The sequence below is a fragment of the Bradyrhizobium sp. B025 genome, assembly GCF_042257955.1.
GTDB classification, from domain to species: Bacteria; Pseudomonadota; Alphaproteobacteria; order Rhizobiales; family Xanthobacteraceae; genus Bradyrhizobium; species Bradyrhizobium diazoefficiens.
Genome location: NZ_CP170150.1, coordinates 57672 through 115342 on the forward strand (window position 1 = coordinate 57672; position 57671 = coordinate 115342).

Below are 57671 nucleotides of genomic sequence, written 5' to 3' on the forward strand. Positions count from 1 at the left end.
AGAAGAACCCCGCTTTTCCAGCGGAAATGGACCGTAAATATGTCAGATGCAATACGGGCAGTGATCCTCGGCATCATCGAGGGTGTGACCGAGTTCCTTCCCGTTTCCTCGACCGGCCACCTCCTGCTTGCGGAGCGCTTCTTTCATCTCGGCGAAGGCGCCTTCTGGGATTCGTTTACGGTTCTGATCCAGCTCGGTGCGATCCTCGCGATCGTCGGGCTCTACTTCAAGAAGCTGTGGGACGTCGTGATCGGCTTCTTCACGGGCGACACCTATTCGCGCCGTTTCGTGATCGGCGTGCTGGTGGCGTTCCTGCCGGCTGTCGTGGTCGGCCTCGTCGCCGGCAAGTACATCAAGAGTGTGCTGTTCAACCCGTGGGTCGTGTGCTTCACGCTGATCGTCGGCGGCGCCATCCTGCTCTGGGTCGACAAACTCGACCTCAAGCCGCGCGAGCATGACGCCACCCGGTTTCCGCTGCTGATGTATCTCTATATCGGCATCGCGCAGTGCGTGGCGATGATCCCGGGCGTATCGCGCTCCGGCGCCAGCATCGTCGCCGCCATGCTGCTGGGCGCGGACAAGCGCGCGGCGGCGGAGTTCTCGTTCTTCCTCGCGATCCCAACCATGATCGGCGCGTTCGCCTACGACTTCTACAAGAACCGCTCCGAGATGACGATGGACCACATGGGCATCGTCGCGATCGGCTTCGTGGTGTCGTTCATCACCGCGGTCATCGTGGTGAAGACGTTTTTGACATACGTCACCCGCCACGGCTTCGTGGTGTTCGCCTGGTGGCGCGTCATCGTCGGCACGCTCGGCCTGATCGCGCTGGCGTTGGGGCGATAACTCTCGAAAGCTTGCTGACGCGCCGGTCCTTGCCGCAAGGACGGTGCGCTCCCTCTCCCGCTTGCGGGAGAGGGCTGGGGAGAGGGTCTCTCCGCAGAGAGACTCCCGATGACGAGAAAGCCTTCACCCGGCGCGCGGGACGATGCTTCGCATCGCCCGGAACGCGCCGACCTCTCCCGCGAGCGGGAGAAGTTAACCGAGCCCGCGGCCTAAGCGGGGCTCAAATGCTCATGCGCTGGAACTGCCCGGCGGCGCGGAAGCGCCAGAGATATTGCGGAGCGATCGCTTCCAGCGAATCCGCCGTGATGCCGAGGCCTTCCAGCGTCAGCCCAGCCGCCTTCGCCGCATCCGACACGACATTGTCGCGCTCGAGCAGCGTGACCTGGTCGGGCGTCAGCTTGAACGCGCCCGGCGCGAATTGCAGGAAGTTGGCCTGGAAGCGGGCAAGCCCGAACGGCAGCGGCACCAGCGTCGGCTTGCGAGCGGTGATCTCGAGGATGGCCTCGATGATCTCGCGCATGGTCAGCACTTCCGGCCCGCCGAGCTCGTAGGTCGCGCCCGCCTTGGCCTTGCCGTCGACCGCATCGGCGATCGCGGTGGCGACATCGCCGACATAGACCGGCTGCATCTTCGTCTCGCCGCCGATCAGCGGCAGCACCGGCGACATCCGGGCCAGCGCCGCAAAGCGGTTGGTGAACTGGTCCTCGGGGCCGAACATCACGGACGGGCGGAAGATCGTGGCCGAGGGCACCGCGGCCAATACCGCCGCCTCGCCGGCCGCCTTGGCCTTGGCATAGCGCGAGGGCGATTCCGCGTCGGCGCCGATCGCCGAGACATGCACCAGGCGGGCCCCGGCTGCGGCCGCCGCCTTGGCGACCGTCTCGGCGCCCTTGGCCTGGACCGCGTCGAAGCTCTGTTTGCCACTCTCGGTGAGGATGCCGACCAGGTTGATCACGACATCCGAATCACGCAGCGCCGCCTCGACCGAGGCCGGGTAGCGCAGGTTGGCCTGCACCACATGGACCTGCCCGACCTTGCCGGAGGGCTGGAGGTATCCAGCCAGTTCCGGCCGCCGCACCGCGACCCGGACCCGGTAATCGCGCTTGCACAGCGCCCGGACGACATTTCGGCCCAAAAACCCCGATCCGCCGAAAACCGTGACGAGAGTTTCCAGATTCGATGCCATGGGGATCTTTTCCTGAGGGAGAGTGCGCCTGACGAGGCTTGTATCGAGCCGGTTTGCGATGCGCAATCCGCAAGCCGAAACATGGCTCAAGCATGAATTGACAACGGCGTCACCGAACCGTAGTAACCGCCTCCGTGCCCCAAACGGCATGCCCAGGTGGTGGAATTGGTAGACGCGCTGGCTTCAGGTGCCAGTGGCTTAACGGCCGTGAAGGTTCGAGTCCTTTCCTGGGCACCATCGCTCCGCGATGTCGTTGATTTCGCTGAAGTCCCTGTTGTTCAGGGTGATCGACCGTCTCAACGGGTACACAGAGACGGTCCACAATGCTTCTGCGAATGGCCTCCCCTGATCTGCCGCGACGGCTCCACCATTCATTGACCTTCGAAAGCGCGTTCTCGCTGACCTGACCAACACGGCGGTGGGCTTGGCGCTGCGTGTCCCCGTGAGGGATGAGACTGCGGTGGTGCAGGTCGGTCGATAGCGTCGGGATGGCTTTGGAGACAGCCCATCCCCTGCGGCATCGCCTTCTATCCCAATGCAGACAAATCAGGCAGCTAAGGTGACCGGCATCACAGAGCTGGAGCTTGCCTTCCGACAGTCTCTGGATACGCTGAGGAGGTTATTCGGGGGCTACAGTGGGCACGTTTCGCTGGTTTTCATTGTTCTTTTTCATCTGGCTGACGTGCGGCTCGGCCCATGCCGAACGCCGTGTCGCGTTGGTGATCGGCAATTCCGCCTATAAGAGCGCGCCCCGGCTCGCCAACCCCGCCAACGATGCCGCCTTGGTCGGAGGCATGTTCAAGAAGGCCGGGTTCGACTTGATTGACGTCCGAACCGATCTGAATGCCGTGGAGATGCGGAAGGCCCTGCGTGAGTTTGGCAACCGGGTACGCGATGCGGAGGTCGCAGTCATCTACTACGCCGGTCATGGCATCGAGCTGGACGGGACCAACTATCTGATCCCGATTGATGCCGCGCTCGAGACCGACAGCGACGTGCTCGATGAAACCGTGGCGCTGGATCGCGCTCTGTTCGCCGTGGAGCCTGCGAAGCAGCTTCGCCTCGTCATCCTCGATGCCTGCCGCGACAACCCGTTCGCCAAGACCATGAAGCGCACTGTGGCCTCCCGCGCTATCGGGCGCGGTCTGGCCAAGATTGAGCCGACAAGCCCGAACACCATGATCGCCTTTGCCGCCAAGGCGGGATCAACGGCCTCGGATGGCGATGCCAAGAACAGCCCATTCGCCGCAGCGCTCGTTGAGCGGCTGCCGACGCCCGGTCTCGATTTGCGCAAGGCGTTTGGCTTCGTGCGCGATGATGTCTTGAAGAACACCAGCTACAGGCAGGAACCCTATGTCTACGGTTCTCTCGGCGGCGATGACGTGCCGCTTGTGGCAGCGAAGCCGACAGCAACCGGCCCTCAGGCAAGCCCGGAAGACGCTATTCGCCGGAACTATGAGCTTGCTCTGCAACTCGGCACCCGGGATGGCTGGACTGTTTTCCTCGCTCAGTATCCTGAAGGCTTCTACGCAGGCCTCGCAAAGGGCCAACTCAACAAGATCGCGGCGGAGGAAGCTCGCGCCGGGGCCGTAGAGAAGGCACGGCAGGCTGAAGAGGACAAGGCGCGGCTTGCCGTTGACCGCGCACAGAAGGCCGAACAGGACAAGGCAGCCGCTGCGGCCAGGGCCGCCGAGAATGCACGGCTCGCCGCTGAGAAAACCAAGGAACTCGAAGAAGCGAAGGCGGCGGCAGCAGAGCAGCGGCGCAAGGAGATCGAGGCGGCTGTCGCAAAGGCTTTGGCCGATAAGCAGGCCGCCGAGAAGAAGAGCACCTCCGAAGCCGATCAGAAGATTGCTGCCCTGCCACCAGTGGCGGCCTTGACCGACCCCGCGCAGTCGCCGCAAGAGCTCGCCACCTCGGTGCAGTCCGAACTTCGTCGCGTCGGCTGCCTTGCCAATGTGGAGAACGGTGAGTGGAGCGCCAAGTCACAGCGCTCCCTGACGCTGTTCAACAAGTATGCGGGAACGAAGTTCGACACCAAGCTCGCGAGCTTCGATGCGCTGGATGCGATCAAGGCCAAGCCAGGCCGTGTCTGCCCGCTGGTTTGCGATCACGGTTTCAGGGCAGATGGCGATACCTGCGTGAAGATCGCATGTCGGGCTGGCTATCGCGTCAACGACGACAACGAATGCGAGAAGGTCCAGGACAAGAAGCCGGTCGCCGCGCGCGAGGATGTGACGAAGCGGGATGCGGAGCGTAAGAAGGTCGAGGCTACGCCCGCGAAGCCACAATCGAGCGGACAGATTGTTTGCAATAGCGCCGGCTGCCGGCCAGTGTCCAAAGGTTGTCGATTGGAATTCCGCAGGGGCGGTGGTAGCGCGAACACCCACACCGGCGAAAGTGTTGAAGTTTGTAACTAAGTTATGGCCGGCCCGCCCGCTTGTGGGGCAGCTTCCGACCAGTTGAGTAGCAGGGCGGGGGCTCCTTGCATCGCGTGGCCGCGGTCCCTTGTTGGGACGGATCGGCCCAGGCTTGCCCTCACACCACCCTCTTCCCAGCCCTCTCCGCCACCGCCTTCTGCACAAAATACATCGCGACCAGCGACACCATCGCCGATGCGACGACGACGTAGCCGATCCGGTCGAAATGGATCAGCGAGCCGTCCGGCGCTTGCGCGATGATCGCGCCGGCGAGCATCGAACCGAGCCCGCCGGAGAGCTGCTGGAGTGAGGCGCTGATCGCGCTGAACGAGCCGCGCTGGCTGGGGTCGGGGATCGCCGACATCAGCGCCTGCGACGGGATCATGCGCGAGAAGATGCCGACGAACATCAGGACGTTGACGAGGATCGCGGTCGCGAGCGAGACGTGGCCGAGATGGGTGTAGATCAGCACCATGATGACAGACACCACGCTGCCGAAGACAAACGTCGGATATTTGCCGAACGCGTCGCTCGCCCTGCCGACCAGCGGCCCCGTGACGATGCTGAACAGGCCGGAGACGAGATAGATCGTCGGCAAATGCAGCATGTCGATGCCGAGATTGTTCACGGTGTAGGCGCTGGAGAACGGCATCAGCATGTACCCGCCCGTCGCCAGCAATGTCGTGACCGCGAAGGCCAGCGTGTAGCGCTTCTGACCGACGGTCGCGATCAGATGGTGGAATGGGTTCTTGTCCTGCTTCAGCCGCAGATGCGCGTCGACCGGCTCCATGGCGAAGGCGATGATGGCGATCGCCGCGATCGACAGGCCGACGATCGCGGCGAAGCAGACATGCCAGTTCCAGTGATTGGCGAGAAACAGCCCGGCCGGAATGCCGAGCACCTGGCTCGCGGCGAACGCCGTCTGGACGAATCCCATCACGCGGCCGCGCAAATGCAGCGGGAACAGGTCGGTGATGATGGCCAGCACGACCGAGCCGATCACGCCGCCGAACAATCCGGTCACGATCCTGCCGAGCAGCAGCACATGGTAGGTCTGCGCCATTGCGCAGAGCAGGGTGCCGAGCGTGAAGCCGACATAGAAGAACAGCAGCAGGCGCTTGCGGTCGAAGCGGTCGGCAAAGCCGGCGGCCAAAATACCCGACAGTCCCGCGCTGAATGCGTAGGCCGACACCGCGACGCCGAATTGGGTGGCCGTGATGTCGAGCGCGGGCATCAGGATGGCGCCAAGCGGCGACATGATGATGAAATCGAGGATGATCGTGAACTGCGTGAACGCGAGCAGCGCGATGAGGAGCGCCTGGTAGCGCGAAAAGCCGCGCTGGCGGTCCTGTTGATCGTCGATAGGCGCAGCTAACGTCTGTTCGGTCATGACATCTCATTGGTGATGAGCGGGGCAAGGGCGCGGGGGATCGGCAACAGATGGGGTCGGTGGGGACGATTTTCACGGGGCGCATGACGCAAGTTGTGCCGGACCATGAAGCTCGCGCCGGGTTGTGGGATCCATGCAACAGCCCGGGGGCCGGAAGCCCTCTATCTCCGCTCGCAACCTTGATCGCGTGCCACGCACCTGCCGCCAGCTGCATGGCGGTGATCTGCCCGGCCCCGTGAGGGCATGACCGCGGTTGCGCGGACGGCCCGCAATGGCTACATCGCGGGCAATCCGAATTAGCCTATTGTGCCGACAGACCGATTCGACCCGAGGTTTTGAAACGCCATGACCGTACGCCTGCACCGCGGCGACCTGCCCGACCTGTCCCGCTACACCGGAGCGGTGGCGATCGACACCGAGACCATGGGGCTGAACCCGCACCGCGACCGGCTCTGCGTGGTGCAGCTCTCGCCCGGCGACGGCAGTGCCGACGTCGTGCAGATCCCCAAGGGCCACACCGACGCGCCGAACCTGAAGGCGCTCTTGGCCAATCCCGCCATCACCAAGATCTTCCACTTCGCGCGGTTCGACGTCGCGGTGCTGTACCAGAGCTTCGGCGTCATGACCGGGCCGATCTATTGCACCAAGATCGCCTCCCGCCTGACCCGCACCTATACCGACCGCCACGGCCTCAAGGACCTCGTGCGCGAGGTCCTCAATGTCGACCTTTCCAAGCAGCAGCAATCCAGCGACTGGGGCTCCGACAACCTGACCGAGCCGCAGCTCGCCTATGCCGCCTCCGACGTGCTGCACCTGCACGCCCTGCGCGAGCGGCTCGACGCCATGCTGGTGCGGGAAGGCCGTACGGGGCTGGCCAAGGCCTGCTTCGACTTCCTGCCGACCCGCGCCTTGCTCGACCTCCAGGGCTGGGCGGAAGAGGACATTTTCGCGCATTCCTGACACCTCGACGGGCGGCTAGGTTGGGCCAATCGCCCCGTTTCGGACACTTTCGTATCGGCCTGTCCGAGGCTGCATATTCAGGCGGCGCCGGGTACAATGGCGCGCACTTGACCGGACCAGGCGAGCGACACCTCAGGAGCCCAGGTGAATTCGGCCCAGAATCCCACCTACGACGCCGCGCTTGCGGCGAAGTTTGCCAGCGCGGCGCGTCACAGCCGCTTGGTGCGGATTCTGCGCGTCGCGGTCCCGGGCGCGGTGCTGTTGTCCCTGGCCGCCATCGTCGGCGTCTCGATCTTCAATCCATTTCGCATGCTGTTGCCGAAGCTGCCGCTCGATTCCGGAAACCTGGTGGTATCGGGCACCAAGATCACGATGGAATCGCCGCACCTCGCCGGCTACACGCCGGACCGGCGGCCGTACGAGCTCTGGGCCAAGACCGCGACGCAGGACATCACCGACCCCGACCATGTCGATCTCTCGGACCTTCGCGCAAAGGTCCTGATGGAAGATCAATCGACCCTGTTCCTCGATGCCCGCACCGGCCGCTTCGACAACAAGCAGCAGCAGCTCGACCTGCACAAGGACATCTTCCTGCGCACCTCGACCGGCTATGAGGCGCGGCTGAACTCGGCCTTCGTCGACATGGGCAAGGGCACGGTCTCGTCGGACGAACGAGTCGACGTCAAGCTGACCAACGGCACGCTGACCGCGGATCGGCTGCGCATCACGGAAGGCGGCGATCTCATCCGCTTCGAGGGCAATGTGGTGATGCATCTGGACAAGCTGGATGACCCCGCCGCTGCTCAGCCCGCGCCGGCCGAGCCGACGCCGCCGGTGAAGACACGTACGCCGCAGAACAAGTCCGCCAATTCAAAGTGATTTTCATGATCAGGTTTTTCCCGCGCAACGACAGCAAACGGTGCGCCGCCATCGGTGCGGCCGCGCTTGCCGCCACTGTCGCGCTGATGGCAACGGGCGCGGCGATCGCACAGAGCACGATGCAAGGCGTGCCGAATGCGATGCAGGGCTTCTCGCAGAACCGCGATCAGCCGATCCAGATCGAGGCCGCTTCGCTCGAGATGCGCGACAAGAAGAAGGAGGCGACCTTCGCCGGCAACGTGAAGGTCATCCAGGGCGACACCACCATGACCTCGAAGACGCTGGTGGTGTTCTACGAATCCGGCGGCGACAAGCCGGCGACGCCGCAGCCCGCGGCGAAGGGGGCCAAGGCGGCCCCGATGCAGTCGGCGACGCCGGGCCCGGGCGGCAGTTCCTCGATCAAGCGGCTGGAGGCGCGCGGCAATGTCGTGGTCACCCAGAAGGACCAGGTAGTCACCGGCGACACCGCCGTGTTCGACACCAAGACCAACCTCATCACCATGCTCGGCGGCACGGGCGGCCAGGTGGTCCTGACGCAGTGCAAGAACGTGCTGCGCGGTGACCGTCTGATGGTCGACATGACGACGGGCGTGTCGCGTGTGGAATCCGACAATGGCAGGGTGCAGGCCCTGCTGCCGCAGGGTGGCGGCAGTGATTGTGGCCAGGGGGCGCAGGGCGCCAAGCCCGGCGCGGCGTCGCCCCTGCAACTGCCCGGCGCAACTAAACCGAAGTAAATTCAACAGCTTGTGTCGGACGCTCCCGATCCGAGGTTGAAGCTTGCCCGGCGAGACTGTATCTAGCGCGCAGGGCTTTCGAAGCGGGGTCCTCCGCTTACCGGGCGTGTTTCACTGGGCATGAGACATCCCTTCACCCATGCTGCGTCGGCGAATCGTAACGCCGCTGCGGCAGATCGCGCGAAGACCGCGCAAAAAACTGCGCGAGGCTAGAAGGCGGGGATGGTCGATCTTTTCAGCATGTTCCGTCGGCGCCCCGCCAAGCGCGGCCGGCCAGGATTTGCACGTCAGGACATCACCGCGCTCGGTGACAGCGTCGGCGGGCTGGTGGCGAGCCCTGTGCGCGACGCGCCGCCGATCGCCCGGGACCAGCCGATGCACGCGCCCGACCACTTTCAGACCGATTATCAAACCGAGCCGCCGCGGGCGCAGGCGGTCCACCCGGTCAGGACCGCCGCCAGGCCGAACGGCGCCGGCGGGCCGCAGCTTCTGAAGCGGCCGGGCTTCCTGGCTGTGCATAGCGTGGAAAAGGCCTTTGGCAGCCGCCAGGTGGTGCGCGGCGTCAGCATCTATGTGCGCCGCGGCGAAGCGGTCGGCCTGCTCGGCCCGAACGGCGCCGGCAAGACCACCGTGTTCTACATGATCACCGGCCTGATCAAGGCCGATCGCGGCGCGATCGAGCTCGACGGCCACGACGTCACGAAACTCCCGATGTATCAGCGCGCGCGGCTCGGCATCGGCTATCTGCCGCAGGAAGCCTCGATCTTCCGCGGCCTCACCGTCGAGCAGAACATCCGCGCCGTGCTCGAAGTGGTCGAGCCTTCGCGCAAGAAGCGCGAGCAGCAGCTCGACTCGCTGCTCGACGAATTCAACATCACGCGCCTGCGCAAATCACCGTCGATCGCGTTGTCCGGCGGCGAGCGGCGCCGCGTCGAGATCGCGCGCGCGCTGGCGACGCGTCCGAACTACATGCTGCTCGACGAGCCCTTCGCCGGCATCGATCCGATCGCGGTCGGCGACATCCAGGATCTCGTCCGCCATCTCACCAATCGCGGCATCGGCGTGCTCATCACCGACCACAATGTGCGCGAGACGCTCGGCCTCACCGATCGTGCCTATATCGTCTATGCCGGGGAAATCTTGACCGAGGGCAGCCCGGATGAGATCGTCGCCGATCCGGACGTTCGCCGCCTTTACCTTGGCGAGGAATTCCGCCTCTAGCCTGTTTTTGCGTTACGTCAAGACGTGTACATCAGGCTCAGACTAGGATAAGCAAAAATCGGACCAACTTTTGGGATCGGTTCTTGCTTCATGGCGCTCACGCAGAGATTAGAGTTCCGGCAATCGCAGTCGCTGGTCATGACGCCGCAGCTGATGCAGGCGATCAAGCTGCTGCAATTGTCCAATCTCGATCTCACGACCTTCGTGGAAGAGGAACTCGAGCGTAATCCGCTGCTGGAGCGGGCCAATGACGAGGCCTCCGGCGGCGAAGCCCCGGCCGAGGCCGGCCAGTTCAGCGATTCCGACGGCGGCCACAACGACGAGCCGGGCGGCGGTCCGGGCGAGGCGTTCGAGCCGGGCCAGGAAGAATGGATGAGCAAGGATCTCGGCACCCGCGCCGAGATCGAGCAGACCCTGGACACGGGCCTGGACAATGTCTTCTCCGAGGAGCCGGCCGAGGCCGCGGCGCGCAACGCCCAGGACGCCGCGCCGACAACCTACACGGAATGGGGCGGCGGCGCCTCCGGCGACGAGGACTACAATCTCGAGGCGTTCGTCGCCGCCGAGGTCACGCTCGGCGATCATCTCGCCGAGCAGCTCTCGGTCGCATTCACCGCACCCGCGCAGCGCATGATCGGCCAGTACCTGATCGATCTCGTCGACGAGGCCGGCTATCTGCCGCCGGATCTCGGCCAGGCCGCCGAGCGACTTGGCGCCTCGCAGCGGGAGGTCGAGGACGTCCTGGCCGTGCTGCAAAAATTCGATCCGCCCGGCGTCTGCGCGCGCAATTTGAGCGAATGCCTGGCGATCCAGCTCCGCGAGCTCGACCGCTACGACCCGGCGATGCAGGCGCTGGTCGAGCATCTCGATCTCCTCGCCAAGCGCGACATCGCGGGCTTGCGCAAGGTTTGCGGCGTCGACGACGAGGACATCGCCGACATGATCGGCGAGATCCGCCGTCTCAACCCCAAGCCCGGCATGAAATTCGGCGCGGCGCGGCTCCAGACCATGGTGCCCGATGTCTATGTCCGTCCGGGTCCGGACGGCGGCTGGCATGTCGAGCTCAACAGCGACACCTTGCCGCGCGTGCTGGTCAACCAGACCTACTATTCCGAGCTGTCGAAGAAGATCGGCAAGGACGGCGACAAGTCCTATTTCACCGACGCGCTCCAGAACGCGACCTGGCTCGTGCGCGCGCTCGACCAGCGTGCCCGCACCATCCTGAAAGTTGCAACCGAGATCGTGCGCCAGCAGGACGGCTTCTTCACCCATGGCGTCGCGCACCTGCGGCCGCTGAACCTGAAGGCCGTCGCCGACGCCATCCAGATGCATGAATCCACGGTGTCGCGCGTCACCGCCAACAAATACATGGCGACCAATCGCGGCACGTTCGAGCTGAAATATTTCTTCACCGCCTCGATCGCCTCGGCCGACGGCGGCGAGGCGCATTCGGCCGAAGCCGTGCGCCACCACATCAAGCAGCTGATCGATTCGGAAGCGCCGGCCGCGATCCTGTCGGATGATACCATCGTGGAACGGTTACGCGCCTCGGGCATTGATATTGCCCGCCGCACGGTCGCGAAGTACCGCGAAGCCATGCGCATTCCTTCCTCGGTGCAACGTCGCCGCGACAAGCAGAGCGCTCTTGGTAACGTCCTCTCTACCGCAATGTCCGATCGCTCCCGCAACCCAGAGCCGGCCTGATTGCGCTGGCGCCAAATCGCGCTACTCTCAATCTCCCATCGAGACCGATCCATGCGCGCGCATGATCCGGACCCGGAGGGCCGCGCCAGCGCCAGGTGTGCAGCGGTTGTCCGCATGGATCACGCGCAGACAAGAACCTAACCAGGTGAGGTTCACATGACTCTCCGCATTTCGGGAAAGAGCGTCAGTGTCGGCGAGGCCCTGCGCGGCCGCGTTTCCGACCGGACCGAAGAGGTCCTGCGCAAATATTTCGACGGCAATTATTCCGGCCACATCACGCTGAGCAAGGATGGCTTCGGCTTCCGGACCGATTGCGCGCTGCATCTCGATTCGGGAATTACGCTGGAGGCCGATTCGAACGCGCCGGACGCCTATGCCAGCGCCGACCAGGCGCTCGTGATGATCGAGAAGCGGCTCAAGCGCTACAAGAGCCGGCTCAAGGACCGCTCGGCCCGCAAGGCCCATGTCGCCTCCGCCGCTCTCGCGGCCATGGACGCCACCAGCTACGTGCTGGAGGCGCCGGGCGAGGGTGAGGACGAGGACGAGGTCACCGGCTACAGCCCGGTGATCATCGCCGAGGCAACCACCTCGCTGAAGCAGCTGTCGGTCAGCGAAGCCGTCATGGAACTCGACCTCAGCGGGGCACCCTGCCTGGTGTTCCAGCATGGCTCCAGCGGCCGGGTGAACATCATTTACCGCCGGGCCGACGGCAATGTGGGCTGGGTCGACCCGCCCGGAGGCAAGGCAGATGGCAAAGCGGGCGGTTAAGGCCGGATTCGGGCCCCGTACGATCCGCAGGCCTTAACAATGACCGGGGCAAAGCCGCACGCAGGAGTTGGCACCGGGATTGCGTTGGAGTAGAAGCGCCCCACATCAGGACCGGGGCTAAGTCCCCCTCCTGCTTCACCTTCTTGACGCCGGCCCGGCGTGGTTTCTCTCCAAGCTGGCCAATTCGGAACCTGACGGTTTAATTCACCTCGGAAACCCTCCATGCCGATTACCGATCTGGTCGCACCCGAGGCGATTCTCCCGGCATTGAAGGTCAACAGCAAGAAGCAGGCCTTGCAGGAGCTCGCGGCCAAGGCTGCCGAGCTGACCGGGCAGAACGAGCGCGCCGTGTTCGAGGTGCTGCTGCAGCGGGAGAAGCTCGGCACCACCGCGGTCGGCTATGGCGTCGCGATTCCCCACGGCAAGCTGCCCAAGCTGGAAAAGATCTTCGGCCTGTTCGCGCGCCTCGATCGCCCGATCGATTTCGAATCGATGGACGGCCAGCCGGTCGATCTCGTCTTCCTGCTGCTCGCCCCCGAAGGGGCCGGCGCCGATCATCTCAAGGCGCTCGCCCGTATCGCCCGCCTGTTGCGCGACCAGGACATCGCCAAGAAGCTGCGCGCCTCGCGCGATGCCCAGGCGATCTACTCGGTGCTCGCGCTGCCGCCGGCGACGGCGGCCTAAGGCCGCCCGATCTGCTTTCTTGAGTGCGTTTAGAGGGTGCGCGACAGATAGCGTACCGTTTTGCTGCCCTTGTGGATGCTTGCGCGGCCGACCTCGGCAAATCCCAATGCAGCGTGAAAGGCATCCGACGCCGGATTCGGAGGCTGCTGGTTAACTTCGCAGACAATGCGATCGTACCCGGCCTCGGCCGCGCGATCGAACAGGTCGGCATAAAGCCGGCGCGCGCATCCCATGCCTCGAGCGGAAGCTGCGACCACGATCCGGTCGACATAGACAAAGCGCGCGTAGCGGGATCGAAACCACAGGAAGTTCGGGCTGTCGTATTGTCCGTCCTGATCCAATGCGATCATGAAAGCATCGAGATTGCCGATCCTGCGGGCGTAGAAGGCTTGCGCGACGAGGTCTTGCAGCCGCTCGCGCTCAAGCCATGACAACTCCTCTGCGTGGCTGTTGTTGAGCGCAAGCAGGGCGTCACAAAGCGGTGTGCCGGACGAAATCTCGAATTTGGTGACCGGGACGGGTGCGATCATGTTCATGGCGACGATCTACCAGCCGCGAGATGCAAAGCAAAACCGGCACAGGTTTGCTTGCCCGAACTTGTGGCGGCGCCTGCGGCGTAACCCTCACCCGTTCGAACCGAAGCCGCGCCGTCTGCGACTTATTTCGCAGCCGGGCGCTGTGATATCTCGTCACCATATCCACCGGCGACCGGCACGGCTTCGGCGCAGGAGTTTTGAGATATGGTTTGCGGTTCGATCGGCCGGGTCTTCGGCCTGCTTTGCTCGGTCACCATCGCCGCCACGGCCATGGCCCATGCCGACGAGGCATCCAACGACCGCGTCATCGCGGAAAAGACCGAGATCATTGTAGCCGACCCGACCAATGCGGTCGCTTACGAGTTGCGTGGCGAAGCCTGGTACATGAAGCGGGACAAGGACCGCGCCTTCGAGGACTGCAGCGCTGCGATACGGATCGATCCGAATTTCGGGCGGGCTTACAATTGTCGTGGGCGCGCCTATTCGGCCAAAGGCGATCGGGATCACGCTTTGGCCGACTACAACGAGGCCATTCGCCTCGATCCCGGCTACGGACCGTCTTACCCCTCGCGGGCGCAGGAATATTTCAACAGGCGCGACTTCGATCTCGCGATCGCCGGGTTCACCGAGGCGATCGAACGCAATCCCAAACAAGCCTATTTTGCGACTGTCATGAGAGGGGAGGCGTATGCGGCGAAGGGCGACACCGATCACGCCGTCGCCGATTACACCGAGGCCATGCAGCGGAATCCGGCGGCCGCGTGGCCCTACGAGCTGCGAAGCGCCGTCCATTTCGACAAAGGCGAGATCGACGAGGCTCTCGACGACTGCAACAGCGCGGTCCGTCTGGAGCCCGGGAGTGCCGGCGGCCATTATTGCCGGGCCGTCGTCCTCCTGAAAAAGGACGACCCCGATGGGGCCATCCGGGAGTTTGACGAAGTCACACGGATCGCTCCGGCTTTCGTGAAGGCCTATCTGGCGCGCGCCGTCGCCTGGCACAAGAAGGGCGACGACAAACATGCCATCGCCGATTTCGACGAAGCGATCAGGCTTCAGCCCGGCAATTCGACGGCCTACAACAATCGCGCCGCTGCGTTTCGCGACATGGGACAGCATGATCGCGCGCTCGCCGACTACAACGAGGCAATCCGGCTCGATCCCGGCAATCAGGTCGCTTTGGTCAATCGCGGCATCCTCTACATGAAGATGTCCGACGCCAAACATGCGCGCGCGGATTTCAACAGCGTGCTCGCGCTGCCGCCGACCGACAAATGGGCCACCGACACGGCGCGCGAAGGGCTTGGCTTTCTGAAATGACGCGTGGGTAGGGCAGTAGCCTCACACTCCGTCATTGCGAGAGTGCAGGCGATCTGTCGCCCAAATAGAAACGGGCACGCCTTCGTGCGAAGGCATGCCCGCTGAAATCCTATTCGTGCGACGCTCAGTGCACGCTGACGGCTTGCAGCTCGTTGCTCCAGGCGTTGGCGACCGCGGCTTCGCGGCTGTCGGTCAGCATGATCGGCGTGCCATCGGCGGCGTGGAGCGCGAAGAGCTTCAGGCCGGGCGCAATCTTCGGAGCCTCGGGGAACAGCCCAGGCACGTCCTCGGAGCGGATCTGCTTCACATAGGCGATATGGCCTTCGCCGAGGGTTGCCAGCGTCTCCGGAGAGACGTTCTTGGCTTCGTATTCGAACGCAACGTGACCTTCACTCATGGTCTCGACTCCTTCACAGAAACTAAGCGGTCGAGTCCGCTACTCGTTCCATTATTCGTGCTCATTGATAGCGATTGTCTTAACGATCCTCTCCGGTTCAGGCCGGGCCAGGTCGATCGACAACAACCCGTTCTTCAGATCCGCACCCAGCACCAGCATCCCCTCCGCCAGCACGAAGGTGCGCTGGAAGTGACGCGCGGCGATGCCGCGATGGATGTATTGCCGGGTCTTGTCGTCCTGCTGCCGCCCGCGGATCACGAGCTGGTTTTCCTCAATGGTTACATCGAGTTGGTCGCGCGTGAATCCGGCGACCGCCAGCGTGATGCGCAAACGCTCGGGCTGGCCGTCCGACCGGTCGCACCTCTCGATATTGTAGGGAGGGTAACCGTCGGCGCCTTTGACGACCCGATCGAGCACGCGCTCGATCTCGTCGAAGCCCAGAAGGAACGGACTGGAAAGCGTGGGAACACGAGACATAGTTTACAAAGTCCTCTCGAAGCGACTTTGGCATTTCAGGGCCCGGAAGCGGCGCCCCTTGGTCAGCAATATGGGCATATCCCCGTGGTGGTTCAAGGACGTAGCGCTGGGCTGTGGATTCATTGCTTCCAGCGGCGCCTGGCCCAACATCGCATAGATGCTCCAGGATCATCGTAGCCGGGAGCAGCCCCGGGTCATGACGAATCTGACCGACGATTTATCCCAATGAAAACAGGCCCCTTCTACTGTGCATGGGGTTGTTTTCGCGGTTTTTGATCGAGCGGCCCCGCGGAACCGCTCAGGCCTCCAGCCGCGTCCGCCCGTCGTCGCTGAAAAGGTGCAGCTTCGGCCGTATCGCGGCGACCCGGATTCTTGCCCCGATCGCTGGTGCCTCGGTGCCGGGGATGCGGACGATGACCTCGCCGGGCGGCAGCTCGCCGGGCGTGGCGGCGACCCGCTGGTCTTCCTGCTCGCGGGAACCGTAGACGAAGGTCTCGGCGCCGACGCGCTCGATCGCTTCCACGGTGAGCGGCAGGGCGACGCCGCCGGCTGGGGTCTGGTCGGTGATGACGAAATCCTCCGGGCGGATGCCGAGGACGCCGGCCTCAGTCGCACTGCCACCGAGCTGCGATTTGATCTCGTCGGAGCGCGTCGACATCAGATTCATCGGCGGTGCTCCGATGAACGAGGCGACGAAGGTCGTGGCCGGCTTCTCGTAGATCGCCAGGGGATTGCCGACCTGCTCGACCTGTCCGCCGTTCATCACGACGAGAACGTCGGCGAGCGTCATCGCCTCGAGCTGGTCGTGGGTGACGTAGATCGAGGTCGTGTTGAGCCGGCGCTGCAATTTGCGGATCTCGACGCGCATCGCGATGCGCAGCTTGGCATCGAGGTTCGAGAGCGGCTCGTCGAACAAAAACACCTTCGGCTGGCGCACGATGGCGCGACCCATCGCGACGCGCTGGCGCTGGCCGCCGGAGAGCTGGCGCGGCTTGCGCTCCAGCATCGAGGTGAGCTCGAGCACGCGCGCGGCTTCCTCGACGCGGGTCTTGATCTCGGCTTCCGCCATGCCGCGGTTGCGCAGGCCGTAAGCCATGTTGTTGTAGACGCTCATATGCGGATAGAGCGCGTAGTTCTGGAACACCATCGCGATGTCGCGATCGGCGGGCTCGATCTGGTTGACGACGCGGCCGCCGATGTCGATCTCGCCGCCGGTGACGGTCTCGAGCCCCGCAACCATGCGCAGCAGCGTGGACTTGCCGCAGCCGGAGGGGCCGACCAGCACGCAGAACTGCCCGTCGGCGACATCGACGTTGACGCCTTTGATGGCCTCGAAGCCGCCGGTGTAGGTCTTGCGGACATTGCGCAGGGTGACGTTAGCCATGAAAACTCACTTCCAAGAACCTACTTTTCCGTCTCGACCAGGCCGCGCACGAACAGTCTCTGCATGGCGACGACGACGAACACCGGCGGCAGCATGGCCAGCACGGCGGTCGCCATCACGATCGGCCATTCGGTCAGCGCGTCGGTGGTGGTGATCATCTTGCGGATGCCGACCTGGATGGTCTGCATGTCGTCGCGGGTGGTGATGAGCAGCGGCCAGAGATATTGATTCCAGCCGAGGATGAACAGGATCACGAACAGCGCCGCCATGTTGGTGCGCGACAGCGGCAGCAGCGTGTCCCAGAAGAAGCGCAAGGGACCGGCGCCGTCGATGCGCGAGGCCTCCAGCAATTCGTCCGGCACGGTCATGAAGAACTGGCGGAACAGCAGCGTCGCGGTGGCCGATGCGATCAGCGGCAGCGACAGGCCCGCATAGCTGTCGAGCATGTGCAGGTCGGCGACGATCTTGTAGGTCGGATAGATGCGGACCTCGACCGGCAGCATCAAGGTGATGAAGATGATCCAGAAGATCGCCATCCGGAACGGAAAGCGGAAATACACGATCGCATAGGCCGAGATGATCGAGATCGCGATCTTGCCGATCGCGATCGCCAGCGCCATCACCAGCGAATTGAGCATCATGTTGCCGACGGGCTCGCGGGTCGAGCCGCTCGTGCCGACGAAGATGGTCTGGTAGTAGACCTCGAAGAAGTGCCCGCCCGGCAGCAGCGACATCTGCCCGTTCGCGATCAGTGCGTTGTCCTGGGTCGAGGCGACGATCGCGATGTAGACCGGGAATGCGACGATCGCGATCCCGATCCAGAGAATGAAATGGGCGACGTAGCGCCTGATGCCCTCGTCCTCGACCATCAGTAGGTCACCTTGCGTTCGACGAAGCGGAACTGGATTCCCGTCAGCACGATGACCATGACCATCAGGATCACCGATTGCGCCGCCGAGCTGCCGAGATTGCCGCCGAGCCGGCCGTCGGAATAGACCTTGTAGACCAGCGTGACCGTCGATGTTCCGGGCCCGCCGCGGGTCATGGTGTCGATGATGCCGAAGGTGTCGAAGAAGGCGTAGACGATGTTGACGACCAGCAGGAAGAAGATCGTGGGCGACAGCAGCGGGAAGGTCACGGTCCAGAACCGCCGCATCGGCCGCGCGCCGTCGATCGCGGCGGCCTCGAACACGCTTTTCGGGATGGCTTGCAGGCCGGCGAGGAAGAACAGGAAATTATAGGAGATCTGCTTCCACGCGGCGGCGAGGATGATCAGCGCTGCGGCCTGGTTGCCGTCGAGCAGCGGATTCCAGTCGACGCCCAGGCCGCGCAGATAGCGCGAGAGCACGCCAAGCGAGGGATGCAGCATGAAGATCCAGAGCACGCCGACCACGGGCGGCGCGACCGCATAGGGCCAGATCAGGAGCGTGCGGTAGAGCATCGAGCCGCGCAGCGGCTTGTCGGCCATCACGGCGAGCAGCAGCGCAAAGGACAGCGACGAGACGGCGATCGCGAACGAGAAGAAGAAGGTGCGGACGATCGCCTCGAAATAGGCAGGATCCCTGAACAGCTCGATGTAATTGTCGAACCAGACAAAGGTGCTCGACAGACCAAAGGCATCCTGGAGCAGGAAGGACTGGATCACCGCCTGCAGGGCCGGCCAGTAGAAGAAAATCAGGACGATCGCGAGCTGCGGCGCAACCAGCGCGTAAGGCAATAGCTTTGACTGGAAAATGGCTTGCTTTTGCATGATGTCAGCAGAAGCGGCAGGCCGGGTCGCGGCCTGCCGCTTCGATGCCTCACTTCACAGCGGTCTTTTCGAACTGCCGCAGCATCGTGTTGCCGCGTTCGACAGCGGCGTCGAGCGCCTGCTTGGCGGTCTTCTTGCCGGCCAGCGCCTGCTCGATCTCTTCCGACCAGACGTCACGCAGCTGCACCATGTTGCCGAGGCGCAGACCGCGCGAGTTCTCGGTCGGCTCCTTGTTGGTCAGCTCGAGCAGCGGGGTCTCGAGATAGGGCTGGTCCTTGTAGAAGCCCTCGGCCTTGGCCTTCTCATAGGCCGCCTTGGTGATCGGCAGATAGCCGGAGGCCTTGTGGATGTAGACTTGGCGATCGGTGTCGGAGAGGAACGTCAGGAATTTTGCGACGCCCTTGTATTCCTCGGCCGACTTGCCGCCCATGACCCAGAGCGAAGCGCCGCCGATGATCGAGTTCTGCGGCGCGCCCTTGACGTCGGGATAATAGGGCATCGGCACGGCGTTGAAGTTGAACTTGGCCTGTGCCTTGACGTTGCCGAAGAAGGCCGACGACGTCAGGTAGATCGCGCACTCACCCGAGGTGAAGCGGCCTTCGCCGGTGTTGGTGCGGCCGGCGTAGTCGTAGGTCTTGTCCTTCTGAAGTTCGACCAGCTTCTCGAGATGCTTGACCTGGAGCGGGCCGTTGAACTCGAGCTTGGTGTCGAAGCCGTCGAGGCCGTTCGCCTTGGTCGAGAGCGGCACGTTGTGCCAGGCGGAGAGCTGCTCGAGGTTGACCCAGGTGATCCATGAGCCGGAGAAGCCGCAGGTCGGATGACCGTTGTCGTGCAGCTTCTTGGCGACCTCGAACACTTCGGGCCAGGTCTTCGGGATCTCGGCGTTGACCTTCTTGAACTCGTCGAGGTTGACCCACATCACGGTCGAGGACGAGTTGAAGGGGAACGACAGCATCTCGCCCTTCGACGTGGAGTAGTAGCCGGTGATGGCGGGCAGATAGATCTTGGGATCGAACTTCTCGCCGGCGTCGGCCATCAGCTTGTAGACGGGCTTCACGGCGCCGGTCGCGGCCATCATGGTCGCGGTGCCGACTTCGAACACCTGCATGATGTGCGGCGCGTTGCCGGCACGGAACGCGGCGATGCCCGCGTTCATCGTGTCGGGATAGTTGCCCTTGTAGGTCGGGATGACCTTGTAGTCGCTCTGCGACGCGTTGAAGTCGGTGGCAAGCTTGACGATGACGTCGTTGTTGGCGCCGGTCATCGCGTGCCACCACTGGATTTCGGTCACGGCCAGGGCCGGCGAGGCCGACATGCCGACCGTGATTGCAAATGCGGCAGCCGCCCCAAAGTGTCGAAGTGCCATCAAGAAAACCTCCCTTGGCCGTCAATAAAGAAGCGCTTGCGCTAGCAGCGCCATATGACGTTCACATGACTGTGTAAGCGGCCGAAACGAAAGCGGCAAGCGTTGGAAAAGGGAAGCCGTCAAATAGGCGAATGCGACGCGGACAGCCTCGTCCGTTCGCGCTGCACACGCGTGGGTCGCGCCGCAGTGCGGCATTGCTCGTGTGAGGTCGACGATCAGGCCGCGGGCTCCAAAACCTCTCCCGCTTGCGGGAGAGGTCGCGCCGAAGGCGCGGGTGAGGGCTCTCTCCTCTGGGGGATTGTCCCATTGCGGAGACACCCTCTCCCCAACCCTCTCCCGCAGGCGGGAGAGGGAGCGCAGCATCGTTGCCCTAGCGCTTGCGCTCGGGGCCGCAGACCGTGCCCTTCTCGACCATCGCGTCGATCTCGGCCTTGGAATATCCGAACTCGCCCAGCACCTCCGCCGAGTGCTGGCTGAATTTCGGCGGCAGCCGGCGCAGGCTCGGCTTGCTGCGATCGAGCCGGATCGGCGAGGCGACGCCCTTGTACCAGTCCTTCTCGATAATATCGCCGCGGTAGATCGTGTGCGGGTTCGTCAACGCCTGGTCGATCTTCTGCACCGGGCCCGCGGGCAGGCCCGCCGCGAGCAGGCGATTGCAGAGCGGCTCGGCCTCATGCTGGCTGAACACCGCGGCAAGCTCGGCGCGCAGCGCCTCGCGATTGGCGATGCGGTCTTTGTTGCGTGCAAAGCGCGGATCGGTGCCGAGCTCGGGCTTGCCGATCTCCTTGGCGAGCTTGCGGAAGGTGCCGTCATTGCCGACGCCGATGAAGATGTTGTCGGTCCTGGTCGGGAAGATCGCGTAAGGCACGAGATTCGGATGCTCGTTGCCGGTGAGGCCCGGCGGCTTGCCATGCATGAAATAGTTCGCGGTGTGCGGATGCATGATGGCAAGGCCGGTCTCGTACAGCGTGGTCTCCAGGAACTGGCCCTTGCCCGAGCGCTGCCGCTCCGACAGCGCCATCAGGATGCCGATCGCTGCATAGAGGCCGGTCGTGATGTCGACCAGCGGCACGCCGATCCGCATCGGGCCGCTTTCGGGCGAGCCGGTGGCCGCGATCATGCCGGTCATGGCCTGGATGATGGCATCATAGCCGGGATTGCCGCCGCGCGGGCCGTCGGCGCCGAAGCCGCAGATCCGGCAATGCACGAGGCGCGGGAATTTCTCGCGCAGCACCTCGTTGCCGATGCCCCATTTCTCCAGCGTGCCCGGCTTGAAATTCTCGATCAGGACGTCGGCCGTCTCCAGCATCTTGAGCAGCACGACGCGGCCGCCCTCGGAGGCGAGGTCGAGGCCGATCGAGCGCTTGTTGCGGTTGATGCCGATGAAATAGGCCGCGTCCTCGTCGTGGAAGGGAGGGCCCCAGTCGCGCACCTCGTCGCCGGCGGGCGGCTCGACCTTGATCACGTCGGCGCCATGGTCGGCGAGGATCTGGGTGCAGTAGGGGCCGCCGAGCACGCGCGTGAGATCGATGACGCGCAATCCGCTCATTGCACCCATAACGGCTTCAGTCATGCCTTCGCTTCCCCTGTGTCGGTCGTTGGATCACAGGCCTAGCGAGATTTATTTGCGCCAGCAATGGCGCCGGGCGTGGAGCCGTATGCGCCGCGGCGCGGCCATCCCGCGAGGTGGCAAATTCAAACGGAAGCGGCCGGCCCGAGGGGGATCCCGGGCCAGCCAATCCGCCGTTTGATCAGACGACCGTCAGGCGAACGTCGACATTGCCGCGCGTGGCATTGGAATAGGGGCACACCTGGTGCGCCTTCGCGACCAGCGCCTCGGCTTCGGCACGGGCGAGGCCCGGCAGCGAGACGGCGAGGTCGATGTCGAGGCCGAAGCCGCCTTCGGAGCGCGGGCCGATGCCGACGGTCGAGGTGACGGTGGCGTCGGCGGGAACCTTGGGGCCGCCCTGCGAGGCCACGAACTTCATCGCGCCGATGAAGCAGGCGGCGTAGCCGGCCGCAAACAGCTGCTCGGGATTGTTGCCGGCGCCGCCGCCGCCGCCGAGCTCCTTCGGCGTGGTGAGCTTGACGTCGAGCGCGCCGTCGAGGGTCGCAGCATGGCCGTCGCGGCCGCCGGTGGCTTTTGCGCTGGTCTTGTAAAGGACGTTCACGGACATTTTCGTCTCCCTGGGTTTCGGTGGGGTGCGATGTCTATCGCAGACAATTAGATTGTGCACAATTGAAATTGCGACGTCTCACATTTAATTGTTCGCAATTGAATGTACGGCGGCGCGGCCCCACAATGCGGACAAACCTCGTGAGATTCTCCATGGCTCGGAAACCATCGGCAGCGGACGCGCCGCTGCGGCTCGACAACCAGATCTGCTTCGCGGTCTATTCGGCCGCGCACGCCTTCAATCGCGTCTACAAGCCGCTGCTCGACCGCCTCGGCCTGACCTATCCGCAATATCTGGTGATGCTGGTGCTGTGGGAGCGCGACGACGTGCCGGTCAAGGACATCGGGGAGAGGCTGTTTCTGGATTCGGGCACGCTGACGCCGCTGCTGAAGCGCCTCGAGGCCGCCCACCTCGTCAAGCGCACCCGCTCGAGCGAGGACGAGCGCCAGGTGCTGATCGCGCTGACGCCGCAGGGCCACGCGCTGAAAGACAAGGCGCGCGCCGTGCCGCAGTCGATCCTGGCGGCGTCGGACTGCTCGGTGTCGGAGCTGGTGGCGATGAAAGACGAGATCGTCGCGCTGCGCGACCGGCTCAATGCGGTGATCGGGGAGTAGTTGAGATTTAATTCAAAGCCCGCCTTCGCCCTGCGGGCTTCGGCGCGGCAGCCCTCGCTTCGCGAAGGCTGGTGGAGCCAGGCGGGATCGAACCGCCGACCTCTTGCATGCCATGCAAGCGCTCTCCCAGCTGAGCTATGGCCCCTTAAGTCTTCCAGTGGGGAGGATCCTGGGGGATCCGTCCCGGCCGGCGAGCCCTAGGCGACTCGCGCGGTGCACCCTTTTTCACAGATCAGGGCTGATCTCAAGTCTCTTCATCGCCCCCGACATCACCAATGATGTCGGTAACGTCCTCATCGCCCTCTTCTTCGTCGGCGATGAAGGTCGAATCATCGTCATCGTCGTCGTCGAGGGTCTCGTCGACCTCGATATCGTCCTCCGATTCGGGCACGACGGCCTTAACCTTGCCGGTGTTCTCCTCGGCATCGGCCTCCTCGAGGGAGACCAATTCCTCGGCCTCCGCCGGCTCCGGCGTGGTGTCCGCGGCCGCTGCGTGGCGAGCTTCGGCGCCGCGAGTCGTGCGCGCAGGCGCCACGGGCGCGATCGGGACCACTTCGCCGGTATAGGGCGAGATCACCGGATTCTTGTTGAGGTCATAGAACTTCTTGCCCGTGGTCGGGCAAATACGTTTGGTTCCGAGTTCGGACTTGGCCACGGCAGAGGAATCCTGGGAATGTCTGAAAAGCGGTGTTTCACTTGGCTAGTTGGCGGCCCGCTGTCAATAGCGCATTACGGGAGAAAGACATGCCGGTGACGGGGCGCGGACCATGTGGTACCTGCGCCCCAGCTCTCCGGAGCACATCCAAGGACACAATCTTGACCCATTCCGACCAACCGAGGCCGCTTCAGTCGCGCGCAAACGGTCCCCTGACCGGGAAAGTACGGGTGCCCGGGGACAAGTCGATCTCCCACCGCGCCCTCATCCTGGGTGCGCTCGCGGTCGGCGAGACCCGGATTTCGGGCCTGCTGGAGGGCGAGGACGTCCTCAACACCGCCAAATCCATGCAGGCGCTGGGTGCCAGCGTCGAGCGCACCGGCGATTTCGCCTGGAAGGTGCAGGGCGTGGGCGTCGCAGGCTTCGCCCAGCCCAAGGCGGCGCTGGATTTCGGCAACTCCGGCACCGGCTGCCGGCTGGTCATGGGCGCCGTCGCCGGCTGCCCGATCTCGGCGGTTTTCGACGGCGACGCCTCGTTGCGCAGCCGTCCCATGCGCCGGATTCTGGACCCGCTCGAGAAGATGGGCGCCCGGGTCGTCTCCGGCGGCGAGGGCGGCCGTCTGCCGCTGACCCTCCAGGGCGCGCGCGATCCGCTGCCGATCACCTACAAGACCCCGGTCGCCTCGGCTCAGATCAAATCCGCCGTGCTGCTCGCGGGCCTCGCCGCCCCGGGCACCACCACGGTCATCGAGAGCGAGGCCAGTCGCGACCACACCGAGCTGATGCTGAAGCACTTCGGCGCCGACATCACCTCCACCAAGGAGGGCCAGCACGGCCGCCGCATCACCCTCGTGGGCCAGCCCGAGCTGCATGGCGCCAATGTCGTGGTGCCCGCCGATCCCTCCTCGGCGGCCTTCCCGGTCGTTGCGGCGCTGATCGCCGAGGGCTCCGATGTCGTGCTGTCGGATGTCATGACCAATCCGCTGCGCACCGGCCTGTTCACCACGCTGCGCGAAATGGGCGCTTCAATCGAGGAGAGCGAGGTGCGCGGCGATGCCGGCGAGCCGATGGCGCAGCTGCGCGTGCGCGCGTCAAAGCTGCGCGGCGTCGAGGTGCCGCCGGAGCGCGCGCCGGCGATGATCGACGAATATCTCGTGCTGGCGGTGGCTGCCTCCTTCGCCGAAGGCACGACCATCATGCGCGGCCTGCAGGAGCTGCGCGTCAAGGAATCCGATCGCCTGCAGGCCACCGCCGAGATGCTGCGCGTCAACGGCGTCAAGGTCGAGGTCTCCGGCGACGATCTGATCGTCCAGGGCCGCGGTCACGTTCCGGGTGGTGGCACCGTCGCCACCCACATGGACCATCGCATCGCGATGTCCGCGCTGGTGATGGGCTGCGCCTCCGACCAGCCCGTGACCGTCGACGACACCGCCTTCATCGCCACCAGTTTCCCGGATTTCATTCCGATGATGCGTTCGCTTGGGGCCGAGTTTTCATGATTATCGCCATCGACGGGCCCGCGGCCTCGGGCAAGGGGACGCTCGGCAAGCGTCTCGCTCATCATTACGGTTATCGTCATCTTGATACCGGCGTGATCTATCGCGCGGTCGCCTATGCCCTGATGCAATCGGGCCACGATCTCCGCGACGAGGCGGCCGCGGTTGCGGCGGCGCTGGAATTGGATCCGGAAAAGTTCGGCGATCCCGCCCTGAAGACCCAGAAGGTCGGAGAGGGCGCCTCGATCGTCTCGGCGATCCCAAGGGTTCGCGAGGTCCTGGTCAATTTCCAGCGGCAATTCGCCGCCGATCCGCCGGGAGCGGTGCTGGACGGCCGGGACATTGGAACCGTGATCTGCCCCCATGCCGACGTGAAGATCTTTGTCGTGGCGGACCCCAAGGTCCGCGCCCGCCGCCGCACCATGGAGGCCAAGGCGCGGGGCGAGGCGGCGGACGAGGCGGCCGTGCTCGCCGACATCATCCAGCGCGACGAACGCGACAAGAACCGGCCGATTGCGCCGCTGAAACCCGCACCCGATGCTTACTTGCTAGATAACTCCCAACTGGATATAGAAGGCGGCGTCCGGGCCGCCATCGACATTATCGAGGCCGTCCGAGCGGGCCGGTCGCGGGGTTAAGCCGCAGCCGTCATTGGAGGAAGCGCCCGCTCCCGCTCTTTGAGGTCGATACCCCGGTCCGCCTGTTTCGGGACCGGTGCGATCGAGGCTCCGGACAAAGATTTCCACGTATCGAACGCGCGGGCCTCAGCCGGCCCGCTTCCGCCGTTCCGGTGCCAGCCGGGGCAGCAAGCGGTCGCTCGAAGGTCTTGCGGACCTTCCGACACTGCGCGTGCGATGCGCCCATGAACCCAACGGCCGGCAAGACATCCGCAACTGGAGAACAAATGGCTTCGACTTCTGCTGATACCTATAGCCCCTCGCGTGACGATTTCGCCGCGATGCTCGACGAGTCCTTCGCAGGTGGCAACCTGCAGGAAAGCTCCGTCGTCAAGGGCAAGGTGGTTGCAATTGAAAAGGACATGGCCGTCATCGACGTCGGCCTGAAGACCGAGGGCCGCGTCGCCCTGCGCGAATTTTCCGGCCCCGGCCGTGACAGCGAGATCAAGGTCGGCGACGAGGTGGAAGTGTTCCTCGATCGCATCGAGAACGCCCTCGGCGAAGCCGTGCTGTCGCGCGACAAGGCGCGCCGCGAAGAGAGCTGGGGCAAGCTCGAGAAGGCGTTCCAGAACAACGAGAAGGTCAACGGCGTCATCTTCAACCAGGTCAAGGGCGGCTTCACCGTCGACCTCGACGGTGCCGTGGCCTTCCTGCCGCGCTCGCAGGTCGACATCCGTCCGATCCGCGACGTTGCGCCGCTGATGAACAACTCGCAGCCGTTCCAGATCCTCAAGATGGACCGCCGCCGCGGCAACATCGTCGTCTCCCGCCGCACGGTGCTGGAAGAGACCCGCGCCGAGCAGCGCCAGGAGCTGGTGCAGAACCTCGAAGAGGGGCAGGTCATCGACGGCGTGGTCAAGAACATCACCGACTACGGTGCGTTCGTTGATCTCGGCGGCATCGACGGCCTGCTGCACGTCACCGACATCGCGTGGCGCCGCGTCAACCACCCGACCGAGGTGCTCTCGATCGGCCAGACCGTGAAGGTCAAGATCATCAAGATCAACCACGAGACGCACCGCATCTCGCTGGGCATGAAGCAGCTGCTGGACGATCCGTGGCAGGGCATCGAAGCCAAGTACCCGCTGGGTGCCCGCTTCACCGGCCGCGTCACCAACATCACCGACTACGGTGCGTTCGTCGAGCTCGAGCCGGGCATCGAAGGCCTGATCCACGTCTCCGAGATGTCGTGGACCAAGAAGAACATGCACCCCGGCAAGATCGTCTCGACCTCGCAGGAAGTCGAAGTGCAGGTGCTCGAAGTCGATTCCGTCAAGCGCCGCATCTCGCTCGGCCTCAAGCAGACCATGCGCAACCCCTGGGAGGTCTTCGTCGAAGGTCACCCGACCGGTTCGGTGGTCGAGGGCGAGGTCAAGAACAAGACCGAGTTCGGTCTGTTCCTGGGTCTCGAGGGCGACGTCGACGGCATGGTCCACCTCTCCGACCTCGACTGGAAGCTTCCGGGCGAGCAGGTGATCGACAACTACAAGAAGGGCGACATGGTGAAGGCCGTGGTGCTCGATGTGGACGTCGAGAAGGAGCGTATCTCGCTCGGCATCAAGCAGCTCGAAGGCGACCCCTTCGCCGAGCCGGGCGATGTCAAGAAGGGCGCGGTCGTGACCTGCGAAGTGCTCGAAGTGAAGGAGAGCGGTATCGAGGTGAAGATCGCCGGTACCGACTTCACCACCTTCATCAAGCGCTCGGAGCTCGCGCGTGACCGCAACGACCAGCGCGCCGAACGCTTTGCCGTCGGCGAGAAGGTCGATGCCCGCGTGATCCAGTTCGACAAGAAGGCCCGCAAGGTCCAGGTGTCGATCAAGGCGCTCGAAGTCGCCGAAGAGAAGGAAGCCATCGCGCAGTACGGCTCCTCCGATTCGGGTGCGACGCTCGGCGACATCCTCGGCACCGCGCTCAAGAACCGCGACAGCAAGTAAGCGAAACGTTCGTTTCGCTGACATCAAAGCCCCGGCGTGAGCCGGGGCTTTTTTGTTGCTCCATACTCAACTGTCGTCCCGGACAAGCGCGCTCAAAGCGCGCGTAGATCCGGGACCCATCACCACAAGGAGCGGTCTGGCGCGAGCTGGTAACTCCAAGTCTTCGCCAAACTCAATTCTGTGGGTATGGATCCCGGGTCAGCGCTCTGCGTCGCGGCGCTTGTCCGGGATGACGAGAAGCCTGTGACGGGGGCTCGGCCCGACCAGCACCAGCCTTGTTTTCTTCAAATTGCGCCGCAATTGATGTATCCAGATAAGCCGTTGGTCACGCCGTGACGGCACAACGCGCCTAGTCTTTCATTTGGAGATATTCCGATGTCGCTCGATTCGGACATCATCGTCGATCGCCGCAGGATCCGCCGCAAGCTGACGTTCTGGCGCGTCATGGCCGCGCTGATCGCGATCGCGGCGATTGCGGGCTTCGCGCTGATTGCGACGCCCGGCGCACGCGGCACGTTCGCAGCCGCCGGCTCGATTGCGCGGGTCCAGATCGACGGCCTGATCCGCAGCGATTCCGATCGCACGCAGGCGCTGGAGCGGCTGGAGAATTCGCAGGCTGCCGCCGTCATCGTTCACATCAACTCACCGGGCGGCACCACCGCAGGCTCCGAACAGCTCTACGACTCGCTGGTCCGGCTCAAGGCGAAGAAGCCCCTCGTCGTCGTGGTCGAGGGCCTTGCCGCCTCCGGCGGCTACATCACAGCGATCGCGAGCGACCACATCATCGCGCAGCAGAGCTCGCTGGTCGGCTCGATCGGTGTGCTGTTCCAGTACCCCAACGTCACCGAGCTCCTGAAGACCATCGGCGTCAAGGTCGAGGAGGTAAAATCCTCGCCGCTGAAGGCCGCGCCCAACGGTTTTGAGCCGACCAGTCCCGAGGCGCGGGCCGCGCTCGACGCGCTGGTGAAGGACTCCTACGCCTGGTTCAAGGGACTGGTGAAGGAACGGCGTGGCATGGACGACACGCAGCTCGAGAAAGTGGCCGACGGCCGCGTCTTCACCGGACGCCAGGCGATCGATCTCAAGCTGATCGACCAGATCGGCGACGAGAAGACGGCGGTGACCTGGCTGGTCGAGCAGAAGGGCGTCAAGAAGGGACTTTCGGTGCGCGACTACAAGCTTCAGTCGCGCTTCGGCGACCTGCCGTTCCTCAAGACGGCCGCTGCAGTGACGCTGGAAGCGCTGGGTTTAGGCTCGATTGCGCATCAAATCGGGCAAACCGGCGTCGCGCAGGCCGTCGACCGGTTCGGAATGGATGGAATGCTGGCCTTGTGGCAGCCGGCTGCGTCAAACTGACTGGGACAGGCGAGCACTTAAGGGTTTTCTCGCCTGGCGAGTGTCGGGGCAGCCTGCTTTTTTGGCATTTGTCACGCATTTTCACGACGCTCAACCTTGATTTAGCGTCTTGACAGATCACGGTATTTTCACGGAAATGGTCATCCGCACGCTTCCGGGTCCTATCTCTCGATGATCAAATCCGAACTTGTTCAGCGTATCGCCGAGCACAACCCGCATCTGTACCAGCGGGATGTCGAGAACATTGTGAATGCGATTCTCGAAGAGATCGTAGCGGCTCTCGCACGCGGTGATCGCGTCGAGTTGCGCGGCTTCGGTGCCTTCTCGGTCAAGCATCGCCCTGCACGCGCCGGGCGTAATCCGCGCACCGGCGCCCATGTACCCGTCGATCAGAAGAGCGTTCCGTTCTTCAAGACCGGCAAGGAAATGCGCGAGCGGCTGAACCGCGACCATCCGGATCCCGGCGCGGCAGACTGAGGCCGGCGTCAGGGTTTCCCGCGGTCGCTCAAGATGCGGCCGGAAGCTTGATTCAAGGCGAGCGAAGCGAGATGCGAAAGTTCCTGACCGCGCTGATCGTGATTCCGCTGGGTCTGATCCTGGTGGTGTTCGCCGTCTCCAACCGGCATTTCGTCACGGTCTCCTTCGATCCCTTTGTCTCCGACGACCCGTCATTGTCGGTCACGCTGCCGCTGTTCCTGCTGCTGATCCTGGTGGCGGCGCTGGGCGTCCTGGCCGGCGGCTGTGCCGTCTGGCTCGGCCAGCGGCACTGGCGCCGCGCGGCCCGTCGGCATGAGGCGGATGCGCGCAGCGCCCGGACCGAACTGGCCGGCTTGCGGGCCCAGACGGCCGCGGCGAAGCCCGATTCCCAGCGCCTCCCCGCCCCCGTCGGGGTGGGCCTTTACGGGCCCGTCGGGCGAGACAAGCAGCGCGCGACGTTGTAGAAGCGGCCGCAACCGAAAACCCTGCTTTCCGGCCGCGGAGTTGCGGCCTTTACCTGCTTTGAGACCATGTCCCTGCTCGTCAAAATCTGCGGCCTGTCCACGCGCGAGACGCTCGAAACAGCGCTCGACGCGGGCGCCGACATGGTGGGGTTCGTGTTCTTTCCGCCGTCGCCCCGGCATCTGTCGCTGGAGCTTGGCCGCGATCTCGGCCGCCAGGTGAATCGGCGCGCGCTCAAGGTTGCGCTCACGGTCGATGCCGATGACGCCACGCTCGACAACATCATGGACGCGCTGTCGCCGGACATTTTCCAGCTCCATGGCAAGGAGACCGTCGCGCGGCTGCGCGACATCAAGCAGCGGTTCGGCCGCCCCGTGATGAAGGCGGTGCCGGTCGCAACCTCAGCCGATCTTGCCGTGCTGCCCGGCTACGCCGCGGTCGCCGACCGCATCCTGTTCGATGCGCGCGCGCCGAAAGACGCGACGCGGCCCGGCGGCCTGGGCGCGCCGTTCGACTGGCACCTGCTCGAAAACCTCGATCTGAACCTGCCCTACATGGTCTCGGGCGGGCTTCACGCCGACAACGTTGCGGAGGCCCTTCGCATCACCCGCGCCGGCGGCGTCGACGTGTCCTCCGGTGTCGAGAGCGCTCCCGGCGTCAAGGATCCCGAGCTGATCAAGGCCTTCATCCGCGCCGCGCGCGCCACCCAAGATGCAAGTCAAGAGTTGAGCGTCCGATGAACATCGCCAAACCAAACTCCTACCGCAGCGGGCCCGACGAGCGCGGTCATTTCGGCATCTTCGGCGGACGCTTCGTCGCCGAAACGCTGATGCCGCTGATCCTCGATCTGGAGAAGGCCTACACCGCGGCCAAGGCCGATCCGGCCTTCCAGGCCGAGATGAACGGCTATCTCAAGAACTATGTCGGCCGGCCCTCGCCACTCTATTTCGCCGAGCGTCTCACCGAGCATCTCGGCGGCGCCAAGATCTACCTCAAGCGCGAAGAGCTCAACCACACCGGCTCGCACAAGGTGAACAACGTGCTCGGCCAGATCATGCTGGCGCGGCGCATGGGCAAGAAGCGCATCATCGCCGAGACCGGCGCCGGCCAGCACGGCGTCGCCACCGCGACGCTGTGCGCGCGCTTCGGCCTCGAATGCGTGGTCTATATGGGCGCCGTCGACGTCGAGCGGCAGCAGCCCAACGTGATCCGCATGGAGATGCTGGGCGCAAAGGTGGTCCCGGTGCAGTCGGGCACGCGCACGCTGAAGGACGCCATGAACGAGGCGCTGCGCGACTGGGTCACCAACGTGCACAACACGTTCTATTGCATCGGCACGGTCGCGGGCCCGCATCCCTATCCGACGCTGGTGCGCGACTTCCAGTCGATCATCGGCAACGAGACCAAGGCGCAGATGCAGGAGGTCGAAGGCCGCCTGCCGGATTCGCTGGTCGCCTGCATCGGCGGCGGCTCGAATGCGATGGGCCTGTTCCATCCCTTCCTCGACGATCCCTCCGTCGAGATTTTCGGCGTCGAAGCCGCGGGCCATGGACTCACGCAGCTGCATGCGGCTTCGATCGCAGGCGGCCGTCCCGGCGTGCTGCACGGCAACCGCACCTATCTGCTGATGGACGCGGACGGCCAGATCCAGGATGCCCATTCGATCTCGGCCGGTCTCGACTATCCCGGCATCGGCCCCGAGCATTCCTGGCTGCACGAGATCGGCCGCGTGAATTATCTCTCCGCGACCGACGACGAGGCGCTCGCTGCGTTCCAGCTGCTGTCAAAGCTGGAAGGCATCATCCCGGCGCTCGAGCCCGCGCATGCCATCGCCAAGGTGATGGAGCTCGCGCCGGAGCGCGCAAAAGATCACCTGATGGTCGTCAATCTCTCCGGCCGCGGCGACAAGGACGTCCCGCAGGTCGGCGACATCCTGAGGGGCAAGAGCAAGTGACCACGCGTATCGACATCCGTTTTGCCGAGCTTGCGAAGCAGGGCCGCTCGGCCTTCGTGACCTTCCTGATGGCCGGCGATCCGGATCCCGCCACCTCGCTCGAGATCATCAAGGCGCTGCCGAAGTCCGGCGCCGACGTGATCGAGATCGGCATGCCTTTCACCGATCCGATGGCCGACGGTCCGTCGATCCAGGCGGCGGGCCTGCGCGCGCTCAAGGCCGGCATGACGCTGAAGAAGACGCTCGAGCTCGTGCGCGGCTTCCGCAAGGACGACAATGCGACGCCGATCGTGCTGATGGGCTATTACAACCCGATCTACATCTACGGCGTCGACAAGTTCCTTGTCGATGCCAAGACCGCCGGCGTCGACGGCCTCATCATCGTCGATCTGCCGCCGGAGGAGGACGACGAGCTCTGCCTGCCCGCGATGAAGGCCGGCCTGAACTTCATTCGCCTGGCGACGCCGACGACCGACGACAAGCGCCTGCCGGCCGTGCTCGCCAACACCTCGGGCTTCGTCTACTACGTCTCGATCACCGGCATCACCGGTGCTGCGGCGGCGGATTCCTCGGCGGTGAGCGAAGCGGTTGCCCGCATCAAGCGTCACACCAAGCTGCCGGTCTGCGTCGGCTTCGGCATCCGCACGCCGGAGACCGCGCGCGCCATCGCCTCGCATGCGAATGGCGCGGTGGTCGGCACGGCGCTGGTCGATGCGCTCAAGAACAGCCTCGATGCGGACGGCCGGGCCACCGCCAAAACCGTTAACGCCGTCGCCGAACTGACGGCATCCCTGGCCCAAGGCGTCAAAGGCGCACAACAGGCGGCGGAATAGGCCATAATTCCGCTATTGGGGCGGACGACGCGGCGGCTTGCCGGGGCAAGGTCCGGCAGCCATATATCCCTTCAGGCGATCCCCGGAGCGGGATCGCACATCGGAGCAAACCATGAACTGGCTTACCAATGTGGTCCGGCCGAAGATCCGCAACATGCTGCGGCGGGAGACGCCGGAGAATTTGTGGATCAAGTGTCCGGATTCCGGGCAGCTCGTGTTCTACAAGGACGTCGAGGCCAACCAGTTCGTCATTCCCGGCTCGAACTACCACATGCGCATGGGCGCGGTGGCGCGTCTGAAGTCGATCTTCGACAACGAGACCTGGTACGACGTCGCGCTGCCCGAGGTCACGCCGGATCCGCTCAAGTTCCGTGACGAGAAGAAATACGTCGACCGCATCAAGGATGCCCGCGCGCGAACTAACCTCAACGACGCGATCAAGGTCGGCTATGGCAAGCTCGAAGGCGCCGCCGTCGTCATCGCCGTGCAGGATTTCGACTTCATGGGCGGCTCGCTCGGCATGGCCGCGGGCGAGGCCATCGTGCGTGGGCTCGAACTCGCGGTCGAGAAGAAGTCGCCGTTCATCGTGTTCGCCGCATCAGGCGGCGCGCGCATGCAGGAAGGCATCCTGTCGCTGATGCAGATGCCGCGCACGACCGTCGCGGTTCAGATGCTGCGCGAAGCAAAACAGCCCTATATCGTCGTGCTGACCAACCCGACCACCGGCGGCGTCACCGCCTCCTACGCGATGCTGGGCGACGTGCAGATCGCCGAGCCCGGCGCGCTGATCGGCTTTGCCGGCGCGCGCGTGATCGAGCAGACCATCCGCGAGAAGCTCCCGGAAGGCTTCCAGCGCGCCGAGTACCTGAAAGAGCACGGCATGGTCGACATGGTCGTGCATCGTCACGATTTGCGCCCGACCCTGGCACGGCTCTGTCGCCTGTTGACCAAGGCACCGGCGCTGGAGACCGCGTCGAAATCGGTGCAGCCTGTCGTCAGCCCGGCGCAGATCGTATCGGCTTCCGAGACGGCGCCGGCCGCGCCGCACGCGTGAACGCGTCTCCTGACAGCGCAAAGCCGCCGCTCGACGAATTGATCGGGCGGCTGTCGGCCCTGCATCAGAAGCGCATCGATCTCGGGCTGGAGCGGATGCATCGTCTGCTCGATCGACTCGGCCACCCCGAACGCAAGCTGCCCCCGGTGATCCACATCGCCGGCACCAATGGCAAGGGCTCGACGCTCGCTTATCTGCGCGCGACGCTGGAAGCGGCAGACCTGCGCGTCCACGCCTACACCTCGCCCTATCTGGTCCGCATCAACGAATGTTTTCGGCTCGGTCGCCTCGGTGGCGGCGTGCTGGTCGGCGACGACGAACTGCGCGCCGCACTGGAAGAGGTCGAGCGCGTCAATGCCGGCGAGCCTGCGACCGTGTTCGAGCTGAAGACGGCCGCCGCGTTTCATCTGTTCGCGCAGAATCCGGCCGATGCGGTGCTGCTCGAGGTCGGCCTTGGCGGCCGCCTCGATTCGACCAATGTGGTCGATACGCCGGCGGCCACTGTGATCACGCCCGTTAGCATGGACCACACGGACTTCCTCGGCGATACGCTGACCTCCATCGCCGGCGAAAAGGCCGCGATCATCAAGCGCGGCGTGCCCGTGGTTTGCGCCGAGCAGTCACCGGAGGCGATGGCCGTGATCGAGGCGCAGGCCAAGCGCATGCGCGCGCCGCTGTTTGCCGCGAACGAGAGCTGGCACGTCAATGTCGAGCATGGGCGCCTGGTTTATTCCGACGATCGCGGCCTGATGGATCTCGCCGCGCCGCGCCTGTTCGGCCGCCACCAGTTCGACAATGCCGGGCTTGCGATCGCGACATTGCGCGCGATTTCGACGTTCAAGGTCAACCAGGCGGCGTTCGAGGCCGGCATCGTCGGCGCCGAATGGCCGGCGCGGATGCAGCGCATCACCTCGGGCGAGCTGCTCTCCTGGGGACCGCAGGGCTCGGAGATCTGGCTCGACGGCGGGCACAATGCGGAAGGCGGGCGCGTTGCGGCGGCCGCGCTCGGCGATCTCGAGGAACGGGTGTCGCGGCCGCTGGTCGTGATCGCGGGCATGATGGCCAACAAGGATGCGCAGGCCTTCCTCGCCAATTTCGCCGGCCTCACCCGTCACATCATCGCGGTGCCAATTCCCGACACCGAGAATGCGATGCCGGCCGACCGCCTCGCGGACGCCGCGCGCAGCCTCGGCATGCGGGTCGAGCCCGCGCCGGGCATCGAGGCCGCGCTGCGCGCGCTGTCGAAGCTCGCCTACGAGGTGCCGCCGCGCATCCTGATCACGGGCTCGCTCTATCTCGCCGGCCACGTGCTCGGCATCAACGGCACGCCTCCTGCATAGCGGTTGCGTCACCCGGATGGAGCGAAGCGCAATCCGGGATCGTGCCGCAAGCCATGATGGCCCCGGATTGCGCTTCGCTCCGTCAGGGCTACGACAGGAATGCCAATGCGTTTTGCCGCGATTGCCGACATTCACGGAAACCATCTCGCGCTGGAGGCGGTGCTTGCCGACATCCGCGCCCAGGGCATCGCCGACCTCGTCAATCTCGGCGACATGCTGAGCGGTCCGCTCGACGCGCGCCGGACCATCGAGATCCTGATGAATCTCGACGCCGTGCATGTGCTCGGCAATCACGACCGCTACCTGCTCGACCGTCCGCCGGAGAAGATGGGCTCGTGGGATCGTCCCGCCCATGCGGCGCTGAATGCCGTGCAACTCGATTGGCTGCGGGCGCAGCCGATGACGCGCGTGTTTCGCGACCGGGTCTTCCTCTGCCATGCGACGCCCGAGAACGACGAGGTCTATTGGCTCGATACCGTGCATCCCGACGGCACGGTGGCGCTATCGCCGCTCGACCGCATCGAGCAGTTCGCGCAAGGCATCACGCAGTCCCTGATCCTCTGCGCCCACACCCATCTCGCCCGCACGGTGCGGCTTCGTGACGGCCGGCTGATCGTCAATTCCGGCAGCGTCGGTAGCCCGGGCTATCGCGACAAGCATCCGTTCCCGCATGTCGTCGAGGCCGGCACGCCGCACGCGCGCTACGCGATCCTCGAACTCGTCGATGCTGCTTGGCAAGTGACCTTCCGCCATGTCGTCTATGATCACGAGGCGATGGCCGCGCTCGCACGCCGCAACAATCAGCCGGAGCTCGCGAACGCGCTCGCGACGGGATGGATCAAGTAGCGCCGCTTCGCTCCATCCGGGCGGCGGGTTTGACTCCTTGATAAGGGCGCTTGTTATAAGCGTACATATCAAAGTGGGAGCGCGCCATGGACGACGGCCATGTCTGGCGAAACGAATATACCATCGAGACGTCTGCAACCGCAGAGACGATCTGGGGCATCTTTCGCGATGTCCCCGGCTGGAAAAACTGGAATGCGGGTATCGAGCAGATCGACATCGACGGGCCATTCGCGGCCGGCACTTGGTTCACGATGAAGCCCCCCGGCGAGGAGACGCTACGCTCGCAACTGATCGAGGTTCGCGAGAACGTGTGCTTCATCGATGAAACGCGAGTCGGCGATCTCGTCATCACAGTCGCCCATCGCATCGAACCGCTTGGCGATTCTCCTGGACCGGCGCGCACGCGCATCGTTTACGCCGCGGACGCGCGAGGGCCGCAAGCGTCCGAGATCGGTCCGGCTGTCGCGTCGGACTTTCCCGATGTTCTCGCCAGTCTCGCCAAACTTGCCGAAACGAGATCGGCATGATTGCCGCCGACAAAAAACAAAACGGCCGGCGTGTTGCCGGCCGTTGCAGAATTCTCAGTTACTCGCGAGGCGGATCACACCGCCGACGTGATCCACTGCTGCAGCTTCGCCTTCGGCGCCGCGCCGACCTGGCGGGAGGCCATCTCGCCGCCCTTGAAGATCATCAGGGTCGGGATCGACATCACGCCGTACTTCGACGCGGTCTTCGGGCTCTCGTCGACGTTGAGCTTCACGATCTTGACCTTGTCGCCCATCGCGCCGGCGATCTCGTCGAGGGCGGGCGCGATCATGCGGCAGGGACCGCACCATTCGGCCCAGAAATCGACGACCACAGGGCCGTTCGCCTTGAGCACTTCGGCTTCGAAATCAGTGTCAGAAACCTTGCCAACGGCCATGGGAGTACCTCACTCGGTTGAAAGAATCGGCGCGGATGGGAATCGCGCCCGGGATCATGGCGTCAACCTATGAACGGCCCCTTGCCGGGTCAAGGACGCTCACACCGAGATGAAGGGATGCCAGCGCCGCGTCCAGCGCGGGGGCTGAAATCTCCATATATTCAAGGGCCTCGGTCCAGAGCAGGACGGCCCTGACGGGCTTTTGGGGATAAAGCCGCGCCAGCACCGCCCGGTACAGCGCAAGCTGCCGGACATAGACGGCGGGCGCCTCAGTCGCGCTTTTGGGCGCCGCCTGGTTGGTCTTGAAATCGACGATCAGGACCTCATCCGGACGAACGACCAGCCGGTCGATCTGCCCCGACACCAGCGCAGGCTGGAGGCCTGGCCGCTCCAGCCTGCCGACGATGGCGACCTCCGCCCGGCTGCCGGCGGCAAAGACCGGGGCAAAGCGCGGCTCGGCGATTAGCGCGAGCACCTTGTCGGCCAGCGCGGTGCGGTCGGCCTCCGTCCAGTCCGAGGCATTGCGGGCCATGAAGCCGCGCGCGGCCTCGCGCCGGCGCTCGGCGGCGATGTCGGGCAGCGACTGGAGCAGCCGGTGCACCAGCGTGCCGCGTTGCAGCGCCAGCGCGCGCGACCGCACCGATTCGCCTGACCGGACCGCGCGGCCTCCCTCCGCAGACTGGCCCGAGGGGCGCACGGAATCGTCGTCCTGCATCTCGCGCGGTGCCGGCGTCCGCAGCCAGTCCGGCAACGCGATCGTCTGATCCACGAATGTCGCGGGCGTGCCGAGGGCAACGACGTCCTCCGGCCGGGCGAATCGCGTCACCTTGCCGAGCGGCGTCTCGACCGTCTCCTTCTCCAGGCCGGAGCCGGCGAGCCCGGTGTCGACCAGGTCGTACCAGCTCAGCTTGCGGACCGTCCTCATATTGCCGGGCATGCAGCCGCCGACGATCAGCCGGTCGGCCGCGCGCGTCATCGCGACGTAGAGCAGGCGGCGATATTCGTCCTCGGTCTCCTCCAGCATGGCCTTGCGCGCCTCGGCGACGGGCTTGGGATCGTCGGCCTTGCGGCCGGCCCACACCACCACCTCGCCGCCGTTGCCGCGCGGCACCTGGATCAGACGGACCCGCTGCGAGTCCGCGGGCGACGACGTGGTGTCGACCATGAACACGACGGACGCTTCCAAGCCCTTGGCGCCGTGCACGGTCATCACCCGCACCTCGTCGCGCGAGATCTCCATGTCGCGCTTCACCTCGGTGTCGGCCGAGCGCAGCCAGGCCATGAAGCCTTGCAGCGAGGCCGGCGCCTTGCGCTCGTAGTTCAGCGCCAGCTCCAGGAATTCGTCGAGCGCGTCATTGGCCTCGTGGCCGAGCCGGCGCAGGATGCGCGCGCGTCCGCCATCACCGCCAAGCAGCCAGGCGTAGAAGGCGAACGGTGTCTCCTCGCGCGCGCGAGTTTCGCAGGCCTCGAGCCGCCGCAGCACCGCGGCGAATTTTTCGCTTCCGGCCGCCTGCTCGCCGAGCGCCCGGCGTAGCGAGCCCTTGCGGCCCCAGGCAAGCGCAAACAAATCGTCGTCGTCGAGCCCGAACAGCGGGCTCTTCAGCGCGACCGCAAGCGCGAGGTCGTCCTGCGGCAGCAGCAGCGTGTCCGCAAGGTTCATCAGGTCGATGATGCCGATGTGCTCGGTGAGCTTCAGCCGGTCGGCGCCGGCGACCGGCACGTTGGCGTGCTTCAGCGCCTGGATCACGGCATCGAACGCGTTGCCGCGCCGGCGGACCAGAATCAGCATGTCGCCGTAGCGCAGCGGCCGCCGCTCGCCGTCGTGTCCGGTGAGTGTGCCGCTTTCGACCAGCCGCTTGATCTCGGCCTGGATGCGGCGGGCGAGCTTGACCTCGGGGCTGGTGACGGCAACGCCGTCGAACGGCGCGCGCCAGCCCTCGATATCCTGCCTGTCGTCGGCTTCAGCCAGGTCCCACAGCTCGATCACGCTTGGCCCTGCATCGGCGAGCGCATTGTGCAGGGGATGGCCGATCTCGACCGAATGGATGCTCTTGTAGATCGCGGGGTCGCGGAAGACGTGGTCGACCGAGTGCAGGATCGCGGCGCCCGAGCGGAACGAATAGGTGAAGGCGACCGGATCGAATTTCAGCCCGGCGGCGGTGAACTTGCGGTGCAGCTCGCGCCGGCGCGCGTCGAATTCCCGAGGCTGCGCGCCCTGGAACGAGAAGATCGACTGCTTCTCGTCCCCGACGGCGAAGATCGTGCGGTTCAGCCCCTCGCGCGCGCCTTCGCCCGCGGTGAACTCGGAGATGATGTGCGCGACGATGTCCCATTGGCGCGGACTGGTGTCCTGCGCCTCGTCGATCAGGACGTGGTCGACGCCGCGGTCGAGCTTGTAATGCACCCAGCCCGAGGAGACGCGGTTGAGCATCGCCAGCGTTTTGTCGATCAAATCGTCATAGTCGAGCAGGCCGCGCTCCTGCTTCTCGCGCCGGTAGTTCGCGGCAGCAGCGGTCGCGATATGCAAGAGAGCCGCCGTGCGGTCACGCATGGTTACCGCGCGGCGCTTCTCGATCAATCCAGTGATGCGCTGGGCCTCGTTCTCGAACAGGCGGGCGACGGAGGGATTGTGATCGCAAAATTTCCTGGTCAGCACCGCCTTGCGCGGCAGCTTCTCGTCGGTGAGGAAGACGCCGAGATAGGCGTCGACCTGCGCGCCGCCCGAAAACGCTTTTGCCTCGCGAAGCCGGCTGGCCTGGTCGTTGTCGGATTTGCTGCCGTCTTCCAGCGCAAACGCGATGTCGTCCCAGCGCGATCGCGGCAGGAACGGACCGTCGAGAATCTCCGTCTCGACGTCCTCGATGCGGTCGGCGGCGTCAACGCCCAGCACCGACGCCATTTGCGCGGCGGCAGCTTCTGCGTTGCCGGCCTCGTCGGTCCAGGCCATGAAATGATCGCGGCTCAAACAAGCCTCGCGCACGACCTCCTTGAAGGTGACGTCGGCGGCGCTGGCCATCGCGGTCAGCAGCGCGCGGCCTGTGACCGTCTCCGGGTCGCGCGCGGCCTCCAGCAGCACCTTCAGATTGGCGCGCTCCATCATGTCGGTCTGGTCGCGCTCGTCGATGACGGAGAAGCGCGCCGGCACGTTGGCTTCGAACGGAAACTGCTGGAGCAGGCGGGTACACAGCGCGTGGATGGTCTGCACCTTCAATCCACCGGGGGTCTCCAGCGCACAGGCGAATAGCTTTCGCGCTTCGCGTCGCAGCTTTGCGTTGGGATGCGGGATGCCGACGGCACGGATCGCGGCATCGAGCGCGGTGTCGTCCAGCGTCACCCAATGGCCGAGCGTGGTGAACACGCGCTCGGCCATGTTGGCGGCGGCGGCCTTGGTGAAGGTGATGCAGAGGATCTTTTCCGGCGGCACGCCCGACAGCAGCAGACGGATCACGCGCTGCACCAGCACGTGCGTCTTGCCCGAGCCGGCATTGGCCGACACGAAGGCCGATGCGGCCGGATCGGATGCACGCGCCTGCCTGGCGCGCACCTCATCGGGGATTGGGCGTGGCGCCTTCACCATTCCTCGATCCCCAATCCGCCGGCTGCCGACCACTCCTTGATGCGGGCGAGGTCGTCATAGGTGCCGTAGCGGTTGGACCACATCGGCAGGTTCAGCGAGGTGTAGGCCTGGTTTTCGTCCTCGAAGGCGCGGATCAGCGCTTCCAGCTTGGCCCGGGCCTCAGCGGCAGCAATATCCGGCGGCTGCGGTTCGTCGCCTTGCTTGTACTTGAGCTCGAGGATGCGCTCCTCGCCCGGCGGATTGTTGCCGCTGAGGCGGACATAGACGAGTTGGCTCACGGATGCGCCGGCGTCGATGTCGGGAAAGCCGCCTTCGCGCAGGATCGCCGCCTCCAGCGTGAGCTGCGGCGACAGGCCCATGCGGACCTGCTTGCCGGTCGGCGGCTGGCCGGTCTTGTAGTCGAGGATGGCGTAGCCGCCGCCCTGGCGGCGCTCGATGCGGTCGGCGCGCGCGGAGAGCCGGAAGCTGCGTTCATTGTCGAGCGTGATCGAGATCTCGCCGCGGGTCTCCGCGGTGATCGCCTCGACCACGTCGCGCCGTGCCGTCTCCCATTCGCCGAACCAGCGCGCGATGCGCTGGAAGCGCGGCCACCACAGCGCGCGCGCCTCGGGGCGCTCCATCAGCGGCGCGAAATGCTTTTCACCGATCGCGCGCAGCACGCGGGCGGGGTCGTCGGGCAGGCGCGTCGCATAGCGTTCCGTGAATTCGCCGATCGCATCGTGGATCGCCGAGCCGCGGTCGGCGGCCGACAGAGGCATGTCGACGGGATCGAGTGCATCCAGCCGCAAGATGTGCTTGGCGTAGATCGTGTAGGGATCGCGCAGCCAGTCCTCGATCGCGGTGACCGACATCTTCAGCGGCCGTGTCGCGCGCGGCGGTCGCGGTTCGGGTTGCTTGATCGGCCTGACCTCGTCGGGCTGGTCCAGCCGATCTGCGAACCGCACGTATTTCTCGCCGGCGCGAATGGCCGCCTTCCACCGATCGTCGCCCGCAACCGCCTCCAACCGATGCAGGAAGCGCGAAGCCACCGCCGGCGCGCCGCCGGCCTTGGCGGAATGGGTGAGGATCACCTCATCTCCGCCGAGCAACTGCGCGAAATCGTGGGCGGAGAGGCCGATGCGGCGCTCCGGCAGATCGAGGCCGAGCTCATGCCGCATCGGGCGGCTCAACCAGGGATCGATGCGCGGCGCCGGCGGCCAGACGCCCTCGATCAGGCCACCGACGATGATGCGGTCCGCCTGCATCAGGCGCGATTCCAGCGGGCCGTAGATCTGGAGCCGCGCGCCCGGCTTGTCACGCCGCCGTACCGCGCGATCGCCGAACGCGGTCTGGAAGACATCAGGGTAATCAGGCAGCGGCACCATCAGTCCGCTGGTCGTGCCGCTGCGCAGGAGATCGTCGAAGGCGCCGGCGAGTGCGAGGCCCTCGCGCTCCTCGAAGGCGAGCGGGATGCCTTGCTCGTCGCGCGACAGCTCGATCATGATCTCGCGATGCCGGTGCGCGAGCTCGGCGAAGTCATATGGTTTTGACGGCGCCAGACTCTCGATCGGCGCCAAGGCCTTCTGCAAAGCATCGATTAGGGCCTGGACGCGATCGAGATCCTCCGCCTTGAGGCGTGCGCGCGGCTCGGCCTTGTGGAGCGCGGAGACCTCGCTGCGCCACAGCTTGGCCAGTTCCTCGCGAAAGCGGTTGAATTCACGCAGCAGGCCGGCCGTGCCCGCGGGCGGGCGCGTGCCGCGCAAGACGGCGAGCTCCAGGCCTTCGATTGCCGCCTTCCATGTATCCGGCGCGCGGCCGAGGCGGCACAGTGGATGCTTCAGCATCGCCAGCAGCGTCGGCGGCTCCAATCCCTTGGTCGCCGCTTCGGCCGCAAGGCGCGCAAAAACGCCGGCGGACGTCTCCATCAGCACGTCGCCGCCGGAATCGTCGAAGGCGAGATCCCATCGGGTGAGCGCAGCCATCACACGGCGCGCCAGCGCGCGGTCCGGGGTGACCAGCGCCGCCGACTTGTCGAGGTGCCGCGCCTCGCGCATCGCGATCGCAATCGCCAGCGCTTCCATTTCGGGGTTGGGGGCTTCGACGACCGCGAGGTTTGTCATGCCGCCGGCGATCTTTGCCGCGATATCCGGCTGCTTCAGCCGGTCGTGCCAGACTTCCGTCTTGGCGGAGGGCCGCATCGATTCGGATGCGAGCAGGTCGCGGCCGCCTTCCGCCGGCGCTTGAAGCAGCTCGACGTCGCCGCGCTTGATGCCGAAGCGCTCCAGCAGCGCGTGCATGGCATATTGCGGATGGTTCGATGCGGGATGCTCCGCGAACTTGCCGAGCGCATCGCGCACGCCGCCGATGGTCCGCCAGGCATCCTCGTCAAGATCAGTGTCGAGGCCCGGCAGCACCACCGCGCCATGCGGCAGCGAGGCGACCGCATGCAGGAATTTTGCGGTGGCCGGCATCGAGCCGGTCGAGCCGGCCGCGATCACGGGCCCATGCGGATGCGCGGTCAGGCGCTTCGCTTCCGCCGCGATCAGGAGGTCGCGCCGCGCCGCGGGCTCGATCCTGTTGATCTCGGCGAGATGGCCGGGCCAGGCGATGCGGGCGATGCGCAGGAATTCGAGCGAGTGCTGCCAGTAGCGATCGAGCTGGTCCGGCACCAGGCCATCGAGCGCGCTCCAGTCGACCCCGCGCGTCACCATGTCGTCGATCAGGCGCGCGAGATCGCCGGCGAGAGCCAGCGTCGAGGCGGGGCCGCCGACCACCAGCGGCGACAGCACCGGCCCCTTGGCCCAGGCCGCGACGAGCTGCGCCAGCGTCAGCCGTCGCTCGAGCTCGCCAAGGCGCGGCGGGATGTCGAGCGGCGTTGCGCCGGAAAACTGCTCGCCTTCATCGGCGAAGGCGAGCTCGTCCTCGTCGATGTCGCCGAGCGCGACGATGCGCGGCAGCACGACCGCGTCCGCCTTCATCTCGTCGAGGAAGATCTCCCGCACGACACGCATGGCGCGCCGGGTCGGCAGGTACAGCGTGGCGTCCGCAAGCCGTGCCGGCTCCTTGCGCGCCTCGAATCCCGCGACCAGCCGGCCGTCGAGCAGGGCCGTGACGACCGTGCGCAGGAACGGAACTGAGATGGGAACACTGAAAACGCGCATCGGCTGCCTGATTCGGGATCAGGCGCCAATATAGGGAGGCGGACACAAATGGTCATTGGCTGTGGCGGGGTCTTCCCCGCTCTCCCACTGTCATTCCGGGGCGATGCGAAGCATCGAACCCGGAATCTCGAGATTCCGGGTTCGCGCTTGCGCGCGCCCCGGAATGACGGGAAGCCCCTACGCCACGCTCTCCAGCCTCGTAGGGTGGGCAAAGGCGCGCTTGCGCCGTGCCCATCGTATTCGTCATCGGAGTTAGCTTGTGCGGTGGGCACGCTTCGCTTTGCCTACCCTACGGCACCGTGTTCGCGGCCTACGCCACGCTCTCCAGAAACGCCTCTTCCGCGGCATGCACCGCATCGGGCGTGCCGACATGCATCCAGACGCCGTCGAGGCGCAGGCCGAACAGGCGCTCCTGCTCGTTGGCCCGGTCGAACATCTTGGTCAGCGAGAACTCGCCCTGCGGCGCATCGGCGAAGATCGACGGCGACAGGATCGCCGCGCCGGCATAGACGAACGGAACGACCTCTTTCTCCTTGCGCTTGCGCAGGGCTCCGTCGGGCAGCATGCCGTAATCGCCGCGGCCGCTATAGCCGATGCTGGTCGCCGTCGGCGCCATCAAGAGCAGGATGTCCATGCGCGCGGGATCGAAGTTTTCGGCAAGCCGCGCCAGGTTCGAGCGCACGCCGTCGATCCACAGCGTGTCGGAATTGACATGGAAGAACGGCGCGTCGCCGAGCAGCGGCAGCGCCTTGACCACGCCGCCGCCGGTGCCGAGCACCTGGTTGCGCTCGTCCGAGATGGTCACGCGCGGATGCTGGCGCGATGCGACGTGATCGATGATCTGGTCCGGCAGGTAATGCACGTTGACCACCGCCTCGCTCACGCCGGCCTGGCCGAGCTTGTCGAGCACGTGGTCGAGCAGCGGCTGGCCCGCCACCGGCACCATCGGCTTCGGCATCTTGTCCGTCAGTGGACGCATGCGCAGGCCGAACCCTGCGGCGAGCACCATGGCTTTGGTCGGTTTGACGGACATCGTTTGCTTTCTCAGATTCGTCTTTCTCAGCCTCGTGGACTCAGAACTCTTGGGATTAGAACTCTTGGAATTACTCTCGAAATTGCCCTTGGAATTCGCGTTCGCGGCAATCCTAGCACGGGACTCATTCAGCCGCACCGCATCTCAACCGCCTTAGCCACCTGCCGTGACGGTTGTACGACGGGTGTGGCCGTTACGCCCCGACGGATGCGGAACGCGCCTTTTTCTTCTTGTCGCCGAGCTTGAGGAAATTGACGCCGATCTGGTCGCCATTGACCCAGGCAAGCTCACAGCGCCGGTACGCGAGTCCGGTGGACGACAGCAGGAGAAAAAATTCCTTCAGATGGAGCCCTTCGACCGAACCGTCGATGGTCAGCTTGGCGCCGCTCTGGGAGACGTCCTCCATGGTGCAGTCGCGCCGCCACGTGCCGTCGATTCCCATCATCTGGGCCGGAATCCCACGCTCGAAAACAACCCGGCTGTTGCTGCGCTGGTCTGTCTTCACCGCCATCTGCCCTTGCTCCAGCCCGGTAATTATTCGGCTCCTTGCCGCCAGAATACCGACGTCTTGGCTAACAGCCGGTAAATCGGGCCCGAATCAGCCTTGGGGCGGTTCTGGTGCCGGTTCTTGTGACGGCCTTTGGGGTGGCGGGACGTTGGCGAGATACCAGTCGCGCAAATGGCTGAGCGCGGGATGCGCCAGCGAGCGCTGGAGGTAGGTCCAGATCCGCGGCTGGTGGCGCAGGTAATGCGGTTTGCCGTCGCGGCGGTTGAGCCGGGCGAAGGTGCCGAGCAGGCGGGTGTTCCGCTGCGCCGACATGATGGCGTAGAGCTCGGCGAAACCGGCCGGATCGAAGCTCGCATCATCAGCGCGGCGCGCCTTGATGTAGCGCGACAACAGCGCCAACTCGAGATTCTCGGGCACGTCGATGCGGGCGTCCTGGAGCAGCGACACCACGTCGTAGGATTGCGGCCCGAGCACGGTGTCCTGGAAATCGATCACGCCGACGCGTTCGATGCCGGTGCGCATCCCGAGCCAGATCAAATTGGGCGAGTGATAGTCGCGGATGATCCACGTCCTCGGCGCGGCCAGCGGCTTCTGCAGCAGCTCACGCCACATCGTAAAGAATTCCGCGCGCTTCGGCTCGCTCAGCGGCGCGTTGCGATCGGGCAGATACCATTCCGGCATCAATCCGATTTCGATCAGCATCGCCTCGATGTCGAAGACCGGAATGGCGTAGCTCTGCCCGTCCAGCGGCAGCGTCTCCGGCAGCGTCTTGCCGTGCAGCACCGCCAGCACGTCGGTCGCGGCTTCGTAGCGCTCGGGAATCGGGCGCGGCGGGTTGCCTTCGATTACGCCTTCGCTGCCGAAATCCTCCGATATCAGGAAGCCGTGGTCGAGATCGGCATGATGGATCGCGGGCGCCGAGATGCCTTGCGCGCGCAGGCCTTCGTCGATGGCGACGAAGGGTTTGACGTTTTCGGCGAGATGCACCGCGGCGCTGTAGGACTTTCCGTTGTAGAGCGCCGCGCCGTCGGGGCGCTGCGGAAAGTTCATGAGGATGACGATCTCGTCGTCGCGCAGCAGCCGCGCGTAGGACCGTGTCGAGGCGTCGCCGGCCATGCGCCGCCGCGTCGCGTCGAGATAGCCGGATGCGTCGAGGAATTCGCGCAGCGCTTTCAGACGCGCGACCTGGGCTGCGCCCTTGCCGTAACCGGTGACGTCGGCGGCACGTGCGTTCGAGCCCAGAGCCGGACGATGGGTGAGTGCGATGTCGATGCGATCCTCGGGCAGCGCCGACGGCGCACGCTCCGGCCATTCGATCAGGACAAGCGTGGCATCCGGCAGCGGCGACAGCCCGATCTCCTCGAGCTCGCTCTCGTCCTCGACGCGGTAGAGGTCGGCATGCATGACCGGAAACGGCGGCAGCTCATAACCCTGCACCAGCGTGAAGGTCGGGCTCGGCACTTCCAGCGCCTCGTCGTCGGCGAGGTAGCGGATCATGGCGCGGGCGGCCGCGGTCTTGCCGGCGCCGAGGTCGCCGGTGAGCGTGATGACATCGCCCGGCCCGACCAGCAGCGCGAGATCGGCCATCAGTTGCGCGGTGGCCGTCTCGTTGTGAAGCGCGACGGAGAATGTGGTTGGCGCGCTCATTCGGCGGCGTCGCGATGCGCCGCCTGGTCGGTCGGGAAGTCGCAGATCACGACCGTGCCCCTGCCCACGATCGAATCCACCCGCACCTTGCCGCCATGCAGCTCGACGAAGGAGCGCACCAGCGACAGGCCGAGCCCGGCGCCGCGGTGACGCGACCCCTGCGAGCGGCTTTCGAACCAGTTGAACACCTTGTCCTTCATGTCGGCAGGTATTCCAGGCCCGGAATCTGTCACAGTGAAGACCACACTGTGCTCGGTGCGGCGCGCGCTGATGCCGACGGTGGAATCCTGTGGAGAAAACCCGACGGCGTTGGCGAGGAGGTTATAGAGCACCTGCACCACGCGCTTTTCGTCGCCGATGAAGCTGCCGATATCGGGCGCGATCTCGACCTTCAGGCGGATGCGGTCGGTGGCGAGCCGGTCCTGGATGCCCTCGGCGGCGAGCTCGATGGTCTTGCTGACGTCGACCGGGCCGAGTTCCAGCTTCATCGCGCCGGCGTCGATGGTGGCGAGATCGAGGATGTTGTTGGTCAGCGCCAGCAGCGCGTTGGTCGATTTCGTGACGTAGTCGAGATATTCGGCCTGTTTCGGCGTCAGCGGTCCGGTCGACGGATCGCTGAGGAAATGCGCGAAGCCGATGATGGTGGTGAGCGGCGAGCGCAGCTCGTAGGAGACGTGGTGGACGAAATCCACCTTCATCTGGTCGGCGGCCTCCAGCGCCTCGTTGCGCTCGCGCAGCGCGCGCTCGACGTTCTCGGTGTCGGTGATGTCCTGGAACGTCAGCATGGTGGCGCCGTCGTGCAGCGGCCGGATCATGCCGTCGAGCACGCTGCCGTCCTTGCGCTCCAGCTTCAGCGGCACGTCGGCGCGGCTCTCGATCGAGGTGACGGCCTCGCGGATCTGCCGCCAGACCACGGGATCGTCGAACAGTTGATGGCACCAGCCTTCGACGGTCTGGATGTGCGGCTCGTCGCGCATCGCGTCGCTCGACAGCTTCCACATCCGGACGAAGGCCGGGTTGAAGAGCTGCGCCTTGCCGTTGCTGCCGAACACCGCGACGCCCTCGGCGAGGCTGTCCAGCGTCTCGCGCTGGACCCGGATCATGCCGTCGAAGCGGCGGGCGAGCTCGAGGCTCTCGGTGACGTCGTCGAACAGATAGGTGACGCCGCCTTCCGGGTTCGGCGTGGTGACGACGGAGAGGGCGCGGCCGTCGGGCAGGTACCAGGTATCCTTGGCGGCCTCGACCGCGCGATAGGCCTCGTGCAGCTTGGCCTTCCAGGCGCGGAAGTCGGGCTGCTCCGGCAGTTTTCGCGCGGCACGGAGCTGGTCCAGCACGCTGGAATCATCGGGATTGGCGTCGAGGAAGGTACGGTCGAGGTCCCATAGCCGGCGGTAGGAATCGTTGTAGAAGGCAAGGCGCCGGTGGCCGTCGAACACGGCGACGCCGGAGGAGAGCTGGTCGAGCGTGCGGCGATGCGCCTCCGCCATCCGCACCAGCGCCGAGCTCAGCGCATCCGCCTCGCTGGCATCGATCGCGACGCCGACGCTGCCGCTGCCGACATTGACGGCGCGCACGTCGTAGATGCGCCGCTCGCCGCCGATCACGATCGGCAGCCGGGAGGTGAAATTGGCCGCGTCCTTCAGTCCCCGTTCCATGGCGCTGCGGTCGGCGCTGTCGAGCAGCTCGAGCTTGCGCTCGTGGGCGTCGCTGAAGCTCGCAGCCTCGGTCGCACGGACATAGGCCGGGTTGGCGAAAGTGAGCGCACCGTTCTCGCTCTTGGCCCAGATCGGCCAGGGTGCCGCCGCAGCGAAGCCGCGCAGCATCTCGGTCTCGTCGGAGAGCGCCTTGTAGCGCAGATTGGTTTCGGCGAGATCCCGGCGCAGGCCCGAGAGTTCGCGAATCCTGACAATGGCCTGGCCACCGATGGCGCGGCCGATGGCTTCCAGCGTATGGCCATGCGCGGTGGTCAGCGTCAGCTGGAACCCGTCGCCGCGGTCGCGCAGCGCATCCACAGCGTGGTCCATCTGGAGCGCCGGTTCCGGCGGCAGCCAGGTTCCGAAGGCGAGCACGCGCTGCGGGGAGGGGTCGCGCGGCAGCACCATCGAGACGTCGCCGGAAATCTGCGCGCGGTTGTCGCCCGCCGGCCAGGAGATCAGGATCTGCGGCTCGGCGAACAGCAGCGCGCCGAAGCGGTCGGCCTGGAGTTGCAGTTCCCCGATCCGCGCGCGCAGCCGCGCCTCGTTCTTCGCCGTGCGCACGCGCGTACGCATCAGCAGGATCGCGGCCATTACCGAGAAGCCGAGCAGCGCAAGCGCGGTGGCGAGCACCGCAAGTTCCTGCCGGTTGAAGTCCAGCAATTCCGAAAGTGTGCCAACGAAGTCGGCGGCCTCAGCCGGCGCAGCCGGCAGCAGCGCCGCGAGAGCGCTCCCGATCAGGCCGTCGCGCACGAGCGATGTGCACGATAGCAGCGTCCGACGCATCGACACGATCACGCCTGACATAGTTGCCCCAAGACCGCACGAATTTACGCGCGGCGACCCCCGTCGCGCGCGAATCAAACGACAATACCCCCACCGTGACTCCACCGGTAAGAGTCCAGATCGTGAACGCAAAGGCGGCCCCAAAAAAATGCGGGACGTGGCGTTCCGGGTTCACGTAGTTCTTCGGGGAATTCGGCTGGAGTTGCCGTGCGTTAGCGGCCCATGCGAATTGTTGCCCCGATGAAGGTGCGCTCCCCCTCCCGCTCGCGGGGGAGGGTTGGGGAGGGGGTGTCTCCGCGGTGGGAATCCCCAAGAGGAGAGAACCCTCACCCGCGTCGCTTCGCTCCGCGACCTCTCTCGCAAGCGGGAGAGGTGAAGCCCAACTCGCTGCCGTGCGTTAGCGCCCGGTCGAGCCGAAGCCGCCGGCGCCGCGATCGGTCGCCGACAAGGTCGCCACGGGAACCAGCGCGGCCTGAACCACGGGTGCGATGACCATCTGCGCGATCCGCTCGCCGCGCTTGATCACGAAGGCCGCTGCGCCGTGGTTGATCAGGATCACCTTGATCTCGCCGCGATAGTCCGCGTCGATGGTTCCGGGCGAGTTCAGCACGGTGACGCCATGCTTGGCGGCAAGCCCCGAGCGCGGCCGCACCTGCGCCTCGTGCCCGGGCGGCAAGGCGATCGCAAGGCCGGTCGGCACCAGCGCATATCGGCCGGACGCAAGCGTCAGCGGCGCGTCCTCCGGAACCGCGGCCATCAGGTCGAGACCGGCGGCCTCCGCCGTCTGATAGGCCGGCAGCGGCAGGCCCTCGGCATGCGGCAGGCGTTGCAGTTCGACCGTGACTTTCGTGCTCAAGATGCGGGCTCCAGGGATTTGCCGATCACACTCTTGACGATATGCGCGATCAGCTCGGTGGCGACCTGTTCCTTGGTCATCGCGGGCCAGGAATCAACCGCGATCTCGCCGTTCTTCTCACCATTCTTGCGGCTGATGAGGTGGACAGTGTTGCGGTCGCCGCCCATCACGCCGGTCGCCGGCGAGACGTCGTTGGCGACGATCCAGTCGCAGCCCTTGCGGGCAAGCTTTGTCTTGGCGTTGTCGATGAGGTGCTCGGTCTCGGCGGCGAAGCCGATCACCAGCGGCGGGCGCTTGTCGGTCAGCTTCGCGATCGTGGCGAGGATGTCGGGGTTCTCGACCAGCTGGAGCGGCGGCATGCCGGCCGAGGTCTTCTTCAGCTTCTGCTCGCCCTCATTGGCGACGCGCCAGTCGGCGACCGCGGCGGCGAAGATCGCGATGTCGGCGGGAAGCGCCGCCTGCACCTGCTCCAGCATCTGCCGCGCCGATTCCACATGCTTCACCGTCACGCCCTGGGGATCGCCGAGATCGACCGGGCCGCTCACCAAGATCACCTCGGCACCGGCGGCCTGCGCGGCGGCGGCGATGGCAAAGCCCTGCTTGCCGGAAGAGCGGTTGGCGATGTAGCGCACCGGGTCGATCGGCTCGTGGGTCGGGCCCGCGGTGATCAGCACGCGCTTGCCGGCGAGCGGGCGCGGCACCGGCGGCCGCAGCAGGCGCTCGGCGGCGGCGGCGATCTCCAACGCCTCGGACATGCGGCCGATACCGGCTTCACCCGCCTCGGCCATCTCTCCGGAATTCGGCCCGATCAGCACGACGCCGTCGCGCTGAAGCTGCGCGACGTTGCGCCGGGTCGCCGCGTTGTTCCACATCAGCGGATTCATCGCCGGCGCCAGCAGCACCTTGCGGTTGGTCGCGAGCAGGATGGCGCTGGCGAGGTCGTCGGCATGGCCGTTCGCCATCTTGGCCATCAGGTCGGCCGTGGCGGGGGCCACCACGATCAAGTCGCAGTCACGGGCCAGGCGGATATGGCCGGCGTCGAACTCGCTCTGGGGATCGAACAGGTCGGTATAGACGCGCTCATGCGAAAGGGCGCTGACCGAGAGCGGCGTGACGAACTGCTGGGCCGCGTTGGTCAGCACGCAGCGGACCTCGATGCGCCGCTCCTTCAGCCTTCGGATCAGGTCGAGCGATTTAAAGGCCGCGATCCCGCCGCCGATGATCAGGGTGATGCTGGCCTCGGCAAGGGCGCCGGTGCGCTGAGGCGTCGGAGCGGTGGATGCCGCAGGCGGCACCGCAAAGGGCGTCAGCGGCTCCTCACGACCGTCGATCAGCTCCCGCAGGATGACCCGGACCTCTTCCTCGAGGGACCTGTGATTCTTGGCCGAACGCAGCCGCAGATAGGTTTTGACGTGTTCGTCGAGCTTGCGGATGGTTAGGCTCGCCATGACGCCCTCCGGCACGGAATGATAGCGATGCTATCAATCGAATGATTGCAATGCAATCACAAATTCCGGACGGCGATCAGGATCCCGATGAAGGTCGCTGCGATGATCCAGAGCGCCACCGTGCGCCAGCGGTTCTTGCGGCCCTCGCTGCGGCCCATCGCCGCGATGCTCTCCGGCGACAGCCGCAGGCCCTCCCGCGTCATGGTCTCGAGCTGCTCGAGCACCGCGACTGAACGCTGCGCGATATCGGGCAGGCGCATCAGCACGCGGGCGAGGTCGCCGCCGCCGGTGAGCGCGCCCTGCACCCGGCCGATCGGCCCGAGATTGCGCTCGATCCACTCACGCACCACGGGGTCGGCGGTCTTCCAGATATCGAGCCTGGGATCGAAGCCGCGCGCCACGCCTTCGACCACGACCATGGTCTTCTGGAGCAGGATCAGCTCGGGCCGTGTCGTCATGTCGAACAGGCCGGTGACCTCGAGCAGCAGCGTCAGCAGCCGCGCCATCGAGATCTCTTCGGCCGTGCGGTTGTGGATCGGCTCGCCGATGGCGCGGATGGCTTGCGCGAAATTCTCGACGGAGTGGTGCGCGGGCACGTAGCCCGCCTCGAAATGCACCTCCGCCACACGGCGATAATCGCGGGTGATGAAGCCGAGCAGAATTTCGGCGAGGAAGCGCCGCTCCTTCATCCCGAGCCGGCCCATGATGCCGAAATCGACCGCGACGAGGCGGCCGGTGTCGTCCAGGAAAAGATTGCCCGGATGCATGTCGGCGTGGAAAAAGCCGTCGCGCAGCGCGTGGCGCAGAAAGCTCTGGATCACCTTGCGGCCGAGATCGGGCAGGTCGACCTGCGCCTCTGCCAGGCGCTTGTGATCGTTCAGCGCGATGCCGTCGATCCACTCCATCGTCAGCACGTTGTGCGTGGTACGGTCCCAGTCGACCGTGGGCACGCGGAAGTCGAGATCGTCGCCCGTGTTCTCCGCCATTTCCGACATTGCAGCCGCTTCCAGCCGCAGGTCCATCTCCATCGCGACCGAGCGCGACATGGTGTTGATGACCTCGATCAGGCGCAGCCGCCGCGCCTCGGCCGAATAGGTCTCGGCCTTGTGCGCAACGTAGAAGAAATCGGAGAGATCGCGCCGGAAGCGCGAGGCCACATTCGGGCGCAGCACTTTCACGGCGACTGCCTTGCGGATGCCGTCACGTACCACTTCGCCGCGATGCACCTGAGCGATCGAGGCGGCGGCGACCGGCGGGCCGAGGCTCGCAAACACGTCCTTGAGCGGACGCTCCAGGGAGGCTGCGATCGCAGCTTCCGCTTCTGCTTGCGAAAACGGCGGCAGGCGATCCTGGAGACTTTCCAGGTCACGCGCCATGATGACGCCGACGACGTCGGGGCGCGTGGCCAGAAACTGCCCGAGCTTGAGATAGGCCGGGCCCATCCGGGTCAGCGCGCGCGACAGTCGCGGTCCGTGCTTTGGACCGCGCCGTTCGACGATGCGCGCAAGCTTCAGCGCGAGCTGTCCGGGCGGCGGCACCAGGCTCGGATCGACGGAGCCGAACACGCCTTCGCGCGCGAACACGAACGCAGCGCGCATCAGGCGCGCGGTGTGGGTAATTGCAGAAATCACAAACGCCAGCCCGAATGCAGTGCGACGATGCCGCCGGACAATGTCTGCCAGTTCACGCGGGCGAAGCCGGCGTTGCGGATCATGTCGGCGAAGGCGTTGGGCTTGGGAAACTTGCGGATCGATTCGACGAGGTATTGGTAGGACTCGGCATCGCCCGTGATCATGCGGCCGAGCGGCGGGATCACCTTGAACGAGAACAGGTCATAGAGCTTGTCGAGGCCGGGCATCTCGACGGTAGAGAATTCCAGGCACAGGAAGCGGCTGCCGGGCCTCAGCACGCGATAGGCCTCGCGCAGCGCCAGGTCGATCTGCGGCACGTTGCGGATGCCGAAAGCGATCGTATATGCGTCAAAGCTGCGGTCGGCAAAGGCGAGCGCTTCGGCATTGCCTTCGACGAAATCGACCTGGGTCTCGAGATGGCGCTTGGCGGCGCGCTCGCGGCCCACGGCGAGCATGTCGGAATTGATGTCGCAGACCGTGGCGTGGAAGCCGGGGCCGGCGGCCTTGGCGGCGCGGAACGAGATGTCGCCGGTGCCGCCGGCGACGTCGAGCAACGCGAACGGCCGGTCGCCCCTCGGCGGATCCAGCGCGTTGATCATGATGTCCTTCCAGACCCGGTGCAGGCCGCCGGACATCAAGTCGTTCATCAGGTCATAGCGCGACGCAACGCTGTGAAACACATCGTTCACCAGCGTCTGCTTGTCCCCCAGGGGAACGTCCCTGAAGCCAAAATGCGTGGTTTCGCCCGGCCGATCCATTACTCTACTCCACGAGGCGGACCATAGCGCGCCCGCCGCAATGGCGCTATCACACCGCCCTCATAAGGTGAATGCCTGACCATGCCTGAATTGCCCGAAGTCGAGACCGTCCGCCGCGGCCTTCAGCCTGTCATGGAGGGAGCGAAAATCGTCGTCGCGGAGGCCCGCCGGCCGGATCTGCGCTTTCCGTTCCAGCCGGATTTCGTGGCCCGGCTCCAGGGGCAGGTCGTCACGGGGCTCGGCCGCCGCGCAAAATATCTCATGGCCGATCTGGCCTCCGGCGACGTGCTCTTGATGCATCTGGGCATGTCGGGCTCGTTTCGTGTCATCAAGCCGGACAATGATGTCGCACCTGGGGAGTTTCACTATCCACGGGGTAAGGACACCACCCATGACCACGTGCTGTTTCGGATGTCCTCCGGTGCCGACATCGTCTTCAACGATCCGCGCCGCTTCGGTTACATGAAAGTGATCGCGCGCAACGCGCTCGAGGACGAGCCGCTGCTCCGCGGCCTCGGCCCCGAGCCGCTCGGCAACGAATTCGATGCCGCGATGCTGGCGCGATCCTGCGAAGGCAAGGCCACCAGCCTGAAGGCCGCGCTGCTCGACCAGCGCGTGGTGGCAGGGCTCGGCAACATCTATGTCTGCGAAGCGCTGCATCGCTCGCACCTGTCGCCGCGCCGGATCGCTGCGACGTTGGCGACCAGGAAGGGCGAGCCAACGGATCACGCGAAGAGATTGGTCGGTGCGATCCACACCGTGCTGAACGACGCCATCAAGGCCGGCGGCTCGTCACTGCGCGACCATCGCCAGACCACAGGTGAGCTCGGCTACTTCCAGCATTCGTTAAAGGTCTATGACCGCGAAGGCGAGACCTGCAAGACGCCTGCTTGCGGCGGCACGATCAAGCGCTTCACCCAGAACGGCCGTTCGACCTTCTGGTGTCCGAAATGTCAGAAGTGAGGATCAGGCTCGCGACCGCGAGGCTGTGAGTCTCTGCGAGCGTGACGAGCTCACCACGACGTCATTGCGAGTGCAGCGAAGCAATCCGGCCGGGCTGGTGGCCGGATTGCTTCGACGCTGGTGCCCTTCCGGATGGTGAAGGGCCGGCTGACGCCCGATCGATCGCCCCGCTCAGGACGCCAGTGTCGTGGTCTCGTCCGTGGAAAGCCCAGTGGCGGCATGCAGCAGGCCGTCCGGAGCCGACATGACCTGGTCGATCAGGGCATTGGTCGTGGCGCTGAGCTCGAGCCGGGTCTCGATCCACTGCCAGAGGCCGCGGATCTCGTCCGCCGACTTGCCGTTCGGCGCGAATTCGCTGACGGCGAGGCCGCCGGCGAGTGAATCCTGGTGGTCGTTGCGCATCACGATCAGGGGACGCGCGAGCACCTCGGCGAGATCGAGCGCGGCTTCCTCGGCGAGCGTGTTGGCGGCATTGTCGATGCGCTGGCCGCGGATCGGCGTCTGGTTCAGCACGAAGCTGTAGGGCCGCTTCCAGGCGCGTGCGACGCTCAGCGTCGAGGCGGTCGCCTCGATGTCCGCGACGCTCGGGCGGGCCGGGATCAGGCAGAGATCGGAATGACGGATCGCGGCGGTGGTCGCGGCGCTGAGGCCGGCCGCGGTGTCGATGATCGCGAGCTGGAGGCCGCTGTCGGCCAGCATGTTCAGGCGCGGCGCGATGTCGGCGGCGTGATAGATCGGCTCGACCACGAGATCCTCGGCGGTGCGACGGCGCTGCCAGTTGGACAGGGTGCCCTGCGGGTCGGTCTCGATCAGGCGGACGGTGAAGCCGGCCTGCTTGGCCGCCAGCGCGAGGCCGACGGCGAGCGTGCTCTTGCCACTGCCACCCTTTTGGGTGGCCAGTACGATCGTGTGCATGGAAGATGAATCCTTTGGAATGCCTGGGTCAGGAATACGCCACGCGAACGTGCATCGCTTCTGGATGCTGAGCTCTTCTCGCTCAGGACGTGCCGGCCCGATCCAAAGGGGATCGCGGAGGTCCGAATCAACGGTAACAATGATGTCGGAATCGGGAATGCCAGCTAATCCGTACCATTACTGGACCCGTAGTCGTACGTGCGATGTGCGCCGATAGACACGAGAGATTGTGATTGTCGCCTGGCTTACTTCCGCACGCAGATCACGCGGACGACTGCGGCCTTCGCATCCGCTGAACTGCCGTTTGCTGTGACGCCGTTGGCCTTCAGGAAATCGCGCACCGTCTCCGCTGAGACCATCACGGCCTGCGATGCCGGCACCGACGTCGCGGGTCCCGCCACCATCGCCTGCTTCAACAGCGCAATGCCGGCGAATTTGCCGTCCGCGTCGATCGCGGGGCTGCCGGAAAATCCGACCGCCGGTGGTGGCGACAGCGCGGAATCGCTGCTCGTGACGGGTGTGAGCGCGCCCTTGACGCTCGAGACCCCGGCCGCGCCACCCTGGCTTTGCGGATCGGCGATGCCGACGACGTCGACATTCGTCTTCGCCCCGCCGCCAGCGAGGCCGAGTGGCTTCAGGCCACGCGCGCCGTAGATGTGCAGGAGCGCGAGATCGTGCTCCTTGTCCTCGGCAAGACGATCGGCGCTGCCGTAGCCGGCGATGGTGATCGCAAGGCAGCTGTCGGTGACGAGGCGGTCGGTGAGGATCGCGCCGTCGTCGCTGACGACGATGCCGGTGCCGTATTCGACCGTCTTGCGCGGCGGCGGTCCGGCTTGCGGTCCTGCCGGAAATGCATTGAACGCGCTCGACATCGCGATCACGACCGGCTCGACCGTGTTCTCGGTGGCCTGGTCGTAGAGGATCGTCATGATCCGGACTTCGTCGCCCTTGAAGGTGCCGCGCACGTAGAATTTCTTCAGGCCCTGGAGCCCCGACAGCACGAAGAAGTCGGGCTTCACCACGGTGTAGTCGACCTTGCGCCCGGCCGGCTCCTTCTTCTCGGCGTCCGCGAGCTTCGCGGTCGTGGGGTTCGCCTCCTTGCGCCGGCTGAGCAGCACCTGCACAGTTCCGGTCGGCGAGGTCCATTTCGATCCGTTGGCATCGGTCGCCTGCTGCGGCACCAGTTTTGAGGGAATGCCGAGCCGGGCGCCGCTGGTCATCTCCGTCACCATCTTCCAGCCGACGCTGTCCTGCTTCCGCCGCGCGGTCTCGGCAAGCGCGGCGCGCTCCTGCGGATTGAGCACGCCGGTCGGCTTGCCGCCCTTGTTCTTCTGGTACTCCTTGATGGCATTGACCATGCGCTCGCTGACCTCGCCGGTGATGGCGCCGTTATATTGGCCGACCCAGGCGAGGTCGGACTGGAGCGAGAGGCGTTCGGCCTGCGCCATGGCATCGGCCGTTTCCGACGGTGTCTGAAGTGCGGGCGGGCGGATCGGAACGGTCTGGACCGTCTTCGGCTTGGTGCCGGGGATCTGCGGCGTCGTCATCTGGGCGTTTGCGCCTGTGGCGGCCGCAAACATCAGTGTTGCCGCAAGCATCGATCTCATGACAAATCCAGCCAGCCCATTGAACGCAATGCCATTGAAGCACATCTCGTTGGTCGCGAACAATCTCGGGGTGGTTCAGGCCTGCGGGCAGGCCGGACCCTCATCTGAGAGGACGTGAGTGTTACGGAGTCATTCCGGGGCGGCTCGAAGAGCCGAACCCGGAATCTCGAGATTCCGGGTTCGATGCTTCGCATCGCCCCGGAATGACAGTATGTGCGACTTCCGCGCTCCTCGCGGGGAGCGGCAGCAATCTAGGAAGAGCTGAGAATGCTGAGCCCGGACGAACTCGAAC

At 65.4% G+C, this 57671-nt stretch carries 51 protein-coding genes and 2 tRNA genes (1 of these 53 only partly in view); 27 read left to right on the plus strand and 26 right to left on the minus strand.

Annotation, left to right across the window (positions count from 1 at the left end; all coding sequences use genetic code 11):
* Positions 1-39 precede the first annotated feature (39 nt).
* Positions 40-846 carry an undecaprenyl-diphosphate phosphatase gene (locus tag ACE10W_RS00280; protein WP_011083541.1) on the plus strand — a complete coding sequence of 269 codons (807 nt, stop codon included), beginning with the start codon at positions 40-42 and terminating at the stop codon, positions 844-846.
* Positions 847-1066: 220 nt separating this feature from the next.
* On the opposite strand, the gene ACE10W_RS00285 is transcribed toward ACE10W_RS00280, so the two are convergent.
* Positions 1067-2032 carry a complex I NDUFA9 subunit family protein gene (locus ACE10W_RS00285; RefSeq protein WP_304549932.1) on the minus strand — a complete coding sequence of 322 codons (966 nt, stop codon included), beginning with the start codon at positions 2030-2032 and terminating at the stop codon, positions 1067-1069.
* 150 nt (positions 2033-2182) lie between these two features.
* Here ACE10W_RS00285 and ACE10W_RS00290 point away from each other — a divergent pair.
* Positions 2183-2269 (plus strand) — tRNA-Leu (locus tag ACE10W_RS00290).
* A gap of 398 nt (positions 2270-2667) precedes the next feature.
* Positions 2668-4452 (plus strand): caspase family protein, encoded by a 1785-nt coding sequence (locus ACE10W_RS00295; protein ID WP_304549934.1) that lies wholly within the window; start codon positions 2668-2670, stop codon positions 4450-4452.
* Between the two features lie 118 nt (positions 4453-4570).
* On the opposite strand, the gene ACE10W_RS00300 is transcribed toward ACE10W_RS00295, so the two are convergent.
* Complete coding sequence (locus tag ACE10W_RS00300) at positions 4571-5842, minus strand: MFS transporter (protein WP_304549936.1); 1272 nt, start codon at positions 5840-5842, stop codon at positions 4571-4573.
* 345 nt (positions 5843-6187) lie between these two features.
* On the opposite strand from ACE10W_RS00300, the gene ACE10W_RS00305 reads away from it, so the two are divergent.
* The 7 genes from ACE10W_RS00305 to ptsN all read left to right on the plus strand — a co-directional run bounded on the left by ACE10W_RS00305 (position 6188) and on the right by ptsN (position 12792).
* Positions 6188-6802 (plus strand): ribonuclease D, encoded by a 615-nt coding sequence (locus tag ACE10W_RS00305; RefSeq protein WP_304549937.1) that lies wholly within the window; start codon positions 6188-6190, stop codon positions 6800-6802.
* Positions 6803-6946: 144 nt separating this feature from the next.
* Entirely contained in the window at positions 6947-7681 is a 735-nt protein-coding gene (gene lptC / locus ACE10W_RS00310; RefSeq protein ID WP_011083545.1) for an LPS export ABC transporter periplasmic protein LptC, read from the plus strand.
* A 5-nt stretch (positions 7682-7686) separates the two neighbouring features.
* Complete coding sequence (locus tag ACE10W_RS00315; protein ID WP_304549940.1) at positions 7687-8415, plus strand: LptA/OstA family protein; 729 nt, start codon at positions 7687-7689, stop codon at positions 8413-8415.
* Positions 8416-8637: 222 nt separating this feature from the next.
* A complete protein-coding gene (lptB, locus tag ACE10W_RS00320) occupies positions 8638-9636 on the plus strand; it encodes an LPS export ABC transporter ATP-binding protein (RefSeq protein ID WP_304549942.1) in 999 nt (332 codons plus the stop codon).
* Positions 9637-9726: 90 nt separating this feature from the next.
* Positions 9727-11340 (plus strand): RNA polymerase factor sigma-54, encoded by a 1614-nt coding sequence (gene rpoN, locus ACE10W_RS00325; RefSeq protein ID WP_304549944.1) that lies wholly within the window; start codon positions 9727-9729, stop codon positions 11338-11340.
* A 156-nt stretch (positions 11341-11496) separates the two neighbouring features.
* Positions 11497-12108 carry a ribosome hibernation-promoting factor, HPF/YfiA family gene (gene hpf / locus ACE10W_RS00330; protein ID WP_011083549.1) on the plus strand — a complete coding sequence of 204 codons (612 nt, stop codon included), beginning with the start codon at positions 11497-11499 and terminating at the stop codon, positions 12106-12108.
* Positions 12109-12330: 222 nt separating this feature from the next.
* Positions 12331-12792, plus strand: a complete 462-nt coding sequence (gene ptsN, locus ACE10W_RS00335; protein WP_011083550.1) for a PTS IIA-like nitrogen regulatory protein PtsN — start codon at positions 12331-12333, stop codon at positions 12790-12792.
* Between the two features lie 29 nt (positions 12793-12821).
* On the opposite strand, the gene ACE10W_RS00340 is transcribed toward ptsN, so the two are convergent.
* Positions 12822-13322, minus strand: a complete 501-nt coding sequence (locus ACE10W_RS00340) for a GNAT family N-acetyltransferase (RefSeq protein WP_231166755.1) — start codon at positions 13320-13322, stop codon at positions 12822-12824.
* 210 nt (positions 13323-13532) lie between these two features.
* Between ACE10W_RS00340 and ACE10W_RS00345 the strand changes: the two genes are divergently transcribed.
* Positions 13533-14645 carry a tetratricopeptide repeat protein gene (locus ACE10W_RS00345; protein WP_375762497.1) on the plus strand — a complete coding sequence of 371 codons (1113 nt, stop codon included), beginning with the start codon at positions 13533-13535 and terminating at the stop codon, positions 14643-14645.
* Positions 14646-14769: 124 nt separating this feature from the next.
* Here ACE10W_RS00345 and ACE10W_RS00350 read toward each other — a convergent pair whose 3' ends face one another.
* From ACE10W_RS00350 to ACE10W_RS00385, 8 genes are all read right to left on the minus strand, one after another.
* Positions 14770-15042, minus strand: a complete 273-nt coding sequence (locus tag ACE10W_RS00350) for a DUF1150 domain-containing protein (RefSeq protein ID WP_011083553.1) — start codon at positions 15040-15042, stop codon at positions 14770-14772.
* Between the two features lie 51 nt (positions 15043-15093).
* Complete coding sequence (locus ACE10W_RS00355) at positions 15094-15519, minus strand: Hsp20 family protein (RefSeq protein ID WP_011083554.1); 426 nt, start codon at positions 15517-15519, stop codon at positions 15094-15096.
* Positions 15520-15817: 298 nt separating this feature from the next.
* Complete coding sequence (locus ACE10W_RS00360) at positions 15818-16903, minus strand: sn-glycerol-3-phosphate import ATP-binding protein UgpC (protein WP_028172487.1); 1086 nt, start codon at positions 16901-16903, stop codon at positions 15818-15820.
* A 20-nt stretch (positions 16904-16923) separates the two neighbouring features.
* A complete protein-coding gene (gene ugpE, locus ACE10W_RS00365; RefSeq protein WP_304549955.1) occupies positions 16924-17772 on the minus strand; it encodes a sn-glycerol-3-phosphate ABC transporter permease UgpE in 849 nt (282 codons plus the stop codon).
* The gene (gene ugpA, locus ACE10W_RS00370) at positions 17772-18653 is read right to left on the minus strand and encodes a sn-glycerol-3-phosphate ABC transporter permease UgpA (RefSeq protein WP_304549956.1); all 882 of its coding nucleotides are present in this window, start codon (positions 18651-18653) and stop codon (positions 17772-17774) included. Before ugpA ends, ugpE begins: the two co-directional genes overlap by 1 nt.
* Before the next feature lie 49 nt (positions 18654-18702).
* The gene (ugpB, locus tag ACE10W_RS00375) at positions 18703-20019 is read right to left on the minus strand and encodes a sn-glycerol-3-phosphate ABC transporter substrate-binding protein UgpB (protein WP_011083558.1); all 1317 of its coding nucleotides are present in this window, start codon (positions 20017-20019) and stop codon (positions 18703-18705) included.
* 370 nt (positions 20020-20389) lie between these two features.
* Entirely contained in the window at positions 20390-21592 is a 1203-nt protein-coding gene (locus ACE10W_RS00380) for a CaiB/BaiF CoA-transferase family protein (RefSeq protein ID WP_304549958.1), read from the minus strand.
* Between the two features lie 178 nt (positions 21593-21770).
* Positions 21771-22196 carry an organic hydroperoxide resistance protein gene (locus ACE10W_RS00385; protein ID WP_304549960.1) on the minus strand — a complete coding sequence of 142 codons (426 nt, stop codon included), beginning with the start codon at positions 22194-22196 and terminating at the stop codon, positions 21771-21773.
* Between the two features lie 152 nt (positions 22197-22348).
* On the opposite strand from ACE10W_RS00385, the gene ACE10W_RS00390 reads away from it, so the two are divergent.
* Entirely contained in the window at positions 22349-22810 is a 462-nt protein-coding gene (locus ACE10W_RS00390) for a MarR family winged helix-turn-helix transcriptional regulator (RefSeq protein WP_038965150.1), read from the plus strand.
* Positions 22811-22879: 69 nt separating this feature from the next.
* Here the strand turns inward: ACE10W_RS00390 and ACE10W_RS00395 are convergent.
* Together ACE10W_RS00395 and ACE10W_RS00400 are read right to left on the minus strand one after the other, a co-directional pair.
* Positions 22880-22955, minus strand: a tRNA-Ala gene (locus tag ACE10W_RS00395).
* Positions 22956-23054: 99 nt separating this feature from the next.
* Entirely contained in the window at positions 23055-23465 is a 411-nt protein-coding gene (locus ACE10W_RS00400; RefSeq protein ID WP_011083562.1) for a TIGR02300 family protein, read from the minus strand.
* Positions 23466-23626: 161 nt separating this feature from the next.
* Here ACE10W_RS00400 and aroA point away from each other — a divergent pair, with 161 nt between their 5' ends.
* From aroA to ACE10W_RS00465, 13 genes are all read left to right on the plus strand, one after another.
* Complete coding sequence (aroA, locus tag ACE10W_RS00405; RefSeq protein WP_304549961.1) at positions 23627-24964, plus strand: 3-phosphoshikimate 1-carboxyvinyltransferase; 1338 nt, start codon at positions 23627-23629, stop codon at positions 24962-24964.
* Positions 24961-25599 (plus strand): (d)CMP kinase, encoded by a 639-nt coding sequence (cmk, locus tag ACE10W_RS00410; protein ID WP_011083564.1) that lies wholly within the window; start codon positions 24961-24963, stop codon positions 25597-25599. The genes aroA and cmk overlap by 4 nt, the downstream gene beginning before the upstream one ends.
* A 266-nt stretch (positions 25600-25865) precedes the next feature.
* Entirely contained in the window at positions 25866-27572 is a 1707-nt protein-coding gene (gene rpsA / locus ACE10W_RS00415) for a 30S ribosomal protein S1 (protein WP_027546860.1), read from the plus strand.
* 375 nt (positions 27573-27947) lie between these two features.
* Positions 27948-28928: a signal peptide peptidase SppA gene (gene sppA / locus ACE10W_RS00420; protein ID WP_028172493.1), complete on the plus strand. Its 981-nt coding sequence runs from the start codon at positions 27948-27950 to the stop codon at positions 28926-28928.
* A 171-nt stretch (positions 28929-29099) separates the two neighbouring features.
* A complete protein-coding gene (locus ACE10W_RS00425) occupies positions 29100-29405 on the plus strand; it encodes an integration host factor subunit beta (RefSeq protein ID WP_008539997.1) in 306 nt (101 codons plus the stop codon).
* 71 nt (positions 29406-29476) lie between these two features.
* Entirely contained in the window at positions 29477-29869 is a 393-nt protein-coding gene (locus ACE10W_RS00430; RefSeq protein WP_011083567.1) for a lipopolysaccharide assembly protein LapA domain-containing protein, read from the plus strand.
* Between the two features lie 66 nt (positions 29870-29935).
* Entirely contained in the window at positions 29936-30607 is a 672-nt protein-coding gene (locus ACE10W_RS00435) for a phosphoribosylanthranilate isomerase (RefSeq protein WP_028172494.1), read from the plus strand.
* Entirely contained in the window at positions 30604-31821 is a 1218-nt protein-coding gene (gene trpB, locus ACE10W_RS00440) for a tryptophan synthase subunit beta (protein WP_304549971.1), read from the plus strand. Before ACE10W_RS00435 ends, trpB begins: the two co-directional genes overlap by 4 nt.
* Positions 31818-32654: a tryptophan synthase subunit alpha gene (gene trpA, locus ACE10W_RS00445; protein ID WP_028172495.1), complete on the plus strand. Its 837-nt coding sequence runs from the start codon at positions 31818-31820 to the stop codon at positions 32652-32654. Before trpB ends, trpA begins: the two co-directional genes overlap by 4 nt.
* Before the next feature lie 112 nt (positions 32655-32766).
* A complete protein-coding gene (accD, locus tag ACE10W_RS00450; RefSeq protein ID WP_028172496.1) occupies positions 32767-33708 on the plus strand; it encodes an acetyl-CoA carboxylase, carboxyltransferase subunit beta in 942 nt (313 codons plus the stop codon).
* Positions 33705-35048 (plus strand): folylpolyglutamate synthase/dihydrofolate synthase family protein, encoded by a 1344-nt coding sequence (locus tag ACE10W_RS00455; RefSeq protein ID WP_304549974.1) that lies wholly within the window; start codon positions 33705-33707, stop codon positions 35046-35048. The genes accD and ACE10W_RS00455 overlap by 4 nt, the downstream gene beginning before the upstream one ends.
* Positions 35049-35153: 105 nt before the next feature.
* Positions 35154-35894: a metallophosphoesterase gene (locus ACE10W_RS00460; protein ID WP_304549976.1), complete on the plus strand. Its 741-nt coding sequence runs from the start codon at positions 35154-35156 to the stop codon at positions 35892-35894.
* A gap of 86 nt (positions 35895-35980) precedes the next feature.
* Positions 35981-36421, plus strand: coding sequence for an SRPBCC family protein (locus tag ACE10W_RS00465; RefSeq protein ID WP_011083574.1), 441 nt, complete (start codon positions 35981-35983; stop codon positions 36419-36421).
* A 74-nt stretch (positions 36422-36495) separates the two neighbouring features.
* Here the strand turns inward: ACE10W_RS00465 and trxA are convergent, their stop codons facing one another.
* The 11 genes from trxA to ubiE all read right to left on the minus strand — a co-directional run bounded on the left by trxA (position 36496) and on the right by ubiE (position 53894).
* Positions 36496-36816, minus strand: a complete 321-nt coding sequence (gene trxA / locus ACE10W_RS00470; RefSeq protein WP_007598398.1) for a thioredoxin — start codon at positions 36814-36816, stop codon at positions 36496-36498.
* A 67-nt stretch (positions 36817-36883) separates the two neighbouring features.
* On the minus strand, positions 36884-40393 hold the full coding sequence (gene addA, locus ACE10W_RS00475) for a double-strand break repair helicase AddA (protein ID WP_304549995.1): 3510 nt from the start codon (positions 40391-40393) through the stop codon (positions 36884-36886).
* Entirely contained in the window at positions 40387-43533 is a 3147-nt protein-coding gene (gene addB, locus ACE10W_RS00480) for a double-strand break repair protein AddB (protein ID WP_304549997.1), read from the minus strand. The genes addA and addB overlap by 7 nt, the downstream gene beginning before the upstream one ends.
* 310 nt (positions 43534-43843) lie before the next feature.
* Complete coding sequence (locus tag ACE10W_RS00485) at positions 43844-44566, minus strand: nucleotidyltransferase family protein (RefSeq protein ID WP_304549998.1); 723 nt, start codon at positions 44564-44566, stop codon at positions 43844-43846.
* Positions 44567-44759: 193 nt separating this feature from the next.
* Entirely contained in the window at positions 44760-45077 is a 318-nt protein-coding gene (locus ACE10W_RS00490) for a PilZ domain-containing protein (RefSeq protein ID WP_011083578.1), read from the minus strand.
* 87 nt (positions 45078-45164) lie between these two features.
* Complete coding sequence (gene tsaE, locus ACE10W_RS00495; RefSeq protein ID WP_304550000.1) at positions 45165-46721, minus strand: tRNA (adenosine(37)-N6)-threonylcarbamoyltransferase complex ATPase subunit type 1 TsaE; 1557 nt, start codon at positions 46719-46721, stop codon at positions 45165-45167.
* Complete coding sequence (locus ACE10W_RS00500) at positions 46718-49222, minus strand: PAS domain-containing sensor histidine kinase (RefSeq protein ID WP_304550002.1); 2505 nt, start codon at positions 49220-49222, stop codon at positions 46718-46720. The genes tsaE and ACE10W_RS00500 overlap by 4 nt, the downstream gene beginning before the upstream one ends.
* 376 nt (positions 49223-49598) lie before the next feature.
* Entirely contained in the window at positions 49599-50057 is a 459-nt protein-coding gene (gene dut, locus ACE10W_RS00505; RefSeq protein ID WP_011083581.1) for a dUTP diphosphatase, read from the minus strand.
* On the minus strand, positions 50054-51505 hold the full coding sequence (gene coaBC / locus ACE10W_RS00510; RefSeq protein WP_161532851.1) for a bifunctional phosphopantothenoylcysteine decarboxylase/phosphopantothenate--cysteine ligase CoaBC: 1452 nt from the start codon (positions 51503-51505) through the stop codon (positions 50054-50056). The genes dut and coaBC overlap by 4 nt, the downstream gene beginning before the upstream one ends.
* Positions 51506-51561: 56 nt before the next feature.
* The gene (gene ubiB / locus ACE10W_RS00515) at positions 51562-53136 is read right to left on the minus strand and encodes a 2-polyprenylphenol 6-hydroxylase (protein ID WP_011083583.1); all 1575 of its coding nucleotides are present in this window, start codon (positions 53134-53136) and stop codon (positions 51562-51564) included.
* Entirely contained in the window at positions 53133-53894 is a 762-nt protein-coding gene (gene ubiE, locus ACE10W_RS00520) for a bifunctional demethylmenaquinone methyltransferase/2-methoxy-6-polyprenyl-1,4-benzoquinol methylase UbiE (RefSeq protein WP_161532853.1), read from the minus strand. The genes ubiB and ubiE overlap by 4 nt, the downstream gene beginning before the upstream one ends.
* A gap of 81 nt (positions 53895-53975) precedes the next feature.
* Here ubiE and mutM point away from each other — a divergent pair, with 81 nt between their 5' ends.
* Positions 53976-54857, plus strand: coding sequence for a bifunctional DNA-formamidopyrimidine glycosylase/DNA-(apurinic or apyrimidinic site) lyase (gene mutM / locus ACE10W_RS00525; protein ID WP_304550006.1), 882 nt, complete (start codon positions 53976-53978; stop codon positions 54855-54857).
* 171 nt (positions 54858-55028) lie between these two features.
* Here the strand turns inward: mutM and ACE10W_RS00530 are convergent, their stop codons facing one another.
* Together ACE10W_RS00530 and ACE10W_RS00535 are read right to left on the minus strand one after the other, a co-directional pair.
* Positions 55029-55772: a ParA family protein gene (locus tag ACE10W_RS00530; protein ID WP_161532854.1), complete on the minus strand. Its 744-nt coding sequence runs from the start codon at positions 55770-55772 to the stop codon at positions 55029-55031.
* A 245-nt stretch (positions 55773-56017) separates the two neighbouring features.
* The gene (locus tag ACE10W_RS00535) at positions 56018-57379 is read right to left on the minus strand and encodes a serine protease (protein WP_304550009.1); all 1362 of its coding nucleotides are present in this window, start codon (positions 57377-57379) and stop codon (positions 56018-56020) included.
* A 267-nt stretch (positions 57380-57646) separates the two neighbouring features.
* Between ACE10W_RS00535 and ACE10W_RS00540 the strand changes: the two genes are divergently transcribed.
* Positions 57647-57671 carry the 5' portion of a molybdopterin-synthase adenylyltransferase MoeB gene (locus tag ACE10W_RS00540; RefSeq protein ID WP_304550011.1) on the plus strand. 779 nt of this gene lie beyond the right edge of the window, so 25 of the gene's 804 nt are visible here — the first part of the coding sequence; the start codon lies at positions 57647-57649; its stop codon lies beyond the right edge, outside the window.

Coding starts and splice junctions, on each gene's coding strand:
- ubiE (WP_161532853.1), bottom strand. CDS start 53,894: ATGGATCGGCCGGGCGAAACCACGCATTTTGGCTTCAGGGACGTTCCC.
- ugpA (WP_304549956.1), bottom strand. CDS start 18,653: ATGCAAAAGCAAGCCATTTTCCAGTCAAAGCTATTGCCTTACGCGCTG.
- tsaE (WP_304550000.1), bottom strand. CDS start 46,721: ATGAGCGCGCCAACCACATTCTCCGTCGCGCTTCACAACGAGACGGCC.
- sppA (WP_028172493.1), top strand. CDS start 27,948: ATGTCGCTCGATTCGGACATCATCGTCGATCGCCGCAGGATCCGCCGC.
- trxA (WP_007598398.1), bottom strand. CDS start 36,816: ATGGCCGTTGGCAAGGTTTCTGACACTGATTTCGAAGCCGAAGTGCTC.
- ACE10W_RS00305 (WP_304549937.1), top strand. CDS start 6,188: ATGACCGTACGCCTGCACCGCGGCGACCTGCCCGACCTGTCCCGCTAC.
- ugpE (WP_304549955.1), bottom strand. CDS start 17,772: ATGGTCGAGGACGAGGGCATCAGGCGCTACGTCGCCCATTTCATTCTC.
- addA (WP_304549995.1), bottom strand. CDS start 40,393: ATGGTGAAGGCGCCACGCCCAATCCCCGATGAGGTGCGCGCCAGGCAG.
- ACE10W_RS00435 (WP_028172494.1), top strand. CDS start 29,936: ATGTCCCTGCTCGTCAAAATCTGCGGCCTGTCCACGCGCGAGACGCTC.
- ACE10W_RS00425 (WP_008539997.1), top strand. CDS start 29,100: ATGATCAAATCCGAACTTGTTCAGCGTATCGCCGAGCACAACCCGCAT.
- ACE10W_RS00535 (WP_304550009.1), bottom strand. CDS start 57,379: ATGAGATCGATGCTTGCGGCAACACTGATGTTTGCGGCCGCCACAGGC.
- addB (WP_304549997.1), bottom strand. CDS start 43,533: ATGCGCGTTTTCAGTGTTCCCATCTCAGTTCCGTTCCTGCGCACGGTC.
- ACE10W_RS00350 (WP_011083553.1), bottom strand. CDS start 15,042: ATGAGTGAAGGTCACGTTGCGTTCGAATACGAAGCCAAGAACGTCTCT.
- ACE10W_RS00530 (WP_161532854.1), bottom strand. CDS start 55,772: ATGCACACGATCGTACTGGCCACCCAAAAGGGTGGCAGTGGCAAGAGC.
- ACE10W_RS00465 (WP_011083574.1), top strand. CDS start 35,981: ATGGACGACGGCCATGTCTGGCGAAACGAATATACCATCGAGACGTCT.
- ACE10W_RS00380 (WP_304549958.1), bottom strand. CDS start 21,592: ATGACTGAAGCCGTTATGGGTGCAATGAGCGGATTGCGCGTCATCGAT.
- ACE10W_RS00430 (WP_011083567.1), top strand. CDS start 29,477: ATGCGAAAGTTCCTGACCGCGCTGATCGTGATTCCGCTGGGTCTGATC.
- cmk (WP_011083564.1), top strand. CDS start 24,961: ATGATTATCGCCATCGACGGGCCCGCGGCCTCGGGCAAGGGGACGCTC.
- ACE10W_RS00490 (WP_011083578.1), bottom strand. CDS start 45,077: ATGGCGGTGAAGACAGACCAGCGCAGCAACAGCCGGGTTGTTTTCGAG.
- ACE10W_RS00285 (WP_304549932.1), bottom strand. CDS start 2,032: ATGGCATCGAATCTGGAAACTCTCGTCACGGTTTTCGGCGGATCGGGG.
- accD (WP_028172496.1), top strand. CDS start 32,767: ATGAACTGGCTTACCAATGTGGTCCGGCCGAAGATCCGCAACATGCTG.
- ACE10W_RS00280 (WP_011083541.1), top strand. CDS start 40: ATGTCAGATGCAATACGGGCAGTGATCCTCGGCATCATCGAGGGTGTG.
- ACE10W_RS00485 (WP_304549998.1), bottom strand. CDS start 44,566: ATGTCCGTCAAACCGACCAAAGCCATGGTGCTCGCCGCAGGGTTCGGC.
- ugpB (WP_011083558.1), bottom strand. CDS start 20,019: ATGGCACTTCGACACTTTGGGGCGGCTGCCGCATTTGCAATCACGGTC.
- ACE10W_RS00390 (WP_038965150.1), top strand. CDS start 22,349: ATGGCTCGGAAACCATCGGCAGCGGACGCGCCGCTGCGGCTCGACAAC.
- lptB (WP_304549942.1), top strand. CDS start 8,638: ATGGTCGATCTTTTCAGCATGTTCCGTCGGCGCCCCGCCAAGCGCGGC.
- ACE10W_RS00345 (WP_375762497.1), top strand. CDS start 13,533: ATGGTTTGCGGTTCGATCGGCCGGGTCTTCGGCCTGCTTTGCTCGGTC.
- rpoN (WP_304549944.1), top strand. CDS start 9,727: ATGGCGCTCACGCAGAGATTAGAGTTCCGGCAATCGCAGTCGCTGGTC.
- ACE10W_RS00385 (WP_304549960.1), bottom strand. CDS start 22,196: ATGTCCGTGAACGTCCTTTACAAGACCAGCGCAAAAGCCACCGGCGGC.
- ACE10W_RS00315 (WP_304549940.1), top strand. CDS start 7,687: ATGATCAGGTTTTTCCCGCGCAACGACAGCAAACGGTGCGCCGCCATC.
- ACE10W_RS00340 (WP_231166755.1), bottom strand. CDS start 13,322: ATGATCGCACCCGTCCCGGTCACCAAATTCGAGATTTCGTCCGGCACA.
- ACE10W_RS00360 (WP_028172487.1), bottom strand. CDS start 16,903: ATGGCTAACGTCACCCTGCGCAATGTCCGCAAGACCTACACCGGCGGC.
- ACE10W_RS00355 (WP_011083554.1), bottom strand. CDS start 15,519: ATGTCTCGTGTTCCCACGCTTTCCAGTCCGTTCCTTCTGGGCTTCGAC.
- rpsA (WP_027546860.1), top strand. CDS start 25,866: ATGGCTTCGACTTCTGCTGATACCTATAGCCCCTCGCGTGACGATTTC.
- ACE10W_RS00460 (WP_304549976.1), top strand. CDS start 35,154: ATGCGTTTTGCCGCGATTGCCGACATTCACGGAAACCATCTCGCGCTG.
- mutM (WP_304550006.1), top strand. CDS start 53,976: ATGCCTGAATTGCCCGAAGTCGAGACCGTCCGCCGCGGCCTTCAGCCT.
- ptsN (WP_011083550.1), top strand. CDS start 12,331: ATGCCGATTACCGATCTGGTCGCACCCGAGGCGATTCTCCCGGCATTG.
- coaBC (WP_161532851.1), bottom strand. CDS start 51,505: ATGGCGAGCCTAACCATCCGCAAGCTCGACGAACACGTCAAAACCTAT.
- ACE10W_RS00300 (WP_304549936.1), bottom strand. CDS start 5,842: ATGACCGAACAGACGTTAGCTGCGCCTATCGACGATCAACAGGACCGC.
- ACE10W_RS00500 (WP_304550002.1), bottom strand. CDS start 49,222: ATGTCAGGCGTGATCGTGTCGATGCGTCGGACGCTGCTATCGTGCACA.
- hpf (WP_011083549.1), top strand. CDS start 11,497: ATGACTCTCCGCATTTCGGGAAAGAGCGTCAGTGTCGGCGAGGCCCTG.
- trpB (WP_304549971.1), top strand. CDS start 30,604: ATGAACATCGCCAAACCAAACTCCTACCGCAGCGGGCCCGACGAGCGC.